The sequence below is a fragment of the Umezawaea sp. genome, from assembly GCF_036375055.1.
Lineage (GTDB): Bacteria > Actinomycetota > Actinomycetes > Mycobacteriales > Pseudonocardiaceae > Umezawaea.
The window spans coordinates 1-42850 of the sequence record NZ_DASUSQ010000101.1; the positions used below are offsets into that span (position 1 = coordinate 1).

Annotated in this window: 39 protein-coding genes, 1 rRNA gene and 1 pseudogene; 31 read left to right on the plus strand and 10 right to left on the minus strand. The window is 71.9% G+C overall.

Annotated features, from left to right (window positions below):
• The 3 genes from rrf to VFZ92_RS26520 all read left to right on the plus strand — a co-directional run.
• A 5S ribosomal RNA gene (rrf, locus tag VFZ92_RS26510) occupies positions 1-113 on the plus strand; the annotation flags it as partial.
• Between the two features lie 239 nt (positions 114-352).
• Positions 353-1921, plus strand: a complete 1569-nt coding sequence (locus VFZ92_RS26515) for a dGTP triphosphohydrolase (RefSeq protein ID WP_330878752.1) — start codon at positions 353-355, stop codon at positions 1919-1921.
• Between the two features lie 360 nt (positions 1922-2281).
• Positions 2282-5038 carry a S8 family serine peptidase gene (locus VFZ92_RS26520; protein ID WP_330878753.1) on the plus strand — a complete coding sequence of 919 codons (2757 nt, stop codon included), beginning with the start codon at positions 2282-2284 and terminating at the stop codon, positions 5036-5038.
• Between the two features lie 109 nt (positions 5039-5147).
• Here VFZ92_RS26520 and VFZ92_RS26525 read toward each other — a convergent pair whose 3' ends face one another.
• Entirely contained in the window at positions 5148-5771 is a 624-nt protein-coding gene (locus tag VFZ92_RS26525) for a hypothetical protein (protein WP_330878754.1), read from the minus strand.
• Positions 5772-6448: 677 nt separating this feature from the next.
• Here VFZ92_RS26525 and VFZ92_RS26530 point away from each other — a divergent pair.
• The 6 genes from VFZ92_RS26530 (at position 6449) to VFZ92_RS26555 (ending at position 10594) form a co-directional block, all read left to right on the plus strand.
• On the plus strand, positions 6449-7033 hold the full coding sequence (locus tag VFZ92_RS26530) for a hypothetical protein (RefSeq protein WP_330878755.1): 585 nt from the start codon (positions 6449-6451) through the stop codon (positions 7031-7033).
• Complete coding sequence (locus VFZ92_RS26535; RefSeq protein ID WP_330878756.1) at positions 7030-7695, plus strand: acVLRF1 family peptidyl-tRNA hydrolase; 666 nt, start codon at positions 7030-7032, stop codon at positions 7693-7695. Before VFZ92_RS26530 ends, VFZ92_RS26535 begins: the two co-directional genes overlap by 4 nt.
• Before the next feature lie 185 nt (positions 7696-7880).
• Positions 7881-8285, plus strand: a complete 405-nt coding sequence (locus VFZ92_RS26540; RefSeq protein ID WP_330878757.1) for a hypothetical protein — start codon at positions 7881-7883, stop codon at positions 8283-8285.
• 19 nt (positions 8286-8304) lie between these two features.
• Positions 8305-8829 carry a SigE family RNA polymerase sigma factor gene (locus VFZ92_RS26545; protein ID WP_330878758.1) on the plus strand — a complete coding sequence of 175 codons (525 nt, stop codon included), beginning with the start codon at positions 8305-8307 and terminating at the stop codon, positions 8827-8829.
• Entirely contained in the window at positions 8822-9304 is a 483-nt protein-coding gene (locus tag VFZ92_RS26550; protein ID WP_330878759.1) for a hypothetical protein, read from the plus strand. The genes VFZ92_RS26545 and VFZ92_RS26550 overlap by 8 nt, the downstream gene beginning before the upstream one ends.
• Before the next feature lie 108 nt (positions 9305-9412).
• Positions 9413-10594, plus strand: coding sequence for a cytochrome P450 (locus tag VFZ92_RS26555; protein WP_330878760.1), 1182 nt, complete (start codon positions 9413-9415; stop codon positions 10592-10594).
• A 51-nt stretch (positions 10595-10645) separates the two neighbouring features.
• Here the strand turns inward: VFZ92_RS26555 and VFZ92_RS26560 are convergent, their stop codons facing one another.
• Positions 10646-11419, minus strand: coding sequence for an SDR family oxidoreductase (locus VFZ92_RS26560; protein WP_330878761.1), 774 nt, complete (start codon positions 11417-11419; stop codon positions 10646-10648).
• Between the two features lie 152 nt (positions 11420-11571).
• Here VFZ92_RS26560 and VFZ92_RS26565 point away from each other — a divergent pair, with 152 nt between their 5' ends.
• The 4 genes from VFZ92_RS26565 to VFZ92_RS26580 all read left to right on the plus strand — a co-directional run bounded on the left by VFZ92_RS26565 (position 11572) and on the right by VFZ92_RS26580 (position 16451).
• Complete coding sequence (locus VFZ92_RS26565; protein ID WP_330878762.1) at positions 11572-13200, plus strand: ABC-F family ATP-binding cassette domain-containing protein; 1629 nt, start codon at positions 11572-11574, stop codon at positions 13198-13200.
• Positions 13201-13377: 177 nt separating this feature from the next.
• Positions 13378-13587 carry a helix-turn-helix domain-containing protein gene (locus VFZ92_RS26570; protein ID WP_030473247.1) on the plus strand — a complete coding sequence of 70 codons (210 nt, stop codon included), beginning with the start codon at positions 13378-13380 and terminating at the stop codon, positions 13585-13587.
• A 67-nt stretch (positions 13588-13654) separates the two neighbouring features.
• Positions 13655-14455, plus strand: coding sequence for an enoyl-CoA hydratase/isomerase family protein (locus VFZ92_RS26575; RefSeq protein ID WP_330878763.1), 801 nt, complete (start codon positions 13655-13657; stop codon positions 14453-14455).
• 97 nt (positions 14456-14552) lie between these two features.
• The gene (locus VFZ92_RS26580; RefSeq protein ID WP_330878787.1) at positions 14553-16451 is read left to right on the plus strand and encodes an ABC transporter ATP-binding protein; all 1899 of its coding nucleotides are present in this window, start codon (positions 14553-14555) and stop codon (positions 16449-16451) included.
• On the opposite strand, the gene VFZ92_RS26585 is transcribed toward VFZ92_RS26580, so the two are convergent.
• A complete protein-coding gene (locus VFZ92_RS26585; protein ID WP_330878764.1) occupies positions 16423-18033 on the minus strand; it encodes a penicillin-binding transpeptidase domain-containing protein in 1611 nt (536 codons plus the stop codon). The two genes, VFZ92_RS26580 and VFZ92_RS26585, sit on opposite strands and share 29 nt — an antisense overlap.
• A gap of 99 nt (positions 18034-18132) precedes the next feature.
• Complete coding sequence (locus tag VFZ92_RS26590; protein WP_330878765.1) at positions 18133-18873, minus strand: SIS domain-containing protein; 741 nt, start codon at positions 18871-18873, stop codon at positions 18133-18135.
• Positions 18874-18979: 106 nt separating this feature from the next.
• Here VFZ92_RS26590 and VFZ92_RS26595 point away from each other — a divergent pair, with 106 nt between their 5' ends.
• Positions 18980-19753 carry a DeoR/GlpR family DNA-binding transcription regulator gene (locus tag VFZ92_RS26595; protein ID WP_330878766.1) on the plus strand — a complete coding sequence of 258 codons (774 nt, stop codon included), beginning with the start codon at positions 18980-18982 and terminating at the stop codon, positions 19751-19753.
• Positions 19746-20900, plus strand: coding sequence for an MFS transporter (locus VFZ92_RS26600; protein ID WP_330878767.1), 1155 nt, complete (start codon positions 19746-19748; stop codon positions 20898-20900). Before VFZ92_RS26595 ends, VFZ92_RS26600 begins: the two co-directional genes overlap by 8 nt.
• On the opposite strand, the gene VFZ92_RS26605 is transcribed toward VFZ92_RS26600, so the two are convergent.
• The 4 genes from VFZ92_RS26605 to dapA form a co-directional block, all read right to left on the minus strand.
• The gene (locus VFZ92_RS26605; protein WP_330878768.1) at positions 20880-21455 is read right to left on the minus strand and encodes a nucleotidyltransferase family protein; all 576 of its coding nucleotides are present in this window, start codon (positions 21453-21455) and stop codon (positions 20880-20882) included. The genes VFZ92_RS26600 and VFZ92_RS26605 overlap by 21 nt on opposite strands.
• A gap of 4 nt (positions 21456-21459) precedes the next feature.
• Positions 21460-21648, minus strand: coding sequence for a helix-turn-helix domain-containing protein (locus VFZ92_RS26610; protein WP_414720024.1), 189 nt, complete (start codon positions 21646-21648; stop codon positions 21460-21462).
• A gap of 83 nt (positions 21649-21731) precedes the next feature.
• The gene (locus VFZ92_RS26615) at positions 21732-22562 is read right to left on the minus strand and encodes an alpha/beta hydrolase (RefSeq protein ID WP_330878769.1); all 831 of its coding nucleotides are present in this window, start codon (positions 22560-22562) and stop codon (positions 21732-21734) included.
• A 35-nt stretch (positions 22563-22597) separates the two neighbouring features.
• Positions 22598-23488 (minus strand): 4-hydroxy-tetrahydrodipicolinate synthase, encoded by an 891-nt coding sequence (gene dapA / locus VFZ92_RS26620; RefSeq protein ID WP_330878770.1) that lies wholly within the window; start codon positions 23486-23488, stop codon positions 22598-22600.
• A 74-nt stretch (positions 23489-23562) separates the two neighbouring features.
• Here dapA and VFZ92_RS26625 point away from each other — a divergent pair, with 74 nt between their 5' ends.
• The 12 genes from VFZ92_RS26625 (at position 23563) to VFZ92_RS26680 (ending at position 37699) form a co-directional block, all read left to right on the plus strand.
• Positions 23563-24486, plus strand: a complete 924-nt coding sequence (locus VFZ92_RS26625) for a LysR family transcriptional regulator (protein WP_330878771.1) — start codon at positions 23563-23565, stop codon at positions 24484-24486.
• Between the two features lie 51 nt (positions 24487-24537).
• Positions 24538-25236 (plus strand): alpha/beta hydrolase, encoded by a 699-nt coding sequence (locus tag VFZ92_RS26630; protein ID WP_330878772.1) that lies wholly within the window; start codon positions 24538-24540, stop codon positions 25234-25236.
• A gap of 15 nt (positions 25237-25251) precedes the next feature.
• Positions 25252-26526, plus strand: a complete 1275-nt coding sequence (locus tag VFZ92_RS26635) for an NAD(P)/FAD-dependent oxidoreductase (protein WP_330878773.1) — start codon at positions 25252-25254, stop codon at positions 26524-26526.
• Positions 26520-27236 carry a DUF1365 domain-containing protein gene (locus VFZ92_RS26640; RefSeq protein ID WP_330878774.1) on the plus strand — a complete coding sequence of 239 codons (717 nt, stop codon included), beginning with the start codon at positions 26520-26522 and terminating at the stop codon, positions 27234-27236. Before VFZ92_RS26635 ends, VFZ92_RS26640 begins: the two co-directional genes overlap by 7 nt.
• Positions 27233-28474, plus strand: coding sequence for a cyclopropane-fatty-acyl-phospholipid synthase family protein (locus VFZ92_RS26645; protein WP_330878775.1), 1242 nt, complete (start codon positions 27233-27235; stop codon positions 28472-28474). The genes VFZ92_RS26640 and VFZ92_RS26645 overlap by 4 nt, the downstream gene beginning before the upstream one ends.
• A gap of 166 nt (positions 28475-28640) precedes the next feature.
• Positions 28641-29336, plus strand: a complete 696-nt coding sequence (gene shbA, locus VFZ92_RS26650) for an RNA polymerase sigma factor ShbA (RefSeq protein ID WP_330878776.1) — start codon at positions 28641-28643, stop codon at positions 29334-29336.
• A gap of 27 nt (positions 29337-29363) precedes the next feature.
• On the plus strand, positions 29364-30401 hold the full coding sequence (locus VFZ92_RS26655) for a carbohydrate kinase family protein (RefSeq protein WP_330878777.1): 1038 nt from the start codon (positions 29364-29366) through the stop codon (positions 30399-30401).
• A 452-nt stretch (positions 30402-30853) separates the two neighbouring features.
• Positions 30854-32968 carry a transglycosylase domain-containing protein gene (locus VFZ92_RS26660; RefSeq protein ID WP_330878778.1) on the plus strand — a complete coding sequence of 705 codons (2115 nt, stop codon included), beginning with the start codon at positions 30854-30856 and terminating at the stop codon, positions 32966-32968.
• Between the two features lie 479 nt (positions 32969-33447).
• Positions 33448-34230, plus strand: a complete 783-nt coding sequence (locus VFZ92_RS26665) for a M23 family metallopeptidase (RefSeq protein WP_330878779.1) — start codon at positions 33448-33450, stop codon at positions 34228-34230.
• A 178-nt stretch (positions 34231-34408) separates the two neighbouring features.
• Positions 34409-35359 (plus strand): LLM class F420-dependent oxidoreductase, encoded by a 951-nt coding sequence (locus VFZ92_RS26670; protein WP_330878780.1) that lies wholly within the window; start codon positions 34409-34411, stop codon positions 35357-35359.
• Positions 35360-35363: 4 nt separating this feature from the next.
• Positions 35364-35999 carry a TetR/AcrR family transcriptional regulator gene (locus VFZ92_RS26675; RefSeq protein ID WP_330878781.1) on the plus strand — a complete coding sequence of 212 codons (636 nt, stop codon included), beginning with the start codon at positions 35364-35366 and terminating at the stop codon, positions 35997-35999.
• Between the two features lie 200 nt (positions 36000-36199).
• A complete protein-coding gene (locus VFZ92_RS26680; protein WP_330878782.1) occupies positions 36200-37699 on the plus strand; it encodes an extracellular solute-binding protein in 1500 nt (499 codons plus the stop codon).
• On the opposite strand, the gene VFZ92_RS26685 is transcribed toward VFZ92_RS26680, so the two are convergent.
• Together VFZ92_RS26685 and VFZ92_RS26690 are read right to left on the minus strand one after the other, a co-directional pair.
• Positions 37700-38059: a VOC family protein gene (locus tag VFZ92_RS26685; RefSeq protein ID WP_330878783.1), complete on the minus strand. Its 360-nt coding sequence runs from the start codon at positions 38057-38059 to the stop codon at positions 37700-37702.
• A gap of 19 nt (positions 38060-38078) precedes the next feature.
• Positions 38079-38537, minus strand: a complete 459-nt coding sequence (locus tag VFZ92_RS26690; protein ID WP_330878784.1) for a peroxiredoxin — start codon at positions 38535-38537, stop codon at positions 38079-38081.
• Positions 38538-38641: 104 nt separating this feature from the next.
• Between VFZ92_RS26690 and VFZ92_RS26695 the strand changes: the two genes are divergently transcribed.
• The 4 genes and pseudogenes from VFZ92_RS26695 to VFZ92_RS26710 form a co-directional block, all read left to right on the plus strand.
• Positions 38642-39559: a LacI family DNA-binding transcriptional regulator gene (locus VFZ92_RS26695; RefSeq protein WP_330878788.1), complete on the plus strand. Its 918-nt coding sequence runs from the start codon at positions 38642-38644 to the stop codon at positions 39557-39559.
• A gap of 126 nt (positions 39560-39685) precedes the next feature.
• Positions 39686-41578 (plus strand): 4-alpha-glucanotransferase, encoded by a 1893-nt coding sequence (malQ, locus tag VFZ92_RS26700; RefSeq protein ID WP_330878785.1) that lies wholly within the window; start codon positions 39686-39688, stop codon positions 41576-41578.
• Between the two features lie 104 nt (positions 41579-41682).
• Positions 41683-42021, plus strand: a complete 339-nt coding sequence (locus tag VFZ92_RS26705; RefSeq protein ID WP_330878786.1) for a hypothetical protein — start codon at positions 41683-41685, stop codon at positions 42019-42021.
• A 103-nt stretch (positions 42022-42124) separates the two neighbouring features.
• Positions 42125-42850, plus strand: a pseudogene (locus VFZ92_RS26710) (glycogen debranching enzyme); the annotation flags it as partial.

Genomic DNA, 42850 nt, shown 5'->3' on the forward strand with positions numbered 1-42850 from the left:
GCAGTCATAGCGGAGGGGAAACACCCGGTCCCATTCCGAACCCGGTAGTTAAGCCCTCCTGCGCCGATGGTACTGCACTGGTGACGGTGTGGGAGAGTAGGTCGCTGCGGGACAATTTTTCCCTCAGGGGGAGTTCCTTTAAGGGACTCCCCCTGAGGGCTTAGTGCGTTCGGCGGGGCGGGGGTCGCCTGGTGGTGAGGGCCCCCCGATTCACAAGTTAGCGGAGGGGTCCGACAGTTTTCGGCTGGTGGTCGTGACGGTCGGTGGTGGGGTGTTGTCGCGGCTGTAGTGGTGGCTTTGCGGCTGGTCGGGTCGTGGGGGAGTAGTCCGTTCGGTCGTCTACCGTTTCGGCATGGAGAGCGAACACCCCGACCCCCGCACGGCTCGTCGGTCCGGTGCTGTGGGCACGTCGCCCGCCGACCTGACGTCCAGCCCGTTCCGGGCGGACCGGGATCGGGTGGCCAGTTCGCCGTTCTTCGCCCGCCTCGGTGGGGTGACGCAGGTCGTCAGCTCGACCGGGTCGGGGTTGTTGGTGCACAACCGGCTCACCCACAGCCTGAAGGTGGCGCAGGCGGCTCGTGCCATCGCGGAGCGGTTGTGCGCTCGGCCCGAGCTGGTCGGGGTGTTGGACAAGCTCGGTGGGTGCGACCCGGACGTGGTGGAGGCCGCGGCTCTGGCGCACGACCTGGGGCACCCGCCGTTCGGGCACCTCGGGGAGCAGGTGCTGGACCGGATCGCGCGGCACCGGCTCGGGCTCGCCGACGGGTTCGAGGGGAACGCGCAGTCGTTCCGGATCGTGACGACCACCGACGTGCGCGGACCCGCCGCCGTGGGGTTGGACCTGACCGTCGCCGTGCGGGCGGCGATGCTGAAGTACCCGTGGACCCGCCTGTCGCACCCGGAGGCGCACCCGCGGGACATGGCTGCCCCGCCGCGCGGCGCGGCCGAACCGTCGGACGGGCCGGGGACCGGGGCGGCGAAGTTCTCCGCCTACGTGACCGAGCTGGAGGACCTGGTGCAGGCCCGCGCCCCCTACGAGGGGCGGGTCGAGGGGTGGCAGCAGACCGTCGAGGCGTCGGTCATGGACACGGCGGACGACATCGCCTACGCCATCCACGACCTGGAGGACTTCCACCGCGTCGGTGTGCTCCAGCACGCGACCGTCGCGGCCGAACTGGGGACGTGGCTGAACGAGGGCCTCGAACTGGCGGGCCTGTCACGGGCCGAGCTGGACCAGCAGCAGCGGAGGCCGGGGCGGTCGCTGGAAGCGCTGCGGCGCAGGCTGCACGCGAAGGACTCGTGGGCGGTCGACGACGACGCGTTCGCGTCCGCCGTGGCGAAGGTCCGGACCGAACTCGTGGACGGACTGCTGTCCGTGCCGTTCGACGGCTCGGTCGAAGCGGAACAGGCCGTGGCCGGGTTCTCCGCGCGGTGGACCCGGCGACTGGTCGACGCGGTCGGCGTCGTCGAGGAACCGACGACCCGGTCCGGGCACGTGGTGCTCGCGGTCCCGCAGTGGCACGAGGTGCAGGTGCTGAAGTTCGTGCACCGGCGGTTCGTCCTGCTGCGTCCGGACCTGGCGCTGCACCAGCGCGGCCAAGCCCGGCTGATCACGGCGCTCGTGGAGGCGCTGGAGCAGTGGGTGACCGACCGGCACGAGTCCGACCGGCTGCCGAGGCGCCTGCACGACCTCGTCGAACTCGCCGAGACCGAGTACGCGACGCTCGCCCGCACCCAGCCCCGCGCCCTCATCGGCGCGACCGGTGAGGCGCCGACCGGGAAGGACGCGGTGCGCGCGCTCGCCCGCGGCCGGGCGGTCGTGGACTTCGTGGCGTCGTTGACCGACAACCAGGCCGCGGCACTGCTCGAAGCGCTGTCCGGCCGGACGGGTCAGCTGTGGACGGACGCCTTCGTCCTGTGAACGGGGAGAACCACCCGGCACACCAGCGGTGAAGTCCCCGTGGGAATTCCCCGTGACGGCGCAAGGCGAACGACCGCGTGCGCCCACTCGTCCGAACGAGCACCGCCGTTCGGGTGCGGCGACGCGCGTCCATCGCGCGGCAATCCACTGTGAACGGTCAACTCTTGGGTGCCCCGCGTACTGAGACGTCCTCCAAACGGACGCTGACCGTATCCGGGCGGGCACAATACGTTGACGCGGCCGGTTCGATCCGGATCACAGGCCGCGTGCGTCGGGGCACGCTCAACTTCGGGGGAGACGCCCGTGCGCTCACCACTGCACCGTTCGCGAAGAAGATCCCTCATCGCCGCAGGGACGGCGATGCTGTTGGCCACGTTGGGTTCCATCACCCCCGCCCAGGCCGCTCCGGCCAAGGCGGGCAAGGACTTCTCCGACGTGACGGCGAAGCAGATCGCCGCACTCCAGGAGATCAAGAAGTCCACCACCAAAGCCGAGTCCAAAGTGGACAGCGCGCTCGTCGTCGAGCAGCGCCGCCGCTCCTCGGTCGGCACGATGTCGGCGCTGCCGGACCTCAAGACCGGGGTCGAGGTGCAGTCCGGTGACACCGTCCTGGTCGACATCCGCGCCGAGAAGGTCGGCGACGAACTGCTGAACGCCATCCGCGGCGGCGGGGGTGGCATCCGGTCGTTCTCCGTCGAAGGCGCCACCGTGCGCGCGCAGATCCCGCTGTCCCAGATCGGCGCGCTCGCCGAGCGCGGCGACGTCAAGCGGGTCGAGACGGCCGTGGGCGCGATGACCGCGCACCTCGACAAGACCAAGACCACCAAGAGCAAGAAGCCGCGCGCCGAGCTGTCCAAGGAGGCCAAGGCCAAGCAGGTCGAGGCCAAGGCGCGCCAGGCGCTCATCTCCGTGCAGGCCGTGAAGACCGGTGAGGGCGACCGCGCCCACGCCGCCGACACCGCCCGCGCGCAGTTCCACGTCACCGGCACCGGCGTGAAGCTCTGCGCCCTGTCCGACGGCATCGGCTCGCTCACCGCCTCGCAGGCCGCGGGCGAACTGCCCGCCGTCGACGTGCTCACCGGCCAGGCGGGCTCCGGCGACGAGGGCACCGCGATGCTGGAGATCCTCCACGACATCGCGCCCAACGCCGAGCTGGGCTTCGCCACCGCGTTCAACGGCGACGCCAGCTTCGCCGACAACATCAAGGGCCTGCGCTTCCAGCTCGGCTGCGACGTCATCGTCGACGACGTCCTGTACTTCAACGAGTCGCCGTTCCAGGACGGCATCATCGCCCGCGCGGTCGACGCGGTCACCGCCGACGGCGCGGTGTACTTCTCCTCCGCGGGCAACGAGGGCAACGTCGCCGAGGGCACCTCCGGCCACTGGGAGGGCAACTTCGTCGACTCCGGCGTCAGCATCGGGAAGTTCGCGGGCTCGGCCCACGACTTCGACCCGAACCCCAACGCCAAGCAGGTGTTCAACCCGCTGTCGAACAACTCGGGCAACGTGCCGGTCACGCTGTTCTGGTCCGACCCGCTCGGCCAGTCCGCCAACGACTACGACCTCTACGTGACCAACGCGCAGGGTGCGGTCGTGGCGTTCAGCCAGAACCCGCAGGAGGGCACGCACGACCCGTACGAGCGGGTCAACACCCCCGCCACCGGCACCGGTCTGCGCCTGGCCGTGGTGAAGTTCCGCGGTGAGGACCGCTACCTCGCGCTGTCCGCGCTGGGCGGCCGGTTCAAGGACTCCTCCGACGGCCTCAAGAAGTTCGCCACCCCCGGCGTGACCCGCGGCCACTCGGCCGCCAAGGGCGCCATCAGCGTCGCCGCGGCCCCGGCCGCCTCCGCGCTCCCGTTCGACCTGGAGCCCGGTGACCCGGCGAACCCGAAGGGCCCGTACCCCGGCACCTTCACCGCCGACTCGAAGCTGGAGCGGTTCACCTCCGACGGCCCGCGCAAGGTGTTCTTCAAGGCCGACGGCACCCCCGGCGCCGAGACCCGGCAGAAGCCGGACCTCACCGCCGCCGACGGCGTCGCCACCAGCGTGAGCGGCTTCAACCCGTTCTTCGGCACCTCGGCCGCCGCGCCGAACGCCGCCGCCATCGCCGGTCTGATCCTGTCCGGCAACCCGACCCTCACCCCGGCCGAGGTCAAGGAAGCCCTCACGGCGACCGCGATCGACATCGCCGAGCCGGGCACGGACAACCGCTCGGGCGTCGGCGTCGTGCTCGCCGACCGCGCGCTGGCCTACACGGGTGCCAGCCCGCAGGCCCTCGCCACGGCCCAGAAGCCGACGATCGTCAACGACGCCGACGGCAGCCAGTACCTGAAGCCGGGCACCACCTCCACGGTCACCGTGCCGGTGCTCAACTCCGGTGACGGCACCGCCGCGTCCACCAGCGTCGTGCTCACCACGCCCACCGCGGGCGTGACGATCGCGCCGAGGTCGAAGTCCTACGGCAACATCGAGGTCGGCCAGACCGTCACCAACACCTTCAAGGTGACCGTGCCGGGCACGTTCGTCCCCGGTGACCAGGTGAAGCTCGACGCCCGCGTCACGTTCGCCGGTTCCACCTCGCCGACGACCAAGTCGTTCCAGATCGGCGTCGGCGAGCCGTCGCGCGAGTTCAAGCACTTCGCCTACAGCGGTGCCCCCATCGCGATCCCGGACAACAGCACCGTCGGTGCCGGCGTCCAGTTCCCGGTGACCGGCGTCGGCCGGGCGTCGAAGGTGACGTTCTCCGTCGACGGCGACACCTGCTCCACCGCCGACGCGTCGCCCACGGTCGGCATCGACCACACGTTCGTCGGTGACCTGGTCGGCACGCTGACCTCGCCGACGGGCGCGACGGCCACGCTGTTCTCGCGCTCCGGCGCGGCGGGCAACAACCTCTGCAAGGTCGTCTTCGACGACAGCGCGGCGGCGTCGTTCTCCACCGTGACGTCGGCCCTGGCGCCGTTCACCGGCTCCTGGAAGCCCGCCTCGGGGACGCTGGGCTCGCTGACCGCCGGTTCGGCGGACGGCACCTGGACGTTCAAGGTCGTCGACGCCGCGGGCACCGACGTCGGCTCCCTGCGCGCCGTGTCGCTGCACCTCGCGGGGTACGTGTCCTAGTTCGCCCGGTGGTGGCCCCTGACGCGTCGGGGGCCACCACACCACCCCTTCACACGTGAACGGCCCCCGCTGCTCAGCGGGGGCCGTTCACGTGTGAAGGGGGACCGGGTTACTTGGGCCACTCCCAGCGGACGCCGAACACGCCGGGACCGAAGCCCAGCGCCACGGCGTGCACGCCACCGGCGTTGTCCAGCGTGAGGTTCCGGCGCCGCGACGGCGTCTCGTCACCCGCGGGCAGGCTGTACTGCTGGCAGCGCGCGGGCAGGTTCGACTGGTCGAACCTGACCTCGATCACGTACTCGCGCACGGGCAGGCGGAACTTGCGCGCGAAGGTGTTGTTGCCCGCGGGGTAGTGCCCCTCGGGGAAGACCAGTTCGTACTCCATGATGATGGTCTCGCCCCGCGCGAGGGGGCGGTCGAACATCATCTCGGCGACCATGATGTTGGCGTCGGTGTCCTCGGCGACCCTGCCGAGGTGGCAGTTGCGGAGGTTCGCGACCTCCGGCAGCACGTCGGACTCCTCGGTCTCGAACACCAGCGCCCAGCGGTCAGGGCCGTCCTGCTCGGCGCGCAGGATCTGCCGCACCCAGATGGAGCGCTGGCCGCCGTCGGCGGCGATGTCGATGCGGTCGTGCTGGCTGATCCGCCCGAGCTTGACGTCGGAGGTCGTGTCCACCTTGCTGAGCAGGTCGGCGACCCGCTCGCGCCGCGCCCAGAGCGCGTCGATGGGCATCATCGTGGTGGGGCGGCAGCGCCGTCCGCGCGGACGAGGTGGCCCGAGGAGGGCCGACAGACCCGCCTGCGGGACGCCCAGGACGGATTCGAGGTGTCGCAGCGCCTCCAGCGACTCCGGCCGCTCGGGTCGACGACGACCCGACTGCCAGTAACTGAGCGTAGCGACGCTGATGGTGACCCCGCGCAGGCCCAATCGGTGCTGGATGCGGTCCAGGCTGAGCCGACTCGCTTTGATCGCGGCTCTCAGGGCCTCGGGAAACGGTCCCGTGGTCAGGAGCTGCGCCAGACTGCCGTGGCCCGTCGAATCGATGTCTTCGACAGACAGAGTAGGTCGACCGGCAGCGTTGGTCATGGTGACTCCCCGCTGTCATTAGATCACGCCCAAGTGACCCTACCCGCCAACGATTGGTGTTGGTGGCGACCGGATGGAGTCAATGGTTGGTCCGTACGGGTTACACGTTTTCTCTGTTGACGCCTATCTGTCAAGTGGTGATCGTTGGTCCTTCGCCCAGTGTGAACCCGTCGGTAACATTGTGCACGAGGCGCTGGATGTGCGGGAAAACCCCCTTCGGTGTCGGTTGTGCCGTCGTGGTGGTCCGGTGCCGACCGTGCCGGGCCACCAGCGACCGCACACCTACTGGCGACGCCTGATCGGGTGGCTCTACTGTGTCCACGGTGACTTCGGGCCAGGACTACGCCACCGGACCCCACGAGCCGGAGGACGTGCTCGTCGAGGTCGCGCGGGCCGTCCTCGGCCCCGGTGACCACCGCATCATCGACCTGATGGACGTCACGCGACAGCCCTACGGCCGCGTGGTGGACGTGGTGCGCGCCAGCGACGACCTGGTGCCGAGGCTCGCCCACGAGGGTGCCCTCGACCAGGCCTTCCTCCTGGCCCGCAAGTGCCTCCGGCCCGGCGGGATCCTCGTCGCCGCCGTTCCCGAGCTGGACCGGCTCAGCAGGCTCCGCCCGATCACGGCACCGCCGAAGGTCCTCGGCCGCGGCGAGAGCCGCCAGGTGACGGTGCAGCTGTGGGACTGGTCCAACGACGGCGAGTCCTACGAGCTGGAGGTCGTGCAGCTGGAGCGCGCGCTGGGGACGTGGCAGATCGCGTCCTCGGTCGCGACCAGGCACCGCGTCCTGACCCCCGAGCAGATGGCCGAGCAGTTCGCGCTCGCGGGGTTCGGCGCCGTGCAGCGGCTCCTGCCCGGTGAGAGCGGCCACCCGCTGCCGGTGTGGGTCGCGGTGGCCCCCGCTTGAGCCGCGTCCGCGCGGTCGCGGGCGGCGGCCGGGCGGTCGAGGTCGAGCCGGAGCGCCTCGCGGGCTGGTTCGAGCGGTTCGCCGCGCGGCACGGCGGGCTGTCCCGCACGGCGGGCGACGGTGACCGGCTGGTGGTCCACGCGGTCGACGGGACGCGCGCCGAGGTGGACGTGCCGTTCCCCCCGCTCGCCACCCCCACCGTCGCCTGCCTGGTCGAGCACGCGCTGCTCCCGCGGCGGATCGGTCTGCTGCTGGTCCGGCTCGGCGGGCACAGCGTCGGGATCGCGGTGAACGGCGTCGTGGAGGTCTCGACCACCGGCAGCCGCCAGGTGCACGGCCGCTCCAGCGCGGGCGGGTGGTCGCAGCGGCGGTTCGCGCGCCGCCGGGAGGGGCAGTCGCGGGTCGCCCTGGAGGCCGCGGCCTCGGACGCGGTCCGCGTGCTGGCCCCGGCCGTGGACTCGCTGGACGCGGTGGTGCTGGGCGGTGACCGGCAGGCGCTGGACGTGCTGCGCGCCGACCGGCGGCTGGCCGCGGTGTTCGCCAGGGCGGGGGAGCGGGTGCTCGACGTCGCCGAACCCCGCCGCGCCGTGCTCGACGAGGCCGCCGTGCGGGCGCGGGCGGTGGAGGTCGTCGTCCGACCGCCCGAGCGGCATGGCCTGTGACCCGTGTCACCGGAGGGTGGATGGAGGGCGGTTCGATCGGGTTCGGGCCCGGTGACCTGGTCGAACGGCCTGGGCCCCGTTCGGTGGGGCCGGAAGAAGTCGGTGCAACCCGCACGGCGGCCCATCGCATGGATAGGGGTGAGGGCGGCGAACGAGCCGCCCGCCCAACCCCCTAGGAGCAGCAAGTGCGCAAACGACTCGTTGTGGTGGCCGCCGTGGCGCTCGGCGGGATCGGCATCGCCGTCCCCACGATCGCGCTGGCGTCCGGTGGCGGTGACAAGGCGCCTGCGCCCACCTCGACCTCCCGCCCGGTGGTCTCGACGTCCCCGCAGAGCTCGATCCCCACGACGCCGAGCGCGACGTCGTCGTCCGCTCCGGTCGAGGTGACGCCGATGCCGTCGACGCCGGTGGAGGTCACGCCCGCGCCGTCCGCTCCGGTCGAGGTGACGCCGATGCCGACCGTGACCACCAGCCCCGGCGCGTCGGTGCCGCCGGTAGCGTCCACGCCCCCGGCCCCGACGACCACGACCACCACCTCCCCCGGCGTCTCCTACCCCGTGACCACGGCTCCGTCCACCACCAACCGCTGAGCGGGAGAGCACGACACGCGTGACCGACCCGACCTGGAACGCCGAGTTCACCCGGCACTTCGACCTCACCGCCGATTCGATGCGCTTCACGGCCTACCTGCTGTGCGGCAACTGGCACGAGGCCGAGGACGTGGTGCAGGCCGCCTTCCTGAAGCTGTACCTCGCGGGGCCCAAGCTGGCCAGGAGGGACGGCTTGGCCGCCTACACCCGCAAGATCGTGGTGCGCACGTTCATCGGCGAACGCAGGCGGATGAGGTGGCGGCGCGAGAAGCTGACGGATTCCCCGCCGGAGATGCCCTCCGGCGGGGAGCACGTCGAGGACCGGCTCGTCGTGTGGCAGGCGATGTCGGTCCTCGGCGCCCGGCAGCGGGCCGTGCTGGTGCTGCGGTTCTGGCACGACCTGAGCGTCGAGGAGACCGCCTCGGCGCTCGGGTGCTCGACGGGGACGGTCAAGAGCCAGAGCGCCCGAGGCGTGGCGACGCTCCGCCACCGCCTCGGACCCCAGTACGCCGACCTGTGGCAGGAGGTGTCTCGCCGTGCGTGAGGACGACCTGAAGAGCACCTTCGAGCAGTTGCGCGCGGCGCCGATGCCGGTGCGGGGGCTCACGGCCGACGACATCATCAGCAGTGGCGAGGCGGTCAGGAAGCGGCGGCGCACGATGGCCGTCGTCGGCAGCGGCGTCGGCACGACCGCGGTCGTGGTGGCCGCCGTGCTCGCGCTGGCGCTCAAGCCGGGGGACGTGCCGAGCGGTCCCGTCGACCCCGCCGGGCCGTCGAGCACCACGTCGGTGTCCGAGCCCGTCGAGGTCCCGCCGTCCACGACCCCGCCGCCCGAGTCCTCGGTCGTGTCCTCGGCCCCGGAGACGTCGCGACCGCCCTCCACGTCCACGACCTCCACCTCTCCCACCGCGTCCCCCAGCAGCACGTCCGTCCCCGAGGAACCGGTGGTGACGACGACCACCGGCACCGAGGTCACGCCGATGGGCAGCACGTCGATCCAGGTGACCCGGACCCCGTAGTCGCCCCGCTCCTCCCCGGTGTTTGCCGCACGCCCGAAATCCGGATACCGTCATCATCCAGATGATCTGATCATCTGGATTCGACGTCCTCGCACCGGGAGAACCCCCATGACCACCACCCCCGAGATCGACCTCAGCGACCCCGACGTCGTGCGCGACCCGTTCACCTCCTACGGGGACGCGCGGGAGGCCTCGCCGCTGGCCAGGATCCTGATCCCCGGCATGAACCCGCTGTGGGCGCTGACCCGGCACGCCGACGCCCGCGCCGTGCTCGGCGACCCGAGGTTCGAGATCAACGCCGACAGCTTCATCCGCCCGCCCGGCATCCCCGAGCACTGCCTGAGGTACATGCGGACCATGTCCGAGATGGACGGCCCCGAGCACACGAGGCTGCGCAGGCTGGTGTCGCCCGCGTTCACCGCGCGCCGCGCCGCCGAGTTCCGCGGGCGGATCGAGCCGATCGTCGACGGCCTGCTCGACGACCTGCCGTCGCACGTCGAGGACGGGTCGGTGGACCTGCTGCGGCACTTCGCGTGGCTGCTGCCGATCGACGTGATCTGCGAGCTGGTCGGCATCCCGGCGGAGGACCGGCCCGCGTGGCGCGAGCACGCGGCGACCATCGCGGCGGGCCACGGCCAGGGGTTCGCCGACGCCATCCCCGCGATCATGGCGGGTGCCGAGGCCGCCGTGGCGAGCCGTCGCGACGCACCGGACGGCGACCTGCTCGCAGACCTCGTCCGGGTGCGCGACGCCGACGGCGACCGGTTGAGCGAGACCGAGCTGGTCACGCTGGTGTGGCACCTGGTGCTCGCCGGGCAGACGCCCGCGAACCTGGTGCCGAACGCCGTGCTCGCCCTGCACGAGCACCCGGACCAGCTGGCGGCGCTGCGGGCCGACGACTCGCTGATGCCGCGCGCCGTGGAGGAGCTGATCCGCTGGTCCGGCCCGACCCTGCTGGCGATCCCGCGCTACGCCACCGAGGACGTCGAGCTGTTCGGCACCCTCGTGCACCAGGGCGACGCCGTCACGGCCGCCGTCGCGGCGGCCAACCACGACCCCCGCGCGTTCACGGCGCCCGAGGAGCTGGACATCACCCGCCCGTCCGGCGCAGGTCACCTCGGCTTCGGCCACGGCCCGCACTTCTGCCTCGGTGCCTCGCTGGCCAAGGTGCAGACCGAGGCGGCGCTCTCCGCGCTGCTGCGCCGCTTCCCCGCGCTCGCGGTCACGTCGGCGCGGCGCGCGCCCGACCCCGGCACCTGGCGCCTGTCGTCCCTGCGCGTCTCGCTCTGACCGGCGGACGCCGAACCTCCGGACGACGGGGGCCGGGGGTTCGGCGCGCGGTCAGCCGAGGGTGCCGGTGGCCAGCAGCCCGCCGTCCACGCGGACGGTCTCGCCGGTGATCCACGCGGCGGCGTCGGAGGCGAGGAACGCCACCAGCCGGGCGACGTCCTCCGGCGTGCCGAGGCGCTTGAGCGGGTACTGCCGGGACGCCTCCTCCTCGCGGCCGGTGTAGAGCGCTTCGGCGAAGCGGGTCTTCACCACGGCGGGCGCGACGGCGTTGACCCGCACGTCCGGGCCGAGCTGCCACGCCAGCTCCTCGGTCAGCCGGATCAGCGCCGCCTTGCTCGCCCCGTACGCGGCGATCACGCCGGTGGACCGGAGCCCGCCCACCGACGCGACGTTCACGATCGAGCCGCCGTGCTCGGCCATCCACGCCTTCCACACGAGCTGGGTGAAACCCAGTGCCGCCACCACGTTCACGTCGAAGATCTTCCGCACGGCCCCGAGGTCGGCCTCCACGAGCGGACCGAAGACCGGGTTGATGCCGGTGTTGTTGACCAGCACGTCGACCCGCCCGAACCGCTCCAGGACCGCGGCCACGGCCGACGCGCGGTCGTCGTCGTCGCCCGCGTTGCTCGCCAGCGCGAGCACCCGGTCCGGCGGCACCCCGGTGTCCTGCGCGAGCGTCCGCGCGGCCCCGGTGATCGCGTCCGGTTTGCGCCCGGTGATCGCGACCGACGCCCCGAGCGTCAGCAGTTCGTGGGCGATGCCGAGACCGATTCCCCGGCTCGCGCCCGTGACCAGCGCCGTCTTCCCTGCGAACGTGTCCGTCATGCGCGCAAATGTATGCCGGTGCCCACATGTGGCGAATTCGTTGGCGCGCAGCCCGTAGACTGGTGCCGTGGTCATCCTGATCGAGTAGGTCCAGCGCGTGTTCCTCCGCCGACCCCTCTGTTCCGCATGACCACCCCACCTGGAGTTCCGCTGTGATCACGGCTACCAACATCGAGCTGCGCGCGGGTTCGCGCATCCTGCTCTCGGAGGCCAACCTCCGCGTCCAGCCCGGCGACCGCATCGGCCTCGTCGGCCGCAACGGCGCGGGCAAGACGACGTCGCTGCGCGTGCTGGCGGGCGAGGGCCTGCCCTACGGCGGCGACGTGCGCCGCACCGGCGAACTCGGCTACCTGCCCCAGGACCCGCGCGAGGGCGACCTCTCGGTGATCGCGAAGGACCGCGTGCTCTCCGCGCGCGGCCTCGACCAGATCCTGCGGGACATGGAGAAGACGCAGTCCGCGATGGCGGAACTGGTCGACGCCAAGGAGTTGGACAAGGCCGTCACCCGCTACGGCAAGCTGGAGGACCGCTTCTCCGCGCTCGGCGGGTACGCGGCCGAGAGCGAGGCCGCGCGCATCTGCGCGAACCTCGGCCTGGCGGACCGGATCCTGGCGCAGCCGCTGAGCACGCTGTCCGGCGGTCAGCGCCGCCGCGTCGAGCTGGCGCGCATCCTGTTCGCCGCCTCCGAGGCCGGTGTGGGCGCGAAGTCCAGCACGATCCTGCTCATCGACGAGCCCACGAACCACCTCGACGCCGACTCGATCTCCTGGCTGCGCGGCTTCCTCAAGTCGCACGAGGGCGGCCTCGTCGTGATCAGCCACGACGTGGAGCTGCTCGACGACGTGGTGAACAAGGTCTGGTTCCTCGACGCCACGCGCGGCGAGGTCGACCTGTACAACATGGGCTGGAAGAAGTACCTCGAAGCCCGCGCCGCCGACGAGAAGCGCCGCCGCCGCGAACGCGCGAACGCGGAGAAGAAGGCGGGCGTCCTCCTGGCGCAGGCCGACAAGATGCGCGCGAAGGCCACGAAGGCCGTCGCCGCGCAGAACATGGCCAAGCGCGCCGAGAAGATGCTCGCGGGCTTGGACGAGACGCGGGTGGCCGACAAGGTCGCGAAGATCCGCTTCCCCGAGCCCGCCTCGTGCGGCAAGACCCCGCTGATGGCGGAGGGCCTGAGCAAGTCCTACGGCTCGCTGGAGATCTTCACCGGCGTCGACCTCGCCATCGACAAGGGCTCGCGCGTCGTGATCCTCGGGCTCAACGGCGCGGGCAAGACGACGCTGCTGCGCCTGCTCGGCCAGATGGAGCGCCCCGACGCGGGCTCGCTGATCCCCGGCCACGGCCTGAAGGTCGGCTACTTCGCGCAGGAGCACGAGACGCTCGACCACGGCGCCAGCGTGTGGGAGAACATCCGCCACGCCGCCCCGGACACCCAGGAGCAGCAGCTCCGGCAGCTCCTCGGCACGTTCCTGTTCAGCGGCGAGCAGCTCGACCAGCCCGCGGGCACCCTGTCCGGTGGCGAGAAGACCCGGCTCGCGCTCGCGGGCCTGGTGTCCAGCGCGGCGAACGTGCTGCTGCTCGACGAGCCGACGAACAACCTCGACCCGGCCAGCCGCGAGCAGGTCCTGGACGCGCTGCGCCGCTACCAGGGGGCCGTCGTCCTGGTCACGCACGACCCCGGAGCGGTCGAGGCCCTTGAGCCCGAGCGGGTGATCCTTCTCCCCGACGGGACCGAGGACCACTGGTCCGCGGACTACCTGGAACTCGTGCAGTTGGCCTGAGCCAAGGGAAGCAGCCCTTTTCGGCAAGCGTGATCAAAGGGGTGGCTGTCCGTGATCATGTGGTCACGGACAGATCATTTTGCATGATCGCCTGGCGTTCTGCCCCGTCGTGTTCGATCATTGCGACGACAGGGGCCCGAAAGCGGCCCGACCTGCTCGGACGGAAGGCGGGACATGGTGGCTGACCTGAAGAAGGGCGCCCGGATCACCGGCGCCACACGGGACAAGCTGGCCGCTGACCTGAAGAAGAAGTACGAAAAGGGCGCGAGCATCCGGGCGTTGGCTGAGTCGACCGGGCGCTCCTATGGCTTCGTCCACCGGGTTCTGTCCGAGTCCGGTGTCACGCTGCGCGGTCGAGGTGGCGCCACCCGAACCAAGAAGAAGTAAGCTACCCTCCGGTAACAACAGGGCGCTGAACACTGGGTGGCGCCTGCCCGGACCCGGAGGTTCCAGCATGTCGGCCACACCCATCGATGCCGGTCTGCTGGAACGTGGCGGTGTGCGGCTCGTCGTGGACGGGCCGCGCGCGACCATCACCCTCGACCGCCCCGATGTGCTCAACGCGCAGACGCCTTCCACCTGGCAGGCGTTGCGGGCGATCGGTGCAGGCCTGGACCCGGACGTCCTCGTGGTGGTCGTCCGGGGTTCTGGTCGTGCGTTCTCCGCCGGACTGGACCGGCGGATGTTCGCGGGCGGGGTGCCGGGGGAGCCGGGGCTCTCGGAGATCGTGGCGCGCGGGCCCGAGGCCGGTGCGGCGCTGATCGCCGAGTTCCAGGAGGGTTTCCGCTGGCTGCGCGACCCGTCCAGGCTGACGGTGGCCGCCGTGGCGGGCCACTCGATCGGGGCCGGGTTCCAGCTGGCCCTGGCGTGCGACGTGCGGATCGTGGCCGAGGACGTCTCGTTCTCCATGGCGGAGACGTCGCTGGGCCTCGTGCCCGACCTCGGTGGGACGCTGCCCCTGGTCAGGGCGGTGGGGTACTCGCGCGCCGCCGAGATCTGCGTGACCGGGCGCCGGGTGGGCGCCGAGGAAGCGCTGCGGATCGGCCTCGCGAACGCGGTCGTGCCCGTCGACGGCCTGGACGCCGCGGTGGACGAGTTCACCGCCCCGGTGCTGCGGGCGATGCCGGGTGCCGTGCGGGAGACGCTCGCGTTGATCGCCGCCGCCGCGGGTGGCGCGTCGGCGGGGGAGCAGTTGGCGCTGGAGCGCGAGGCGCAGCTGCGCAGGCTCGCGGAGTTCGCCGCCCTCGCCCAGTAGCCCCACCGGCGGTTCGCCTGTCGGCGAACAGGGAAGCACGCTGTTCCACGTGGTGTTGACTCACGACGTGGACAGTGGATTCGGTGGTTGGGGCCTGATGATGAGCGCGATGCGCGCGGCCGACGCGCCCAAGGGCGTTCGAGCGGGCACGTTGCGCAGAGTGCTCACGTTCGCCCGGCCGCACCGGGCGAAGTTGATCGCGTTCCTGCTGCTCACCGTCGTGTCGTCGGTGCTGGCGGTGAGCACGCCGCTGCTGGCGGGCCGGGTCGTCGACGCCATCGTGCAGGGCCGCGCGGTCTCGGTCGTCGTGTGGCTGGCCGTCGCCATCGCGGTGATCGCCGTGGTCGACGCCGCGCTCGGCCTGGCCGAGCGGTGGCAGTCGACCCGCATCGGCGAGGGCCTGATCTACGACCTGCGCCGCGCCGTCTTCGAGCACGTGCAGAGGATGCCGGTCGCGTTCTTCACCCGCACCCGCACCGGCGCGCTGGTCAGCAGGCTCAACAACGACGTGATCGGCGCCCAGCGCGCGTTCACCTCGACCCTGTCGGGCGTGGTCACCAACGTCATCCAGCTGTCGCTGACCCTGGTCGTGATGCTCACCCTGTCGTGGCAGGTCACCGTGCTCGCGCTCCTGCTGCTGCCGGTGTTCGTGCTGCCCGCGCGCCGCATGGGCAACCGGATGGCCGACCTCCAGCGCGAGGCGGCGAACCTGAACGCGGGCATGACGACGCAGATGACCGAGCGGTTCTCCGCACCCGGCGCGACGCTGGTGAAGCTGTTCGGGCGCCCGCGCGAGGAGGCCGAGGAGTTCGGCGACCGCGCCCTGCGCGTGCGCGACATCGGCGTGAAGACCGCGATGGCCACCCGGTGGTTCATGACCGGCCTGACGCTGGTGTCCGCGCTGGCCCAGGCGCTGGTCTACGGGCTCGGCGGGTACCTGGCGCTGACCGGGCACCTCGCGGCGGGCACCGTGGTGTCGCTGGCGCTGCTGCTGTCGCGGCTCTACGCGCCGCTGACCGCGCTGGCCAACGCGCGGGTCGACGTGATGACCGCGCTGGTGTCGTTCGAGCGGGTCTTCGAGGTGCTCGACCTCAAGCCGATGGTCGCGGAGGCCGACGAGCCCAAGCGCGTGCCCGACGGCCCGGTCTCGGTGGAGTTCGCCGACGTCCGGTTCGGCTACCCGTCGGCGGACAAGGTGTCGCTGGCCTCGCTGGAGTCGGTGAGCACGCTCGACACCCGCGGCGGCCAGGAGGTGCTGCACGGCATCAGCTTCACGGCCGAGCCCGGCCAGCTGGTGGCGCTGGTGGGGTCGTCCGGGGCGGGCAAGTCGACGATCGCCTCGCTCGTCCCCCGGCTGTACGACGTGGAGTCCGGCTCCGTCCGGCTGTCCGGTGTGGACGTCCGCGAACTCGGGTTCGACGACATCCGCGGCGCCGTCGGCGTCGTGACGCAGGACGGGCACCTGTTCCACGACACGATCCGGGCGAACCTGCTCTACGCGCGCCCGTCGGCGAGCGACGAGGAGCTGCGGGACGCCGTCGCGCGCGCCCGGCTGGAGACGCTGGTCGAGTCGCTGCCGGACGGGCTGGAGACCGTCGTCGGCGAGCGCGGGTACCGGCTGTCCGGTGGCGAGCGGCAGCGGTTGACCATCGCGCGCCTGCTGCTGGCCCGGCCCCGCGTGGTCATCCTGGACGAGGCGACGGCGCACCTGGACTCGGAGTCCGAGTCGGCGGTGCAGGCCGCGCTGACCGAGGCGCTGCGGGGCCGGACCGCGCTGGTGATCGCGCACCGGCTGTCCACGATCCGCGCGGCCGACCAGATCCTGGTGGTGGAGGACGGGGAGGTCGTGGAGCGCGGCAGCCACCAGGACCTCCTCGCCGCCGACGGCCGCTACGCCGAGCTCCACCACACCCAGTTCGACGAGAATCCCCAGGTCAGCGTGGTGACGACGCCGAAGTTCTCCCTCGTCACAGAGCGCCCAGGAACGCCCCTGTGACGGCGACCGCCGCTGTCGACGAGCCGCCGTCCACCACCAGCACCGCGAACGCGACCGTGCCCCGGTAGCCGACGAACCAGCCGTGCGAGCCGGTGCCGTCGCCGAACTGGGCGGTGCCGGTCTTGCCGAACACCTGGCCGTACGGGGCGAGCGCCGTCGCGGTGCCGCTGGTGACGACCTCGCGCATCATCGGCCGCAGGGCCTGGGCGACCCCCGCGGGCAGACCGGTGGGGGCGGTGTTGACGACCGTGGGGATCTCGCGGATCAGCGTCGGCGTCGGGGTCCGCCCGGTCGCCACGGTCGCGGCGGCCAGCGCCATGCCGAACGGCGTGGTCTGCACCGTGCCCTGGCCGATGCCGTTCTCCACCCGCGACGCGACGTCCTGGGCCGGGGGGACCTTGCCGGTGTTGGTGGTGAGGCCCGCGACGGTGAAGTCGGCGCCGATCCCGAACCCCAGCGCCGCGTCCGTCAGCGCCGTGGCGGGCAGGCCTGCCGACAGCGTGCCGAACGTGGTGTTGCAGGACCGGGCGAACGCCGTGCGCAGCGGGACCTCGCCCAGGTCGAACCTCCCCTCGTTGGGGATGCGCCGGGTGCCGATGGTGGCCTCGCCGGGGCACTCGACGGGCGTGTCGACGGTGACGCCGCCGTTCGCCATGGCCGCCGCGGCGGTGACCACCTTGAACGTCGACCCCGGTTCGTGCAGGTAGCCGAGCGCGATCGGTCCGGTGGCGGTCGCGGCCGCGTTCTGCGCCACGGCCAGGACCTCGCCGTTGGTCGTGTCGAGGGCGACGACCGCCGCCTGCCGCGGGACGCCGTCGACGGCCGCCTGGGCCGCGTTCTGCACGGAGGGGTCGAGGGTGAGGGTCGCGGACTTCGTGACGACCGCCGCCTTCTCCTCCAGGGTGGTCACGGGCGCGCCCGCCGCGTCGACCGCCACGACCTGCCAGCCCGGCGTGCCGCCGAGGCCGCCCACGGCGGTGCGGACGCCCGGCATGATCGCGGAGGCGTAGGCGCCGGTGTCCGCGGGGACCGGTTGGCCGTCGCGGTCCAGCAGCGCGCCGTCACCGGACAGCGGGAGGAACTTCAGCGACTGGTCCTCGGCCAGCCGCGGGTGCAGCACCGCCCGCGTCCAGTGCACGCGCCACCGCGTGGCGTCCCGCTCGAGGTCCACCGTCGTCCGGTACGACCACGGGGCACCGCCGGGCAGCGTCCACGCGAGGTCCACCGCGACCGTGGCCGCGGTGTCGTCCGCGGTCGCGGTGGACGCCGAGCCCACCACGGCCGCGACCGTCGCGGGCCCCATCCCGGCCTTGACGCTGTCGAGCACCGGCACCGCGGCCTGCTCGGCATCCGTCTGCGCCGCCGCCGTCGCCGTGTCCCCGGCGGCGAGGGCCACGAAGAAGTCCTTGGCGACCGCGGCGGGCCCGGCCACCGCCGGGGTGGACGCGGTCACCTTGGAGCCCGGTCCACCCGCGGTGTCGGGCCCGGCGCCCGCCAGGACCACGGCACCGCCGACCCCGATCACCGCCGCCGCCGTCAGGCCTCCGGTGACCAGCACGATCCGGCGCGTTCTCGCGTTCATCTACCCGATACCCCCCACGTGCGGCCAACCCCTGCCCCGCAACGTAGCGAGCGGGTGTGGAGGTTCGGTGGCGATTCGGCGGTGAAGTGCCGGATCCCGTCAGCCCAGCTGCGGGATCCGGGTCTGGTAGTGCCGCAGCAGGTCGGCGTTCGCCGCGTCGCCGCCCTCGACGTTGGCGCTCCGCCACAGCGGCAGCTCCACCTTCTGCTCGGCGGCCTTGTCGTGGAGCCGCACCATCAGCAGGTTCCACAGGAACGCCGTGGCGACCGTGGAGATCGCCGCCGTCACGGGCTTGTCGGCGGGGTAGGTGGCGTCGCCGGGCGGCACCACGTTGTCCAGCACCACGGTCGCGACCTCGGCGAGGGTGGTGCCCGCGCGGCGCGGGGCCAGTGCGCTGGCCGCGACCGAGGTGACCGCGACGACCGGGCAGCCCGCGTCGACGGCCTGGATCGCCAGCTCGACGGGGTAGGGGTTCACGCCGGAGGTGGAGAACACGAACAGCACGTCGTGGGCGGCGAGACCGGTGTCGCGCAGCACCTCCGCGGCCAGGCCGGAGCGGCGCTCGGCGGCGGTGCTGCTGATCGCGCCGTGCATCGGCAGCAGCTCGGGGTGGTAGACGGGGCGCACGCACGCGAGGCCACCCGCCCGGTAGAACGTCTCCGCCACCGCGGCCAGCGAGTGGCCCGCGCCCGCCGTGAGGAGCATGCCGTCGGCGAGCACGCTCGCCAGGACCAGCTCGGCCACGTCGTCGAGCGCGGACGCGTTCTGCTGCTCCACCCTCAGCAGGTGGTCGCGCACCACGTTGCCATAGTCGGATCCGGTCACGGTCTCGCTCGTCATGCGGTGATCCTCCATCGTCGCGGGGCGGCAGTGGTCCACACCACTGGGCACGGGTAGTCCTACCTGATGGATGGTCTTCGCGAAAGCCTTGTGGTTCGAACAAGTCATGTGTTCGTATGAACACGTGGAAAGTGCGAAGCGGCATGAGCTGATCCTCCAGAGCCTCCGCCACGGTGAACGGGTGACCGTGGCGGCCCTCGCGGAGCTGATCGGCTGCTCGGAGATGACCGTCCGGCGGGACCTCGACACGCTGGAGCGCGACGACCTGCTGCGCCGGGTGCGCGGTGCCGCCGTGGGGATGCTGACCGGCGAGGAGACCCCGTACGCCGCGCGCGGCAAGCACCGGCTCGACGTGAAGCGGCGCATCGCGCTCGGCGTCGTCGAGCTGATCGACGACGGCGAGAGCATCGTGGTCGACGGCGGCACCACGACGCTGGAGGCGGCCCGGCTGCTGGTCGACCGCAGGCTGACCGTGCTGCCGCTGAACCTGCACGTCGCCAACGCCCTCAAGGGCGCCGACCGCGTCCGCCTGGTGCTGCCCGGCGGAGACCTGCGCCCCGGCGAGCTGTCGTTCATCGGGCCGCTCACCGAGCACGCGTTCGAGGTCATGCGCTTCGACACCATGGTCCTCGGCAGCTGCGGGCTGAGCGTGCGCAACGGCATCTCCTCGCACGACCTCCAGGAGGGCGCCGTGAAGAAGGCCGCCGTCACCGCGTCCGCCCGCGTGATCGCCGCCGTGGACAGCTCGAAGTTCGGTCGCACCGCCTTCGGCCGCGTGTGCCCGATCGAGGCGATCGACGTCCTCGTCACCGACGAGGACGCCCCGGCCGACGAGGTCGCCGCCCTGCGCGACGCCGGAGTGGAGGTCCACCTTGTCTGACGCCCTGCTCACCGCGCGGCCCGGGGTGGCGCGCGTGTCCACCGCGCTGGTGTTCGCGGTGCACGCCGCCGTGTTCGCCGCGTGGACCCCGCACATCCCCGACGTGAAGGACCGCCTCGGCCTCAACGACGGCACGCTCGGGCTCGCCCTGCTGGGCGCCCCCGTCGGGTCGGTGGTCGCGATGCTCGCCGCCGGTGGCGCCATCGCGAGGTGGGGCAGCAGGCGCGTGGTGCTGCTGACGTTCCCCGCCTACGCCCTCGTCTCGCCCGCGCTCGGCTTCGCGCCGTCGCCGGTGCTGCTGTTCGTCGCTCTCGCGTTCTGGGGCGGGTTCCAGGGCGCGCTCGACGTGGCCATGAACTCCCAGGGGATCGCGGTCGAATCCGCCTACGGCAGGCCGATCCTGTCGAGCTTCCACGCCTGGTGGAGCGCGGGCGCGTTCGTCGGCGTCGGGATCGGCGGGGCGGCCGTCGCGTTCGGGGTCGACCTGCGCACCCAGATGATCGTGTTCACGGTGCTGCTGCTCCTGGCCGCGTGGCCGTTGACGCGCGGCATGTTCGGCGACGACCGCGCGGTCGACGAGCACAAGCTCGGCCTGCCGTGGCGCGACCGCCGCGTGCTCGTCCTGGGCGCCATCATGTTCGGCGGCCTGCTCTGCGAGGGCGCGATCGGCGACTGGGCCGCGGTCTACCTGCGCGACACCGTCGGCGTGCCGGTCGGGCGGATCGGGCTCGGCTACGCGGTGTTCGCGGTGATGATGTTCCTCGGCCGGGTCGGCGGCGACGGCTGGGTCGCGCGGTTCGGACCGGCGCGCGTGGTCGGCGTGCTGGCCGCGCTGGGCGGCACCAGCTTCGCCATCGCGCTGATCGCGGGCCAGTTCTGGTTGGCGCTGCTGGGTTTCGCGCTGTTCGGCCTCGGCATCGCGTGCATCGTGCCGGTGGTGTTCAGCTCCGCCGCGGCGCAGTCCGACGCGCACGCCGGGCAGGCCATCGCCGGTGTCGCGACGGCGGGCTGGGCCGGGTTCCTGCTCGGGCCCCCGCTGATCGGCCTGCTCTCGCACGCCACGTCGCTGACGCTCGCGCTCGCCGTGCTCCCGGTGTGCTGCCTGGGGATCGCGCTGGCGGCGAGGTCACTGCGCCCAGCGGGCTAGGTCCTCCACCCGGTCCACGTCCGCGCCGTCCGCGACGTCCTCGCACGGCACGGCGAGCACGTCGTGGGCGCGCAGGTAGTCGCGGGCGCCCGCGTCGCCGGTCGAGGTCGCGAGGACACCCGCCCAGTGATCGCGGCCGATCAGCACGGGGTGACCCGGCTCGCCGTGGAAGGAGGCCCTGGCCAGCGCGTCGGGGGTGGCCAGCGCCGCCAGCCGTCGCACGGCCTCGGCGGTCACCCCCGGTGTGTCCACGGGGAGCACCACGACGGCGGTGGCGGAGGTGGCCGCCACCGCGGTCAGCCCGACGCGCAGCGAGGAGCCCATCCCGGTCGTCCAGCCGGGGTTGTCCAGCACGAGCGCGGGGCCGAGCGACGCCCGTGCCCTGACCTGCTCCGCGGCGGCGCCGAGCACCACGACGACCGGGTCGCACCCCGCCAGCCCCAGCGTGCCCGCCGCCGACTCGACGAACAGGGACCCGCGGTGGGAGACCAGCGCCTTCGGCGTGCCGAACCGGCGCCCGGCTCCGGCGGCGAGCAGCAACCCGGCGATCGACATGCCCTCAGACTAGGGCCTCGTGTCCGATCAGGTCGGCTCTGCGGCCCACGCCGAGCTTCCGGTACACCCTGGTCAGGTGCTGTTCGACCGTGCTCACGGTGATGTGCAGGCGTTTCGCGATCGCTCGGTTGGTGTGGCCGGCGGCGGCGAGGGTCGCGACTCGCCACTCCGAGTAGGTCAACTCCTTCGTCATGCCCTGATCACGTTGTAGAAGCTTCAACGGTTCACGTGTGGCCGACATTCGCCACGGGGGAATTCCCGCCGCGGGGCGGGCGTTCAGCGCACGGACAGGTGGGCGATCAGCAGGCTGCTCAGCAGCTCCGACGCCTCGTCCGGGATCCAGTGCGACACGTCCTCCACCATCTGGAAGTGGTAGGGCCCGCTCACCCAGTTCTCCGTGTCGAACGCCGCAGCCGAACCGAACGCGGGGTCCTCCGTGCTCCAGATGTACATCGTCGGCACGGTCACCTTCTCGACCCGGCTGCCCGCGCGGCTCGCCCGGTACCAGTTGAGCGCCGCCGTCATCGCGTCCGGCTCCGACAGCCGCCGCACGTACTCGTCGACCTTGCTCGGCGACACCTTCCACTCGAACAGCCTGCGCAGGGCCTCGCCGTCGTTGTCGAGCATCCGCTTCTCGGTGTTCGAGTTCCGCCACTCGGTCATGTACGCCGACCGCGCGTGCTGGTCCTCGTCCGTGCGGATCGCGTTCGCCAGCGCCGCCGGGTGGGGCGTCGACACGGCCGTCAGCGACCGCAGCCGGTCCGGGTGGTCGGCGGCGGTGTGCCACGCGACCGCGGCGCCCCAGTCGTGGCCGACGAGGTCGAACACCGGCCACGCCAGCTCGTCCGCGACGGCCAGCACGTCGCCCACGAGTTCGCCGGTGCCGTACTGGGCCACGGTCGTCGGCCGCACGCCGGGGGAGTAGCCGCGCTGGTCGGGCGCGACCGCCCGGTAGCCCTGCGCGCCGAGCACCTCCACCTGGTGGTCCCAGCACGACGCGCCCTGCGGGAACCCGTGCAGCAGCAGGACGGGACGGCCGTCCTCGGGACCCGCGCCGATGGCGTCGAAGGTGCCCGCGGGGGTGGGGATGCTCAGGTGTTCGACCACGGCCGGACTTTAACGCGTGGCTCCCGCGCCCGCGCTCAGACGGGCGCGGCGACGGTCGCCAGGGCGCTCGCCAGCCGTTCGAGGTGCGGCGGCGGCGATTCGAGCAGCGGCAGGCGCACCGACGCGTGCGGGATGATCCCGAGCGCGGCCAGCGCGGCCTTGGCCATGATCGCCCCCTGGGACGTCCTCATGACGGCGTCCACCAGCGGGATCAGCGACCGCTGGAGGGCCCTCGCCGAGTCGAGGTCGCCGCCGCGGACCGCGCGGATCAGCTCGGCGTTGCGGTCGGCGACGACGTTGCCCACGACGCTGACCACCCCCGTCGCGCCGCACGCGAGGTAGGCGAGGTTCAGCTCGTCGATGCCGCAGTAGTAGGCCAGGGGCGTGCGGGCCATGACGGACACCGCCTCGAACAGGTCGCCCTTGGCGTCCTTGACCGCCCGGATCCGGGGGTGGTCCGCGAGGTCGACCAGCGTGGCCTCCTCCATCGCGGTGCCGGTGCGCGCCGGGATGTCGTAGAGCATCACCGGCAGGTCGGTGGCGTCGGCGACGGTCGTGCAGTGCGCCACCACCCCGGCCTGGGTCGGCCGGGAGTAGTACGGGCAGACGAGCAGCAGCGCGTCGGCCCCGGCGGCCTCGGCTGCGCGGGCCCGGTCGGCGCTGGCGGCCGTGTCGTAGGTGCCGACCCCGGCGATCACCCGAGCCCGGCCGTGCGACCGGTCCGCCACGGCGCGCACGAGCCGGGCGGCCTCCGCGTCGGTCAGGGTGGGCGACTCCCCGGTGGTCCCGCCGACGACGATCCCGTCGCAGCCGGTGGCCAGCAGGTGGTCCACGAGCGCGGCGAGCCCCGGCTCGCAGAGCGCGCCGTCGGGGGTCATCGGGGTCACCATGGCGACGACGTTCGAGCCGAAGAGCTGATCGGTCATGGCTCCGATGCTGCCCGCGCCCCACTGCTGCGGTCCAGCGATGGTTTTTTGCCGGTACCGCGTAGCGTTGCTTCATGGTTGACGTCGGCGCGTTGCGCGCGTTGCGGTCGGTGGCCGAGCTGGGAACGCTGTCGCGGGCCGCCGACGAGCTGGGGTTCACGGCCTCCGCGGTGTCCCAGCAGATCAAGAGGCTGGAACGGCAGGTCGGTGTGCCCGTGCTCGCGCCCGCGGGCCGCGGGGTCGTGCTGACCCCGGCGGGCCAGGCCGTCGTCGACTCGGCGTCGGAGGTGTTCCAGGCCCTCGAACGCTGCGTCGAGGCGGCCAGGTCCGCCTCCGAGGGCACACCGAGCGGCGTGCTCCGGGTGGCCGCCTTCTCGACCGCGGTCCGCGGGCTGCTCGCACCCGCCATCCCCCGGCTGTCCGCGCGCCACCCCGACCTGCGCGTCCACGTCGTCGAGCGCGACCCCGACCAGGCCCTCCACGCCGTCGAGTCCGGCGCGGCCGACCTCGCCCTCGTCCACGACGCCGACGGGCTGCCGCCGTCCCCGCCGCCCTCGGTGGTCCAGCGCCACCTGCACACCGACGTCGGCGACCTCGTCGTGCACCGGGAGCACCCGCTCGCACTCGTCGACGAGCCGCTCGACCGCGCCGACCTCGCGGGCCACGCCTGGGTCACCAGCCCGCCCGGTTCGGTGTGCCACCAGTGGTTCCGCCGCCTGATCGCCGACGTGCCGGGGGAGCACGACGTGCGCCACCTGGTCGACGACTTCGCCACCCAGCTCTCCCTGGTCGCCTCGGGTGAGGTGGTCGCCCTGATCCCGCGCCTGGCCCGCCCGCCGCTGGGCGAGGAGCTGGTCTCCCGGAGGCTGCGGCGGCGCCCGGAACGGGCGGTGACCGCGGCCTGGCGGCGCAGCGCCGACGCCAGTCCGGCCGTCCGCGCGGTGCTCGCCGAACTGCGTCCCCCGACCGGACCGCCCGACGGCGTGAAGTCCCTGTGATCTGGATCGCACTGCCCAACCGCGGGGTGGGGCCGTCACGAACATGACGGCATGGAGCCCCAAGTCGACGTGCTCGCGGCCTCGGCCGACGTGCGCGCCGTGGCACTCGTGCTGCACGGTGGACGGTCGCGCGGCCACGGCCGGGTGACCCGCTACCAGCTCGCCGTCCTGCGGATGCTGCCGTTCGGCCGAGCCCTGCACGCCGCGGGCCGCCGCCGCGGCCTGGAGGTGCGGATGCTCCGCTACCGCGTGCGCGGCTGGAACGCCCCCGACCTCGACCCCGTGCGCGACGCCCGGTGGGCGCTGGCCGAGGTCGAGCGCGAGCACCCCGGCGTCCCCGTCGTGCTCGTCGGCCACTCCATGGGCGGGCGCACCGCGCTGCGCGTCGCCGACCACCCCGCGGTGGTGGCCGTGTGCGCGCTGGCCCCGTGGATCGAACCCGGTGAACCGTTCCGGCAGCTCGCGGGCCGGTCGCTGCTCATCGCCCACGGCGACCGCGAGCGGATGACCGACCCCGCCGCGTCCTACCGGTACGCCGTGCTGGCGAAGACGGTCGCCGACCGGGTCGCCAGGTTCTCCGTGCAGGGCGACGGCCACGCGATGCTCAAGCGCGCCCGCGACTGGACCCGGCTCGTCGTGGACTTCGTCCTGGGCGAGCTGGGGTTCGAACCGAGGGCGCCCCACATCGCGAACGCCATGCGGGAACGCGCGCCGGACGGCTTGGACGTCCCGCTCAAGACAGCACACTGACGAGAGGACACACCCGTGGCACAGGAATCCGGGCGTCGACGGGTCGCCGTGATCGGCAGCGGCGTGTCCGGCCTGACCGCGGCCTACCTGCTCCAGCGGCAGCACGACGTGCTGCTGTTCGAGTCGGACGACCGGCTCGGCGGCCACGCGCACACCCACGAGCTGACCACTCCGGACGGCGGCACCGCCCTGGTGGACAGCGGGTTCATCGTGCACAACGAGCGCACGTACCCGAACCTGCTGCGCCTGTTCCGCGAGCTCGGCGTGTCCACCCAGGACTCCGAGATGTCGATGAGCGTGCGCTGCGACGGCTGCGGCCTGGAGTACGCGGGCGCCCGCAAGCTGCCCGGCCTGTTCGCCCAGCCGCGCAACCTGGCCAAGCCCGCCTACCTGCGGATGCTCGCCGAGGTCACCCGCTTCCACCGGCACGCCCGCAGGCTCCTGGACTCCCCGGAGGCCGAGGACGTCACGCTCGGCGCGTTCCTCGCCATCGGCGGCTACTCGCGCTACTTCGTCGACCACTTCGTGGTGCCGGTCGTGTCCGCCGTCTGGTCCTCCGGCCCCGGCCTGAGCACCCGCTACCCGGCGCGCTACCTGTTCGAGTTCCTCGCCAACCACGGGATGCTCGCCATCGGCGGCACGCCGAAGTGGCGCACCGTCGTCGGCGGCTCGCGCAGCTACGTCGAACGCGCCGCCAAGGGCCTGACCGCCGTGCACGTGTCCACCCCGGTCCGCTCGGTCGTGCGCACGGCCGACGGCGTCGAGCTGCGCGACGACGCGGACCAGCGGCACCGGGTCGACAAGGTCGTCGTGGCCACCCACCCCGACCAGGCGCTGCGGCTGCTCGGCGACGCGACCGGCGAGGAGGAGGCCGTGCTCGGCGCGTTCTCCTACTCCCGCAACGAGACCTGGCTGCACAACGACCCGAGCGTGCTGCCGAGGACCAGCGGCGCCCAGGCGTCGTGGAACCTGCTCAAGACCTCCTGCCACCAGCAGGAGGGGCCCGTCGTCGTCAGCTACCACATGAACCGCCTGATGCGGCTGGTCGAACCGCTCGACTACGTCGTCACGCTCAACGCCACCGACCGGGTGGACGAGCGCACCGTGCTGGCCAAGATGGTCTACGAGCACCCGCTGTACACGCCGGAATCGGTCGCCGCGCAACGCCGACTGCCCTCCCTCAACACCGACGTCACCGCGTTCGCGGGCGCCTACCACGGCTGGGGCTTCCACGAGGACGGCTGCGCGTCGGGCGTCAGAGCCGCCGAGAGCCTCGGGGTGCGTTGGTGACGGCTCTCTACGAGGCGCGGGTCAGCCACACCCGGCGCGAGCGGATCGACCGCGCGTTCAGCCACAGCGTCTACCTGTGGCTGGTCGACCTCGACCGGCTGCCCCGGCTCCCGTGGTGGCTCCGGCCGTTCGCCCGGTTCGAGGCGCGTGACCACTTCGGACCGCACGCGGACGCGAGGACCGGCACGATCCGCGAGAACCTGGACCGGTGGCTGGCCGACCGCGGCGTCGACCTCGCGGGTGGACGGGTGCTCATGCTCGCCAACGCCCGCCTGCTCGGCCACGTGTTCAACCCGCTGTCCGTCTACTGGTGCCACCGCCCCGACGGCGCGCTGGCGTGCGTCGTCGCGGAGGTCCACAACACCTACGGCGAACGGCACCCCTACCTGCTGGAGACCGACGGCGCGGGCCGCGCCGAGGTCGACAAGGCGTTCTACGTGTCGCCGTTCCTCGACATGGGGGGCCGCTACCTCATGCGGCTGCCCGAACCGGGCGAGGAGCTGTCCGTGACCATCGCGCTGCGGCAGAACGGGAGGACCCCGTTCACCGCGGGCCTGCACGGCGTCCGCAGGACGGTCTCCCCGGCGAACCTCGTCCGCCTGCTCGTGCGCAGGCCGCTGATGACCCTCCGCGTGTCCACCCTCATCCGGATCCACGGCGTCACGCTGTGGCTGCGCCGCCTGCCCATCACCCCCAGGAGTGACCGATGAGCACCATCGACGTGTCGGTGCCCCGCCCGAACCAGGGTGTGTGGCCGGGGCTGACCACCCCGCCCCGCTCGCCGTTCAAGGCGAAGGTCGCCGAGGCGCTGTTCCGCCGAGCGGTCGCGTCGCTGCCCGTCCGCGTCGTGCTGCCCGACGGCGTCCGCCTCGGCGCGGGCGGCCCGGACACGCCGGTCATGCGCATCCACCGGCCCACCGCGTTCTTCCACCGCCTCGGCGCCGACGCCAAGATCGGCTTCGGCGAGGCGTACATGGTCGGCGACTGGAGCTCGACGGCCCTCGCGGACCTGCTCAGCGCGTTCGCCGCGAAGCTCTCCACGCTGATCCACCCCAGGCTCCAGCTCATGCGCCGCTGGGTCGAGCTGCGCCACCCCGACTCCGAGACCAACTCCGTCGAGGGCGCGCGGGACAACATCCACCGCCACTACGACCTGTCCAACGACCTGTTCGCGACGTTCCTGGACGAGACGATGAGCTACTCGTCCGCCCTGTTCGACCCGGACGGCGACCACGACCTGGTCGCCGGGCAGCTCCGCAAGATCGACGGCGTGCTCGACTACGCGGGGGTCCGCGAGGGCAGCCGCGTGCTGGAGATCGGCACCGGCTGGGGCGCGCTGGCCGTGCGGGCCGCGCAGCGCGGTGCCACCGTGACGTCGCTGACGATCTCCGCCGAGCAGCGCAAGCTCGCCCAGCGGCGGGTCGCCGACGCGGGCCTGTCCGACCGCGTCGACATCCACCTGCGCGACTACCGCGAGGAGCGCGGGGAGTACGACGCCGTGGTCAGCGTCGAGATGATCGAGGCCGTCGGCGTCGAGTACTGGCCGACCTACTTCGGCGTCCTCGACCGGGTGCTCGTGCCCGGTGGGCGGGTCGGCCTCCAGGCCATCACGATGCCGCACGACCGGATGCTGGCCAGCGCGCAGAGCTACACGTGGATCCACAAGTACGTGTTCCCCGGTGGTCTGATCCCGTCCGTCCAGGCGATCGACAAGACCGTCCGCGAGCACACCGGCCTGCGGCAGGAGGCGTCGCGCGCCTTCGGCGCCGACTACGCCGAGACCCTGCGGCAGTGGCGCGAGACCTTCCTGACCAGGTGGGACGACATCAACGGGTTCGGCTTCGACGAGACGTTCAAGCGGATGTGGGAGTTCTACCTCGCCTACTCGGAGGCGGGTTTCCGGGTCGGCTACCTCGACGTGCGGCAGTTCGGGTACGTGAAAGCCTGACGCGTTGCTCCGTTCGGTCGACGTGCGCCCCCGACCGGGTGCCCCCCAGGCCTTTCGGCCCATCTTCGTGGTCAGCTTGAAGAAGGCGGTATCAGCGGCACGACTGGGGACTCCTTCTCCTGTGAGCCGGGCAACGCCGGGACGCTGTGATCGAGGAGGTCGCCGGATGGTCCATCCATCGTCTGTGCGCGCCGGTGTCGGGTTCGGCATCGGTTCGGACGGCGACGAACGCCCGGTCGGTCGGCCCCACGTCCGGTTGATCACGGGGTCCGCCGCCCCCGTCGTGAGCACCCAGTGGCTCGTCGAGGCTGAACTGGTCGACATCGTCGACCAGGCCCTCGCGGGCAACCGCCGCGCCGTCGAGCAGCTGCTGGCACGCATCCAGCCGCTCGTGCTGCGCTACTGCCGCGCCCGCGTCGGCAGCCGTGAACGCACGCTCGTCTCGGCCGAGGACATCGCGCAGGAGGTCTGCCTGGCCGTCGTCTCCGCGCTGTCCAAGTACCGCTACGAGCCCGGTTCGTTCCTCGCGTTCGTCTACGGCATCGCCGCCCACAAGGTCGCCGACGCCCGCCGCCGCGCCGTCCGCAGCCGCTCCGAGGTGGTCCCGGAACTCCCGGACTGCCCCACCCTCGAAGCAGGCCCCGAGCAGCGAGCCGTGAACGGCGAGACGCTGGAGACCGTCGTGCAGCTGCTGCACCGCCTCCCGGACCGCCAGCGCGAGATCCTCGTGCTCCGCGTCGCCGTCGGCCTCACCGCCGAGGAGACCGCCACCGCCGTCGGCTCCACCGCGGGCGCCGTGCGGGTGGCGCAGCACCGCGCCCTGGCACGTTTGCGCGAGATGTTGGCGTCGATGGACGGCTGAGCCCCCGTCGGCCGGCATCGTAGGGGGATGACGACCGCCGAACCGCCCGCCTTCGACGTGCTGTTGTCGGGCACGGTGTTCCTGGACATCATCTTCACCGGCCTGCCCCGCCCGCCCGCCGCGGGCACCGAGGTCTGGGCCGAGGGCCTGGGCTCGTGCCCCGGCGGCATAGCCAACCTCGCGGTGGCCCTGAGCCGCCTGCAACTGCGGACGGCGCTGGCCGCCGCCTTCGGCGAGGACGTCTACGGCGACTTCTGCTGGGAAACCCTCTCGGAGCAGGAGGGCGTCGACCTGACCTACTGCCGCCGCTTCTACGGCTGGCACTCGCCGGTCACGGTGTCGATGGCCATGGAGAACGACCGCAGCATGGTCACCCACGGCCACCGCCCACCGATCTCGGCCGACAAGCTCCTGGAGACCCCGCCCCCGACGCGCGCCGCCTTCGTCCACATCCAACCGGAGGAGGAGCAGTGGGTCGCCCGCGCCAAGGCGCAGGGCGCGCTCCTGTTCGCCGACATCGGCTGGGACCGCACCGAGGTATGGGCACCGTCACTGCTCACCCGCCTGGACGGCTACGACTACTTCCTCCCGAACGACAAGGAAGCGACCCACTACACCCGCAAGGACACGGCGGAGGACGCAGCGGTCGCCCTGTCCGAACACGTTCCGGTGGTGGTGGTCACGAGAGGAGGAGGGGGCGCTTTCGCCTACGACGCCTCAACAGGTGAAAAAGCGGACGTACCGGGCCTCAACGTGGCCCCGCTGGACTCCACCGGAGCAGGGGACGTCTTCGGCGCGGGCTTCGTGCTGGGCACCCTGGCGGGCTGGCCACTGGAACACCGCGTCAGGTTCGCGAACCTCTGCGCGGCCCTCTCGGTGCAGCACTTCGGCGGATCCCTCTCCGCACCGGGCTGGGGAGACATAGCAGCCTGGTGGCGCACGGTGGGAAAGCGGGAAGAAGGCGACGTGAAGGCCTACGGCTTCCTGGCGGACCTGCTGCCGGGCCACGCGAACGCCGAGGTCAGAAGAGCGACGGCGACGATAAAGCTCCAGGGACCGCACTGAAGCGCGAAAACCGGTCCCTGGAGGAGTCGACCCGACCGGCCGCGGAACGCGGCCGGTTCGACTCGCGGTCGTGAGCCTCCACTTCGAGGATCGGACAGGCTTCCGCCCCGATCACGGGCTCGCAGGAGGAGCCCCTGGTCACATCGGCCGCACCACGCCGGAACCGGCGAGCACCTCCGAACCGGCGGCCATCCCAGCCGATCACCGGGGGAGCCGCGGCCGCTCCCGCTCCCGTCCCGCGATTCGAACCCGCCACGATCGGGTACTAGCAGCAGGGGCCCGCATCACCGACCACCCGCCCTCACAGGCGCCACAACCCACCAGGAGTACGTTCACCACATCGTCGGTGTGATCGCGCAGAATTTGCCGTTCGTCAAGCAACCTGCACGCGGTCCCGTGCGACTTATAAGGACAAGGGGATCTCCGCCAGTTCGGAAGGGGTTGCGGGTTTCGTGTTCGCGCGTGCGACGGGGCTGGTCAAGTTGGTGGGGTTGTGCCTTGCGGCGGGCGTGCTGCTCGCGGCGGTCATGTTCCCCGTCGTCGGCGGGTTGGGACTTGCGTCCAACCGCGCCGCGGACACGGTCGACCAGACTTCGGGTGAGCTGGCCAAGGGGGAGTTGCCCCTGGTCACCACGGTCCAGGACATGAACGGCGCACCCATCGCGTACCTGTACGACCAGTACCGGATCCCGGTGCAGTACGAGCAGATCGCGGACACGATGAAGGCCGCGATCATCGCGATCGAGGACAAGCGGTTCTTCCTCCACAAGGGAGTCGACTGGCAGGGCATCGCCCGTGCGGCGGCCAAGGCCGGTGCCGACGGCGAGGTGTCGCAGGGCGCGTCGACGCTGACGCAGCAGTACGTGAAGAACTACCTGGCGTTCGTGCTGGGCGGCGGCTCCAACGAGGCGTACGAGAAGGCCACCGAGGCGACCGCGGGGCGCAAGCTCCGCGAGGCGCGCGTGGCGCTCCAGCTGGAGCAGGTGATGACCAAGGAGGAGATCCTCACCGCCTACCTGAACATCGTGCCGTTCGGCAACGGCACGTACGGCGTGGGCGCGGCCGCCAAGGCGTACTTCGGCACGACCCCGGACAAGCTGACCGTGCCGCAGGCCGCGATGCTGGCCGGTCTGGTCAACCAGCCCAGCGTGCTCAACCCCGGCAGGGGTCCGGAGGCGGCGATCAAGCGCCGCAACACGGTGATCGACCGGATGCGCGACAACGAGGCGTTCGGCGCGGACAAGGCCGTCGCCGAGGCGAAGGCGACCGAGTACAAGGCCGCCGAGCCGGGTGTGGTCGCCGACCTCCAGCTCCTGCCCAACGGCTGCGTCGGCGCCGGTGACGGTCCGGTGTACGGCTTCTTCTGCCAGTACCTGCTGGACTACCTCCAGAAGTCCGGGATGAAGAAGGACGACCTGTTCCGCGGCGGGTACACGATCAAGACCACGATGGACCCGGTCGCCACGGTCGCCGCCAAGCAGGCGGCCGAGGGCCAGGTGCCCAAGACGACGGAGGGCGTCGCGAACGCCATGGCGGTCGTCCAACCCGGCTCGGACAAGCACCGCGTGCGCGCGCTGGCCGCGAACCGCGACTTCGGCAACAACGCCGAGGCCGGGCAGAGCGCCTACTCGCTCCCGGCGGAGGTGACGCGCTTCGGCGCGGGCTCCATCTACAAGGTGTTCACGGCCGCCGCGGCGCTGGAGAAGAAGGTCACCGGCATCGACCGGGAGATCGACGTCCCGAACGTCTACACGTCGAGGGTCTACCAGAACGGGGGCAAGCCCTACACCGTTCGCAACTACTCGAACGGCACCGACACGAAGATGACGCTGACCAAGGCGCTGGCGACCTCGCCCAACACCGGCTTCATCATCCTGGAGGAGAAGGCGGGCCTGGACAACGTCGTGGACATGGCCTACCGGCTCGGGCTGCGCGAGACGATGCAGGGGGTCAACGAGGCGGGCGACCCGCTGAAGGCCGACGGCTCGAACGGCCCGTCCCAGGGGGACCAGTTCAAGCAGAACAACAGCGGGTCGTTCACCCTCGGTCCGGGCGCGACCAGCGTCCTGGAGCTGTCGAACGTCGCCGCGACCATCGTCAGCCACGGCGTGTGGTGCCCGCCGACGCCGGTCGAGCAGATCCTGGACCGCGACGGCAACCCGGTGAAGCTCAACGAGCCCGCCTGCGAGCAGACCGTCGCCCCGGAGCTGGCGGACTCGCTGGCGCAGGGCATGAGCCACGACACGCTGCCCGGCGGCACGGCGGCGGGCGCGTCGCAGGGCTTCAACCGGCCGATGATCGGCAAGACCGGCACGACCGAGAACTACTGGTCGGTCGCCTTCATGGGCGCGACCCCGCAGTACGCGGGCGCGGTCATGACGTTCACCGACGGCGTGGCCCCGCAGGTCATCTGCGACGCCCGCTCCCCGAGGCTGTGCGGCAACAACGGCCGGACCGGCCTCACCGGTGGCGAGGTCGCCGCTCCGACCTGGTTCAACGCGATGAAGGTGATCCACGAGGGCAAGCCCGCCGACCCGCTGCCCCCGGCCGCGCCGCAGTACAAGTAGTCACCTGACGTAGCCGTTCACCGACCGCCCCGCCTGCCCTGTGCTAGCGGGGCGGTCCTCGTTCGGGTGTCTTGCACGATCAAGCTGATGACCAGCGGTGATGCTTCTGCCCGGCTATTGGTCTAGGAATCGGTCAACGGTCAAGTCCTGCGCCCGGTAACGGCGAAATTCGAGACTCGACCGTCTATTGTCACTCTGTGTAGTGAGAAGTGGGTTATCTCACCAATATGCGCACTTCGCAGCGCGAGACTTGCCCATGTTCGTCACCTCGGGTTACGTTCCCTGCCGCTTGTCACGGTTCGATAACTAGCAGGACACGGCGTCGTCCCCGAAACGACACCGACTGGATCCCCCGCCAGCCGTCCTGGTCGAACTCCCCGAGGCAGAAAGGCACACTCTTGGCCAGGCACAGCACTGCGCGCGGCCGAAGCGTGTTCACGGCACCCCCGAAGGCCGAAGGCCGCCGTGGAGCGCATCGCGTGGAGATCACCAAACCCACCCTCGGCGGACGCGCCGCCGCCGCCGTCGTCGTGGCCGGCGCTCTCGCCACCACCGCGGGCGTCGCGAACGGCTGGGGCTCGGTCGAGCAGCCCGGCGCCGAACTGGCGGCCAAGCTGGCCGCGGGCAGCTTGGCCCCGCAACCCGCTCCGACGCGGGGCGTGCAGACCGTGCACGTCATCCAGCCCGGCCTCGAGGCCGCGAAGCTCATGCGGGCCCAGCAGATGAACGCGGGCCAGCACGTGGACGAGGCCATCAGGTTCGCCCAGGACGGCTACACCGCGCGCCAGGCCGAGCTGAAGCGTCAGGCCGACGAGCAGGCCGTGGCCCAGGCGGCCGAAGAGGCCAGGATCGCCGCGGAGGAGGCCGCCAAGCGGCCGACGGTCGTGAAGCCCGCCGAGGGCAGCTACACCTCCGGCTACGGCGCCCGCTGGGGCACCACGCACTACGGCGTCGACATCGCCAACGCCATCGGCACCCCCATCGTGTCCGCGATGGACGGCGTCGTCGTCGAAGCCGGTCCCGCCAGCGGCTTCGGCCTCTGGGTCCGGGTGCAGCACGCCGACGGCACCACCACCGTCTACGGGCACGTCAACGAGATCATCGCGGCCCAGGGTGCCCAGGTGAAGGCGGGCGACCTCATCGCCACCATCGGCAACCGCGGCCAGTCCACCGGCCCGCACCTGCACTTCGAGGTCTGGCTGAACGGCGGCCAGAAGGTCGACCCCAGCTCCTGGCTGGCCGAGCGCGGCATCGCGCTGTAGGGCACCGCGAACGGCGGGCCCCCGAGTCCAGCGCCCCGAACGCGCGACTCCTCACCGGGGTATCCCGCACCGGTCCGCCTGAAACCCCCGAGTCGAACGACGGGGAAGCGTGGAACATACCGACTGGTCGGTACCCGAGGTAGGGTATCGGCCAGTCGCGTGTTCTGAGGAGGCGCTCGTGGGTCGTTGGGGAATCACGCTGCCGTTGACCGGTGTCCCGGTGCTGGAGCACCGGGCGCTGGTCTCCGAGCTGGCGGAGCTGGGGTACACCGACGTGTGGTCCGCCGAGACCACCGGAACCGACGCGTTCACGCCGCTGGCGCTCGCGGCGCAGTGGTCGGACTCGATCCGGCTCGGCACGGCGATCACACCGGTCTACACGCGCGGTCCCGGACTGCTGGCCATGAGCGCCGCGACGGCCGCCGAGGTGTCGGGCGGGCGGTTCGTGCTCGGCATCGGGTCGTCCTCGCCCGCCATCGTGAACCGGTGGAACGCCGCCGAGTTCACCGAGCCCTTCAAGCGCACCCGCGACACCCTGCGCTTCCTCAAGGCCGCGCTCGCGGGCGAGAAGGTCGACGAGCGGTACGACACCTTCACCGTGCGCGGCTTCAAGCTGGAGCGCGCGCCGGAGCGGAAGGTGCCGATCATGCTCGCGGCACTGCGGCCGACCATGCTGCGGCTCGCCGCCAAGGAGGCCGACGGGGCCATCACGAACTGGCTGGGCGCCGGTGACGTGGCGACGGTGCGGGCCGAGCTGGGCGACGCCGAGCTGGCGGCGCGCATCTTCGTGTGCCCGACCGAGGACGTCGACTCCGCACGGGCCCTGGGACGGCTGCTGATCAGCAGCTACCTGACCGTGCCCGCGTACGCGGCGTTCCACGACTGGCTGGGGCGCGGCGAGGCGCTGGCGCCGATGCACGAGGCCTGGGCCGCGGGGGACCGCAAGGCGGCCAACAGGCTCGTGCCCGACGCCGTCGTGGACGACCTGGTCGTGCACGGCAGCGTGGAGCAGTGCCGCGCGAAGGTGGCGGAGTACGCGGCGAACGGCGTGGACACGCCGATCATCGCGCTGCTGCCGACCGGCGCCGACCAGTTCGACCTCGTGCGCGCGCTCGCGCCGGGAGCCTGACGACGTGGCGCGCCGGGCGGGCGTCGGCGAGCTGAGCCGGACGGAGAACCGGATCATGGCCGCCGCCGTGCGGCTGTTCGCCGCCAAGGGCTTCGACGCCACGACCGTCCAGGAGGTCGTGGAGGCCGCCGAGGTCACCAAGGGCGCGCTGTACCACTACTTCGGGTCGAAGGACGACCTGCTCTACGAGATCTACCGGTCGCTGATCGGCAGGCAGATGGCGGAGCTGGACCGGATCGTGGCGCTTGACCTCGATCCGGCCACCACCGTCCGCGAGATCGTCGTGAGCCTGGTCGAGACGACGGCGTCGAGCGTCGACGAGGCCGCCGTGTTCATGCGCGAGATGCACCGGCTGGACGCCGACCTGATGGCGTCGTTCCGCGCCGAGCGCAGGCGCTACCACGAGACGTTCCGCGCGGTGGTCGAGCAGGCGCAGGTCAGCGGCCGGTTCAGCCGGGTCGTGCCCGCCGAGACGGCGGTGCTGATCGCGCTCGGCGTCATCAACCAGCTGCCCACCTGGTACCGCCCCGACGGGCCCAAGTCGCCTGCCCGGCTGGGCGGGGAGATCGCGGACTTCGTGCTCGCCGCGCTCCGCGCCACCGGCGGGCGACCGTTGGGCTTTACGGGTGAACACCCGTAGCGGAGAACGCCGAACATCAATTCTCCCCACCCGGCTGCCGATACCGTCCTCGGCGACCGCACGTCCGGAATCGGGGGATTCCGGCGTCTGCGCCGCGTTCCGGCGGATGACCAGGTGTGAGGGGTGTGGGGGACGTGTCCGAACCCGCTGGACGGTGGAGTCCGCGCAAGAAGATCGGTTACATCGCCTTCGCTGTCGGGATGGTCGTGGTGATCACCTCGGCGTCCGCGTACATGGTGACGGCGGTGGACCGGCGGTGGACCCCCGGCTCGATCGCGCTCACGGCGGTCAGCGGGATCATGGTGGTGGTCTCCGGCATCTGCATCAACGTCCTGCCCAGGGCGATCGGCACGATCTGGCGCAGCCCGGAGCGGCTGCCGCGGCTCGGTGACCTGCGGTGGCTGATCAGGCTGCTGAGGAAGCCCCTGCGCGTGGTGCTCGTCCTCGCCACGGTGGCCGTGATCGTCGCGGGCGGCATCGCCGCGATGCCGCCGCCGACCGGCCTGGAACGGGGTGAGATCGTCGTGATGACCGCGTTCGGGGAGGGCGTGACCGACCCCAGGAACGTGCTCTTCCGCCAGTGGAGCCAGTCGCACCCGGACAACCCCGTGCGGGTCGTCGCCGTTCCGGGGGAACCGGACGAGCAGAACGAGCGGATGGTGAACGACGCCGAGCCCGGTGGGAAGCACGAGGCCGACGTGTACGTCCTCGACCTCGTCTGGATGCCGCAGTTCGTCGACAGCGGGTACATCCGGGAACTGGACGGGACGAGCCTCTCCGAGTCCGACGACGAGGGCGACTTCATCCCCGGCGCCCTCGGGACCTGCAAGCGCGGCGGCAAGCTGTGGGCCCTGCCGTTCAACACCGACGCGGGCCTGGTGTTCTACCGCGACGACATCCCCGGCGTCACCGCGCCGAAGGAGTGGGACGACTACTTCGGCCAGACCGCCAAGGCCTCGGCGGTCACCGCGAAGGCGGGCGGGCACGGGATCAAGGCGGCGAACGCGGCGCAGCTCGCCGACGAGGAGGTCCTCACCATCACGGCGCTGGAGGCCATCTGGGCGGCGGGCGGCAAGATGGTGACCGACAGCGGTGACCTGACGCTGAACACGGACGAGAACGAGGTCTACCTCAGTGCTGAGGACCTCAAGGGCATCGAGAACCTCGCCATCGCCGCGAAGGACACCGACCTCGTGCTCACCGAGAACGACACCGCCGCGAAGTCGGCCGAGAACGGGGCGATCGACTCGTTCCAGGCCGGGGCGACGCTGTTCATGCGGAACTGGCCGGTCGCGTCGGACACCCTGCGCGACGACGTCCGCTACGGGGTGACCGCCTGGCGGACGCCGAGCGTGCTCGGCGGGCAGAACCTCGCGATCTCCGCCAAGTCGGGCCCGGAGGGCAAGCCCCGCGCCGCACGGGCGCTGATCGACTTCCTCACCAGCCGGTCGAGCCAGCTCATCCTGTCCGAGATGGGCTCGCTGGCGCCGACCCGGCAGTCGACCTTCCGCGACGGCAAGCGGGCCGACGCCCAGGAGCTCCAGACGGCGGTGAACCTGGCGTGGCAGCGACCGAGGACACCCCACTACACGCACTTCAGCAGGGTGTTCCGCACCGGCATCGCCCGCGCGCTCAACAACGGCGGGAAGGTGGAGCCGAGCTTCGGGCGAGACCTGTACGAGGCCTGGCACGGCCGCTGATCAGTCCCAGGTCAGGCAGAACGTGTGCCCGGCGGGGTCGGTGAACACCTGGAAGCCCTCGCCGCTCGCGTCCAGCCGACGCCCGCCCAGCTCGGTGATCCTCCGGGTGGCCTCGTCCAGTTCGTCGCGCGGTATCCGCAGGTCCAGGTGGAACTGCTGCGACCCCTTCGGGTCGGGGAAGGTCGGCGGTTCGTGCTCCGGGGAGAGCTGGAACGCGAACCGCCGACCCTCGCCGTCGACCACGACGGCCCAGTCGTGGTCGTTGTCGGTGACCTTCCCGCCGAGCAGCTCGGCGTAGAAGGCGGCGAGGGCGCGGGGGTCCCGGGTGTCGACGACGACAGACCTCAGTTGTCCGATCATGCGGCGCGTGTACCCCGGATCAGGCCTCGGCATGCTCCCGCAGCGCGACGAGCGCCTTGTCGGCGTGGGAGTTCATGCCGAACTCGGACTTGACCACCTCGATCACGCGGCTGTCGGTGCCGATCACGAACGTGTGCCGCTTCACCGGCAGCGGCCCGAAGCGGCGCTTCACGCCGAACACCTCCGCGACCTCGCCGTCCACGTCGGACAGCAGCGGGTAGTCGAACGAGTGGGCGTCGGAGAACTGCTTCTGCCTGCTGACGGAGTCGGTGCTGATGCCGACCCGCCGCGCCCCGACCTCCGCGAACTCCGCGGCCAGGTCGCGGAAGTGGCAGCTCTCGACGGTGCAGCCGCCCGACAGCGCGGCCGGGTAGAAGAACAGCACGACCGGCCCGTCCTCCAGCAGGGCCGACAGCGTGCGCGAGGCGCCGTGCTGGTCGGGGAGCGTGAAGTCGGGGACGAGATCGCCGGTCTTCATCTGGTGGTGTCCTTCCGCGTACGACTGGTGTCGTGGGGTGTTCGGCGGAGGCCCACCGTACGGTTCTCAGTAGGCTCGTGATCAGGGAGGTGGACGTGACCAGCATGTCCGACGTGGCACGCGCCGCAGGTGTGTCCGCCGCGACGGTGTCCCGCGCGCTGCGGGGCGAGCCCGGCGTGTCCGAGGCGACGCGGCGGTACGTCACCGAGGTGGCGAAGCGGATGCGGTACGCCATCGCCAGGGACGCCTCCAGCCTCGCGGGCGGGCGCAGGTACGCCATAGCGGTGCTGACCGGCGACGTCGGCCGCGGCGACCTGCTGGCGGGCGCCGAGGGCGCGCTGCGGCAGGCCGGGTTCGACGTGCTGCTCTACGTGCTGGGCGACGACGACGCGCGGACCGGGTTCTTCGAGGACGTGCCGCTGGGCCGCAGGGTCGACGGCGTGCTCGCCCTGTCGATCACCCTGGCCGAGCACGAGGCCGCGGCGCTGGCCGAGCTGGGCGTGCCGGTGCTGACCGTGGACGACGGCGACCTGCGCAGCGCGCTGCGGCTCGCGGTGGGCCACCTGATCGACCTCGGCCACCGCGACATCGCGCTGGTGCTGGCCGTCGGCGTGGACGAGTCCTACGACGAGGTGCTGGTCGCGCTGGGCCTGGAGATCCGTCCCGAGTGGACGCTGTGGTCCTCGCCGACCGTCGTCGGCGGCGAGCAGGTCGCGGACGCGCTGCTGGACGGCGACCGGCTGCCCACAGCGGTGGTCAGCGCGAGCGGTGAGGTGGCGCTGGGCGTGTTCATGCGGCTGCGCCGCGACGGCCGCCGGATCCCCGAGGACCTCTCGCTGGTCAGCCTGGACGGGCAGGACCTCACCCGCGCGGTCGGCATCACCGCCGTCGAGGGCGCCCTGCGCGAGGAGGGTGAGCAGGCCGTGGCGGAGCTGCTCGGCAGCATCCGCGGGAATGGGGAATCATCGGTGCACGAACTGTCGTGGCAGTTGGCGGTCAGGGAGTCGACCGGCAGGGCATGACGCACGGTCACGGAGCACACCACCACCCGTCCGGCCTGACACGACGCACTGAATTAGCTGCGCCCTTCGGGTGACCAGGTCGTGCCGCCCTGGCTTCCGCGGCGCCCTTGAGAGAAAGCTGATCGCGTGGACGACGAGTTGGCCGCACTGGCCGAGGCGCACGGCGTGGCCACCCGTTACGAGGACGCAGGGCAGCGCTGGGTCGACGTCGATCCCCCGGTCGTCGTAGCGGTGCTCGCCCAGTTGGACGTGGACGCCTCGACGCCGGAGGCCGTGCGCGCCGCGCTGGCGGCCGTCACCGCCGCCCCGGACACCCTCCCCGCCACGATCGTCGTCCGCGAGGGTCGCGTGCTCGACCTCGGCCACCCGGCGACCGCGGTGCTGGAGGACGGCACCGAGGTCGAGCTGCCCGCCGAGCTGCCGCTGGGCTACCACCGGGTAGGCACGTCGACGGTGATCGTCACGCCCGCGCGGCTGCCCACCGTGCCCAGGGCGTGGGGCTGGATGGTGCAGCTCTACGCGTGCCGGTCCGAGGAGTCGTGGGGGATGGGCGACTACACCGACCTCGCCACGATCGCCCGCCGCTCCAGCGTGGAGCTGGACGCCGGGGTGCTGCTGGTCAACCCGGTGCAGGCGATCAGCCCGACGCACCCGGTGGAGCGCTCCCCGTACTCGCCCGCCAGCCGCCGCTACCAGAACCCGATCTACCTGCGGGTCACCGCGACCGCCGCCTACTCGAACGCCGACCAGGCCACCCGCGAGGCCGTCGCCGCGCTGCGCCCGGACAACCGCACCGAGCTGATCGACTACGACGCCGTGTGGAGCGCGAAGTCGGCCGCGCTGGAGCTGCTGTGGCCGCACCACCGGGACCGGGTCGACCTCGACGCCGACCCCGCGCTGCGCGACTTCGCCACGTTCTGCGCGCTCGCCGAGCGCCACGGCCCGGACTGGCGGACCTGGCCGGAGGCGCTGCGCGACCCCGCGACGGCGCTGGCCGACCCGGAGCGGGTGGCCTTCCACGCCTGGCTCCAGCAGCTGTGCCGAGCCCAGCTCGACGACGTGCGGCTGGCGGCGCACGAGTCCGGCATGGCCGTCGGCGTCATCCACGACCTGCCGGTCGGCGTGCACCCCGGCGGCGCGGACACGTGGGCGCAGCGCGACACGTTCGCGCCGAACGTCACCGTGGGCGCCCCACCGGACGCGTTCAACCAGCAGGGCCAGAACTGGGGCCTCCCGCCGTGGCGGCCGGACCGGCTCGCCGCGCTGGGCTACGCGCCGTTCCGCGAGATGCTGCGCAGCGTCCTGCGCCACGCGGACGGCATCCGGGTCGACCACGTCGCCGGGCTCTGGCGGCTGTGGTGGATCCCGCCGGGCGAGTCGCCCGGCCGCGGCACCTACGTGCGCTACGACGCCGAGGCGATGCTCGGCGTGCTGGCGCTGGAGGCGCACCGGGCAGGCGCGGTCGTCGTGGGCGAGGACCTGGGCACGGTCGAGGACGAGGTGACCGAGACGCTGCACGAGCGGGGCATGCTCAGCTCCGCCGTGCTGTGGTTCCAGCGCGACTACGACGAGCCGGGCCACCCGCTCGTGCCGCCGGAGAAGTGGACGTCGTCGGCGATGGCGAGCATCTCGACGCACGACCTGCCGACGGTCGCCGGGTTCCTGGCCGCCGAGCACGTCCGCGTCCGCGCCGAACTCGGGTTGTTTGACGGGCCGGTCGACGGGGAATACAGCGCTGCCGAGCTGGAACGCCACCAGCTCGTCGAGCTGATGACCCAGGAGGGTGTGCCCACGGATGACCTCGTCGCCGCGTTCCACACCCTTCTCGCGAAGGCGCCCTCGGTGCTGGTGCTGACCTCGCCGCAGGACGCCCTCGGGGAGGTGCGCCAGCCGAACCTGCCGGGAACGGTCGACCAGTACCCCAACTGGCGGATCCCGCTGCCCGTGACGCTGGAGGAGCTCTTCGCCGACGAACACGTGCGCGCCGTCGTCGCCGCGCTGGCGGGAGGGCAGGGCTGATGAGCCGAAACAAGCGTGTTACCGCGGGTCACCGACCTGCGGAGTATCGTCAAGACGTCACCCGAGGAGCAATTCCGCCCAATGGTTGGAGGTGGCATTCCCCAGTGAACACCGAGGTTGCGTCCCGAACGGGAACCCTGCCCGGAAGTCTGATCACCGCCGTGCACCCCACGGAGGCCCTGGAGATCGCGGTCGAGCAGGTGCTGGCCGCCGTCCGGCCCGCGGTGCTGACCGATCCGGTGTCCGGTGCGCTGCGGGCCGAGGAGTCGCTGCGCAGCGCGCTGCGCGGCACCGAACACGGCACCGACGGCGCCCTGGAGCAGGCCATGGCCTGCGCGGAGGCGGCGTGCGAACACCTCCGCTACTGCGAACTCCAGGAGGCACGACTCCTCCTGGTAGCCGCGCGAGGCCAACTGGTCCGCGCGAACGCCCAGCGGTCCTGAGCGGACTCGGGTAGACGACACCACCAAGACCGCCACGCTCCCCGGCCCTCCCCGTCGACCTCCGTCGACCGGGTGGACCGGGTTGCCTGCTGAGGAGACCTAGTTGCGGCCCTGGCCAGGAACCCCCTACCCACTCGGCGCCACCTACGACGGCGTCGGCACCAACTTCGCACTCTTCTCGGAGGTCGCCGACGAAGTCGAGCTGTGCCTCTTCGACGAGGAGGGCGGGGAGACCCGCGTCAGGCTCCCGGAGGTCGACGGCTTCGTCCACCACGGCTACCTGATCGGCGTCGGCCCCGGCCAGCACTACGGCTACCGGGTGCACGGCCGGTACGAGCCGGAGCACGGACCGCGCTGCAACCCGAACAAGCTGCTCATCGACCCCTACGCCAAGGCGATCTCCGACGGCGTCGAGTGGCACGAGTCGCTGTTCGGCTACCCGTTCGGCGAGCCGGACCAGCGCAACGACCAGGACTCGGCGCCGTACGTGCCGAAGTCCGTCGTGGTGAACCCGTTCTTCGACTGGTCCAACGACCGCGCCCCGAGGACGCCGTACAACGAGACGGTGATCTACGAGGCCCACGTGCGCGGCCTGACGATGAACCACCCGGACATCCCGCACCGCCTCCGCGGCACCTACGCGGGCATCGCGCACCCCGTGGTCATCGACCACCTCACCAAGCTGGGTGTGACGGCGATCGAGCTGATGCCGGTGCACCAGTTCATCACCGACCACGGGTTGGCGGAGAAGGGGCTGCGGAACTACTGGGGTTACAACACGATCGGGTTCTTCGCGCCGCACGACCTGTACGCGGCGATGCCGGACCAG

What these genes read in the sequence shown, in the direction of transcription:
- VFZ92_RS26515 (WP_330878752.1), top strand. Translation starts at nt 353, where the DNA reads ATGGAGAGCGAACACCCCGACCCCCGCACGGCTCGTCGGTCCGGTGCT.
- VFZ92_RS26520 (WP_330878753.1), top strand. Translation starts at nt 2,282, where the DNA reads ATGCTGTTGGCCACGTTGGGTTCCATCACCCCCGCCCAGGCCGCTCCG.
- VFZ92_RS26525 (WP_330878754.1), bottom strand. Translation starts at nt 5,771, where the DNA reads ATGCCCATCGACGCGCTCTGGGCGCGGCGCGAGCGGGTCGCCGACCTG.
- VFZ92_RS26555 (WP_330878760.1), top strand. Translation starts at nt 9,413, where the DNA reads ATGACCACCACCCCCGAGATCGACCTCAGCGACCCCGACGTCGTGCGC.
- VFZ92_RS26560 (WP_330878761.1), bottom strand. Translation starts at nt 11,419, where the DNA reads ATGACGGACACGTTCGCAGGGAAGACGGCGCTGGTCACGGGCGCGAGC.
- VFZ92_RS26575 (WP_330878763.1), top strand. Translation starts at nt 13,655, where the DNA reads ATGTCGGCCACACCCATCGATGCCGGTCTGCTGGAACGTGGCGGTGTG.
- VFZ92_RS26580 (WP_330878787.1), top strand. Translation starts at nt 14,553, where the DNA reads ATGATGAGCGCGATGCGCGCGGCCGACGCGCCCAAGGGCGTTCGAGCG.
- VFZ92_RS26585 (WP_330878764.1), bottom strand. Translation starts at nt 18,033, where the DNA reads ATGAACGCGAGAACGCGCCGGATCGTGCTGGTCACCGGAGGCCTGACG.
- VFZ92_RS26590 (WP_330878765.1), bottom strand. Translation starts at nt 18,873, where the DNA reads ATGACGAGCGAGACCGTGACCGGATCCGACTATGGCAACGTGGTGCGC.
- VFZ92_RS26595 (WP_330878766.1), top strand. Translation starts at nt 18,980, where the DNA reads ATGTGTTCGTATGAACACGTGGAAAGTGCGAAGCGGCATGAGCTGATC.
- VFZ92_RS26605 (WP_330878768.1), bottom strand. Translation starts at nt 21,455, where the DNA reads ATGTCGATCGCCGGGTTGCTGCTCGCCGCCGGAGCCGGGCGCCGGTTC.
- VFZ92_RS26610 (WP_414720024.1), bottom strand. Translation starts at nt 21,648, where the DNA reads ATGACGAAGGAGTTGACCTACTCGGAGTGGCGAGTCGCGACCCTCGCC.
- dapA (WP_330878770.1), bottom strand. Translation starts at nt 23,488, where the DNA reads ATGACCGATCAGCTCTTCGGCTCGAACGTCGTCGCCATGGTGACCCCG.
- VFZ92_RS26625 (WP_330878771.1), top strand. Translation starts at nt 23,563, where the DNA reads ATGGTTGACGTCGGCGCGTTGCGCGCGTTGCGGTCGGTGGCCGAGCTG.
- VFZ92_RS26630 (WP_330878772.1), top strand. Translation starts at nt 24,538, where the DNA reads ATGGAGCCCCAAGTCGACGTGCTCGCGGCCTCGGCCGACGTGCGCGCC.
- VFZ92_RS26645 (WP_330878775.1), top strand. Translation starts at nt 27,233, where the DNA reads ATGAGCACCATCGACGTGTCGGTGCCCCGCCCGAACCAGGGTGTGTGG.
- shbA (WP_330878776.1), top strand. Translation starts at nt 28,641, where the DNA reads ATGGTCCATCCATCGTCTGTGCGCGCCGGTGTCGGGTTCGGCATCGGT.
- VFZ92_RS26655 (WP_330878777.1), top strand. Translation starts at nt 29,364, where the DNA reads ATGACGACCGCCGAACCGCCCGCCTTCGACGTGCTGTTGTCGGGCACG.
- VFZ92_RS26680 (WP_330878782.1), top strand. Translation starts at nt 36,200, where the DNA reads ATGGTCGTGGTGATCACCTCGGCGTCCGCGTACATGGTGACGGCGGTG.
- VFZ92_RS26685 (WP_330878783.1), bottom strand. Translation starts at nt 38,059, where the DNA reads ATGATCGGACAACTGAGGTCTGTCGTCGTCGACACCCGGGACCCCCGC.
- VFZ92_RS26690 (WP_330878784.1), bottom strand. Translation starts at nt 38,537, where the DNA reads ATGAAGACCGGCGATCTCGTCCCCGACTTCACGCTCCCCGACCAGCAC.
- VFZ92_RS26695 (WP_330878788.1), top strand. Translation starts at nt 38,642, where the DNA reads ATGTCCGACGTGGCACGCGCCGCAGGTGTGTCCGCCGCGACGGTGTCC.